Origin of the sequence: uncultured Brachyspira sp. (genome assembly GCF_910578695.1) — a bacterium.
Lineage (GTDB): Bacteria > Spirochaetota > Brachyspiria > Brachyspirales > Brachyspiraceae > Brachyspira.
Map to the genome: position 1 here is coordinate 1 of NZ_CAJTQJ010000014.1, position 44,955 is coordinate 44,955.

42 protein-coding genes and 1 pseudogene are annotated in these 44,955 nt (G+C 26.2%); 27 read left to right on the top strand and 16 right to left on the bottom strand.

Features of this window, described 5'->3' with window-relative positions; genetic code table 11:
- Positions 1-259 precede the first annotated feature (259 nt).
- Both QZ288_RS05640 and QZ288_RS05645 read left to right on the top strand, forming a co-directional pair.
- On the top strand, positions 260-703 hold the full coding sequence (locus QZ288_RS05640) for a bacteriohemerythrin (RefSeq protein ID WP_295156174.1): 444 nt from the start codon (positions 260-262) through the stop codon (positions 701-703).
- Between the two features lie 19 nt (positions 704-722).
- Positions 723-1,196: a bacteriohemerythrin gene (locus tag QZ288_RS05645; protein ID WP_295156177.1), complete on the top strand. Its 474-nt coding sequence runs from the start codon at positions 723-725 to the stop codon at positions 1,194-1,196.
- Between the two features lie 83 nt (positions 1,197-1,279).
- Here QZ288_RS05645 and QZ288_RS05650 read toward each other — a convergent pair whose 3' ends face one another.
- The gene (locus QZ288_RS05650) at positions 1,280-2,011 is read right to left on the bottom strand and encodes an NAD-dependent deacylase (protein WP_295156179.1); all 732 of its coding nucleotides are present in this window, start codon (positions 2,009-2,011) and stop codon (positions 1,280-1,282) included.
- A gap of 249 nt (positions 2,012-2,260) precedes the next feature.
- On the opposite strand from QZ288_RS05650, the gene QZ288_RS05655 reads away from it, so the two are divergent.
- Entirely contained in the window at positions 2,261-2,926 is a 666-nt protein-coding gene (locus QZ288_RS05655) for a redox-sensing transcriptional repressor Rex (protein WP_295156182.1), read from the top strand.
- Positions 2,927-2,959: 33 nt separating this feature from the next.
- Here QZ288_RS05655 and QZ288_RS05660 read toward each other — a convergent pair whose 3' ends face one another.
- From QZ288_RS05660 to QZ288_RS05670, 3 genes are all read right to left on the bottom strand, one after another.
- Entirely contained in the window at positions 2,960-4,066 is a 1,107-nt protein-coding gene (locus QZ288_RS05660; protein ID WP_295156185.1) for an ankyrin repeat domain-containing protein, read from the bottom strand.
- 67 nt (positions 4,067-4,133) lie between these two features.
- Positions 4,134-4,829: a uracil-DNA glycosylase family protein gene (locus QZ288_RS05665; RefSeq protein WP_295156189.1), complete on the bottom strand. Its 696-nt coding sequence runs from the start codon at positions 4,827-4,829 to the stop codon at positions 4,134-4,136.
- A gap of 75 nt (positions 4,830-4,904) precedes the next feature.
- Positions 4,905-5,645, bottom strand: a complete 741-nt coding sequence (locus QZ288_RS05670) for a serine/threonine protein phosphatase (RefSeq protein WP_295156192.1) — start codon at positions 5,643-5,645, stop codon at positions 4,905-4,907.
- Positions 5,646-6,295: 650 nt separating this feature from the next.
- Here QZ288_RS05670 and QZ288_RS05675 point away from each other — a divergent pair.
- Both QZ288_RS05675 and QZ288_RS05680 read left to right on the top strand, forming a co-directional pair.
- Entirely contained in the window at positions 6,296-7,069 is a 774-nt protein-coding gene (locus QZ288_RS05675) for a sensor histidine kinase (RefSeq protein ID WP_295156195.1), read from the top strand.
- The gene (locus QZ288_RS05680) at positions 7,066-8,013 is read left to right on the top strand and encodes a helix-turn-helix transcriptional regulator (protein WP_295156198.1); all 948 of its coding nucleotides are present in this window, start codon (positions 7,066-7,068) and stop codon (positions 8,011-8,013) included. Before QZ288_RS05675 ends, QZ288_RS05680 begins: the two co-directional genes overlap by 4 nt.
- Positions 8,014-8,138: 125 nt before the next feature.
- Here QZ288_RS05680 and QZ288_RS05685 read toward each other — a convergent pair whose 3' ends face one another.
- Together QZ288_RS05685 and rsmI are read right to left on the bottom strand one after the other, a co-directional pair.
- Positions 8,139-8,432, bottom strand: a complete 294-nt coding sequence (locus tag QZ288_RS05685) for a flagellar biosynthesis anti-sigma factor FlgM (RefSeq protein ID WP_295156201.1) — start codon at positions 8,430-8,432, stop codon at positions 8,139-8,141.
- Positions 8,422-9,270, bottom strand: coding sequence for a 16S rRNA (cytidine(1402)-2'-O)-methyltransferase (gene rsmI / locus QZ288_RS05690; protein WP_295156204.1), 849 nt, complete (start codon positions 9,268-9,270; stop codon positions 8,422-8,424). The genes QZ288_RS05685 and rsmI overlap by 11 nt, the downstream gene beginning before the upstream one ends.
- A gap of 470 nt (positions 9,271-9,740) precedes the next feature.
- Here rsmI and QZ288_RS05695 point away from each other — a divergent pair, with 470 nt between their 5' ends.
- The 3 genes from QZ288_RS05695 (at position 9,741) to QZ288_RS05705 (ending at position 12,253) form a co-directional block, all read left to right on the top strand.
- Positions 9,741-10,649, top strand: coding sequence for an energy transducer TonB (locus QZ288_RS05695; protein WP_295156207.1), 909 nt, complete (start codon positions 9,741-9,743; stop codon positions 10,647-10,649).
- 229 nt (positions 10,650-10,878) lie between these two features.
- Positions 10,879-11,343, top strand: coding sequence for a hypothetical protein (locus QZ288_RS05700; protein WP_295156210.1), 465 nt, complete (start codon positions 10,879-10,881; stop codon positions 11,341-11,343).
- Positions 11,344-11,353: 10 nt separating this feature from the next.
- Entirely contained in the window at positions 11,354-12,253 is a 900-nt protein-coding gene (locus tag QZ288_RS05705) for a hypothetical protein (RefSeq protein WP_295156213.1), read from the top strand.
- Between the two features lie 93 nt (positions 12,254-12,346).
- On the opposite strand, the gene QZ288_RS05710 is transcribed toward QZ288_RS05705, so the two are convergent.
- Together QZ288_RS05710 and QZ288_RS05715 are read right to left on the bottom strand one after the other, a co-directional pair.
- Positions 12,347-13,756, bottom strand: coding sequence for an alanine/glycine:cation symporter family protein (locus QZ288_RS05710; protein ID WP_295156216.1), 1,410 nt, complete (start codon positions 13,754-13,756; stop codon positions 12,347-12,349).
- A 68-nt stretch (positions 13,757-13,824) separates the two neighbouring features.
- Positions 13,825-15,012, bottom strand: a complete 1,188-nt coding sequence (locus QZ288_RS05715; protein ID WP_295156218.1) for a hypothetical protein — start codon at positions 15,010-15,012, stop codon at positions 13,825-13,827.
- Between the two features lie 105 nt (positions 15,013-15,117).
- Between QZ288_RS05715 and QZ288_RS05720 the strand changes: the two genes are divergently transcribed.
- Genes QZ288_RS05720 through QZ288_RS05730 form a run of 3 tightly spaced genes read left to right on the top strand, consistent with a single transcriptional unit; the run spans position 15,118 to position 17,336 of the window.
- Positions 15,118-15,954 carry a bifunctional 5,10-methylenetetrahydrofolate dehydrogenase/5,10-methenyltetrahydrofolate cyclohydrolase gene (locus QZ288_RS05720; protein ID WP_295156221.1) on the top strand — a complete coding sequence of 279 codons (837 nt, stop codon included), beginning with the start codon at positions 15,118-15,120 and terminating at the stop codon, positions 15,952-15,954.
- A 19-nt stretch (positions 15,955-15,973) separates the two neighbouring features.
- Positions 15,974-16,408 carry an EamA family transporter gene (locus QZ288_RS05725; RefSeq protein WP_295156224.1) on the top strand — a complete coding sequence of 145 codons (435 nt, stop codon included), beginning with the start codon at positions 15,974-15,976 and terminating at the stop codon, positions 16,406-16,408.
- A gap of 31 nt (positions 16,409-16,439) precedes the next feature.
- Positions 16,440-17,336 (top strand): DMT family transporter, encoded by an 897-nt coding sequence (locus QZ288_RS05730; protein ID WP_295156228.1) that lies wholly within the window; start codon positions 16,440-16,442, stop codon positions 17,334-17,336.
- Between the two features lie 37 nt (positions 17,337-17,373).
- Here QZ288_RS05730 and QZ288_RS05735 read toward each other — a convergent pair whose 3' ends face one another.
- Together QZ288_RS05735 and QZ288_RS05740 are read right to left on the bottom strand one after the other, a co-directional pair.
- A complete protein-coding gene (locus QZ288_RS05735) occupies positions 17,374-17,796 on the bottom strand; it encodes a hypothetical protein (protein WP_295156230.1) in 423 nt (140 codons plus the stop codon).
- A 35-nt stretch (positions 17,797-17,831) separates the two neighbouring features.
- The gene (locus tag QZ288_RS05740; RefSeq protein ID WP_295156233.1) at positions 17,832-18,374 is read right to left on the bottom strand and encodes a hypothetical protein; all 543 of its coding nucleotides are present in this window, start codon (positions 18,372-18,374) and stop codon (positions 17,832-17,834) included.
- A gap of 211 nt (positions 18,375-18,585) precedes the next feature.
- Between QZ288_RS05740 and QZ288_RS05745 the strand changes: the two genes are divergently transcribed.
- Entirely contained in the window at positions 18,586-18,825 is a 240-nt protein-coding gene (locus QZ288_RS05745) for a hypothetical protein (RefSeq protein ID WP_295156236.1), read from the top strand.
- Between the two features lie 249 nt (positions 18,826-19,074).
- Here QZ288_RS05745 and QZ288_RS05750 read toward each other — a convergent pair whose 3' ends face one another.
- Positions 19,075-20,412: an NfeD family protein gene (locus tag QZ288_RS05750; protein WP_295156239.1), complete on the bottom strand. Its 1,338-nt coding sequence runs from the start codon at positions 20,410-20,412 to the stop codon at positions 19,075-19,077.
- Between the two features lie 201 nt (positions 20,413-20,613).
- Between QZ288_RS05750 and QZ288_RS05755 the strand changes: the two genes are divergently transcribed.
- From QZ288_RS05755 to QZ288_RS05765, 3 genes are all read left to right on the top strand, one after another.
- Positions 20,614-22,458 carry a methyl-accepting chemotaxis protein gene (locus QZ288_RS05755; protein WP_295156241.1) on the top strand — a complete coding sequence of 615 codons (1,845 nt, stop codon included), beginning with the start codon at positions 20,614-20,616 and terminating at the stop codon, positions 22,456-22,458.
- A gap of 30 nt (positions 22,459-22,488) precedes the next feature.
- Complete coding sequence (locus QZ288_RS05760; RefSeq protein WP_295156245.1) at positions 22,489-23,316, top strand: hypothetical protein; 828 nt, start codon at positions 22,489-22,491, stop codon at positions 23,314-23,316.
- 196 nt (positions 23,317-23,512) lie between these two features.
- Positions 23,513-25,165 carry a Na+/H+ antiporter NhaC family protein gene (locus tag QZ288_RS05765; RefSeq protein WP_295156248.1) on the top strand — a complete coding sequence of 551 codons (1,653 nt, stop codon included), beginning with the start codon at positions 23,513-23,515 and terminating at the stop codon, positions 25,163-25,165.
- A gap of 16 nt (positions 25,166-25,181) precedes the next feature.
- Here QZ288_RS05765 and QZ288_RS05770 read toward each other — a convergent pair whose 3' ends face one another.
- Together QZ288_RS05770 and QZ288_RS05775 are read right to left on the bottom strand one after the other, a co-directional pair.
- The gene (locus QZ288_RS05770) at positions 25,182-25,715 is read right to left on the bottom strand and encodes a YcxB family protein (protein ID WP_295156251.1); all 534 of its coding nucleotides are present in this window, start codon (positions 25,713-25,715) and stop codon (positions 25,182-25,184) included.
- 44 nt (positions 25,716-25,759) lie between these two features.
- Entirely contained in the window at positions 25,760-26,869 is a 1,110-nt protein-coding gene (locus QZ288_RS05775; RefSeq protein ID WP_295156254.1) for a glycosyltransferase family 2 protein, read from the bottom strand.
- A 114-nt stretch (positions 26,870-26,983) separates the two neighbouring features.
- On the opposite strand from QZ288_RS05775, the gene QZ288_RS05780 reads away from it, so the two are divergent.
- The 5 genes from QZ288_RS05780 to kdsB all read left to right on the top strand — a co-directional run bounded on the left by QZ288_RS05780 (position 26,984) and on the right by kdsB (position 32,128).
- Complete coding sequence (locus QZ288_RS05780; RefSeq protein ID WP_295156257.1) at positions 26,984-27,886, top strand: NAD-dependent epimerase/dehydratase family protein; 903 nt, start codon at positions 26,984-26,986, stop codon at positions 27,884-27,886.
- A gap of 144 nt (positions 27,887-28,030) precedes the next feature.
- On the top strand, positions 28,031-29,500 hold the full coding sequence (locus tag QZ288_RS05785) for a S41 family peptidase (RefSeq protein WP_295156260.1): 1,470 nt from the start codon (positions 28,031-28,033) through the stop codon (positions 29,498-29,500).
- Positions 29,501-29,680: 180 nt separating this feature from the next.
- Positions 29,681-30,076 (top strand): hypothetical protein, encoded by a 396-nt coding sequence (locus QZ288_RS05790; protein WP_295156263.1) that lies wholly within the window; start codon positions 29,681-29,683, stop codon positions 30,074-30,076.
- A 16-nt stretch (positions 30,077-30,092) separates the two neighbouring features.
- Complete coding sequence (locus QZ288_RS05795) at positions 30,093-30,578, top strand: PTS sugar transporter subunit IIA (protein WP_300705115.1); 486 nt, start codon at positions 30,093-30,095, stop codon at positions 30,576-30,578.
- Positions 30,579-31,372: 794 nt separating this feature from the next.
- Positions 31,373-32,128 carry a 3-deoxy-manno-octulosonate cytidylyltransferase gene (kdsB, locus tag QZ288_RS05800; protein WP_295156269.1) on the top strand — a complete coding sequence of 252 codons (756 nt, stop codon included), beginning with the start codon at positions 31,373-31,375 and terminating at the stop codon, positions 32,126-32,128.
- Between the two features lie 214 nt (positions 32,129-32,342).
- Here the strand turns inward: kdsB and gpmA are convergent, their stop codons facing one another.
- Positions 32,343-33,089, bottom strand: coding sequence for a 2,3-diphosphoglycerate-dependent phosphoglycerate mutase (gene gpmA, locus QZ288_RS05805; RefSeq protein ID WP_295156271.1), 747 nt, complete (start codon positions 33,087-33,089; stop codon positions 32,343-32,345).
- A 121-nt stretch (positions 33,090-33,210) separates the two neighbouring features.
- Here gpmA and QZ288_RS05810 point away from each other — a divergent pair, with 121 nt between their 5' ends.
- Both QZ288_RS05810 and QZ288_RS05815 read left to right on the top strand, forming a co-directional pair.
- Positions 33,211-34,776 (top strand): DUF6348 family protein, encoded by a 1,566-nt coding sequence (locus QZ288_RS05810; RefSeq protein WP_295156274.1) that lies wholly within the window; start codon positions 33,211-33,213, stop codon positions 34,774-34,776.
- A gap of 164 nt (positions 34,777-34,940) precedes the next feature.
- The gene (locus QZ288_RS05815; protein ID WP_295156277.1) at positions 34,941-36,518 is read left to right on the top strand and encodes an arginine--tRNA ligase; all 1,578 of its coding nucleotides are present in this window, start codon (positions 34,941-34,943) and stop codon (positions 36,516-36,518) included.
- Between the two features lie 104 nt (positions 36,519-36,622).
- Here the strand turns inward: QZ288_RS05815 and QZ288_RS05820 are convergent, their stop codons facing one another.
- Positions 36,623-39,481 carry an AAA family ATPase gene (locus QZ288_RS05820; protein WP_295156280.1) on the bottom strand — a complete coding sequence of 953 codons (2,859 nt, stop codon included), beginning with the start codon at positions 39,479-39,481 and terminating at the stop codon, positions 36,623-36,625.
- Positions 39,482-39,818: 337 nt separating this feature from the next.
- Here QZ288_RS05820 and gap point away from each other — a divergent pair, with 337 nt between their 5' ends.
- From gap to argJ, 5 genes are all read left to right on the top strand, one after another.
- Positions 39,819-40,862 (top strand): type I glyceraldehyde-3-phosphate dehydrogenase, encoded by a 1,044-nt coding sequence (gene gap, locus QZ288_RS05825; RefSeq protein ID WP_295156283.1) that lies wholly within the window; start codon positions 39,819-39,821, stop codon positions 40,860-40,862.
- A 256-nt stretch (positions 40,863-41,118) separates the two neighbouring features.
- Positions 41,119-42,318, top strand: coding sequence for a phosphoglycerate kinase (locus QZ288_RS05830; RefSeq protein WP_295156286.1), 1,200 nt, complete (start codon positions 41,119-41,121; stop codon positions 42,316-42,318).
- Between the two features lie 201 nt (positions 42,319-42,519).
- Positions 42,520-42,903 (top strand): DNA primase, encoded by a 384-nt coding sequence (locus QZ288_RS05835; RefSeq protein ID WP_295156288.1) that lies wholly within the window; start codon positions 42,520-42,522, stop codon positions 42,901-42,903.
- 65 nt (positions 42,904-42,968) lie between these two features.
- Positions 42,969-43,478, top strand: coding sequence for a hypothetical protein (locus QZ288_RS05840; protein ID WP_295156291.1), 510 nt, complete (start codon positions 42,969-42,971; stop codon positions 43,476-43,478).
- On the top strand, positions 43,471-44,655 hold the full coding sequence (gene argJ, locus QZ288_RS05845) for a bifunctional glutamate N-acetyltransferase/amino-acid acetyltransferase ArgJ (RefSeq protein WP_295156294.1): 1,185 nt from the start codon (positions 43,471-43,473) through the stop codon (positions 44,653-44,655). Before QZ288_RS05840 ends, argJ begins: the two co-directional genes overlap by 8 nt.
- 85 nt (positions 44,656-44,740) lie before the next feature.
- Here argJ and QZ288_RS05850 read toward each other — a convergent pair.
- Positions 44,741-44,955: pseudogene (locus QZ288_RS05850) on the bottom strand (hypothetical protein); the annotation flags it as partial.

The following is a 44,955-nucleotide window of genomic DNA, read 5'->3' on the forward strand; positions in this document are numbered from 1 at the left end:
CTGACATAAGGAAGTTGTCAGCTATTATTAAGCGAGTTTATCGCTAGCAATAATAGAAAATAAAAAGTGAGCCTGAGCAGATGACAGCTTTAGCTGGCATCTAGTGCTAGCGAAGGCGAGCATTGCCGAAGGCACGCAGAGCGGTAATAATAAAAAAATAAATTTCAATTTTAACTTTAAAAATGCAAAAATATTTATATAATAATTAATATAGATTACGATATTAAACATAATTGTTTTTTATATTATAAGGATAATTATGGCTAAAAAATATATAATTTGGGAAGATAAATATAAAGTAGGATATAAAAAAATAGATGACCAGCATTTAGAGTTAATAGAAATAATTAATGATTTATATAATTGTATGAATAATAAAGATTCAGAAGATGAGGCTCTAAAAGAAGAGTTTAAAAGAGCCTTAAGAAGAGCTGTAGAATATGCAGCTTATCATTTTTCTTATGAAGAAAAAATTATGCATGCTATTAAATACAATAAAATATTAGAGCATTCTTCATATCATAGAGAATTTACTCAGACAATTTACAATTATGTTAAATCTTATGAAAATGGTTCTTTGGATGCCGTTAATAACTTAGTTCAGTATCTAAAAGATTGGCTTTTAAACCATATTTTAGTTACAGATAAAACATTTATAAACGAGGTTAAGAAAGAATTAAAAAAACTTTCTCAGCAAGAATAATTATATTAGGAGTTTCATTATGGAACAAATGATTGAAATTGTTGTTAAAAAAGGCTGGATCAAATGGGAGGAAAGATTCAAAACTGGCTACAAAAGGATTGATAATCAGCATAAGGAACTAGTAAACATTATTAATGATCTCTATGAAACAGGAGTAAAAGGGGATTTAAATAATGAAGAGGTTAGAAAATCTTTTAATCAAATCATTAAAAGAACTATAGACTATGCTACTTATCATTTTTCTTATGAAGAAAAGATTATGAATGCAATAAATTACAGCATATCCAAAGAACATATATCCAAACATAGAGCTTTTTCACTCAAAGTTGTAGATGAAATTAATAAATATGAAAATGGAAATAGCTTAGTAATAAAAGACTTTATGAATTTTTTGAAAGAATGGCTTTTAAATCATATAGTACTTGATGATAAGAAATTCGTTGCAGAGATAAAAAATACTCTTATGAGAATGCATGAAGATGAATTGAAATAATATTAATTAAGATAATTATGAATAAAATAATATGATTTTTTATAAAATAAAAGCCTTATAGAAAACTATAGGGCTTTTTATTATCATAAATATTTTTCTATCTCAGTAAATGCTATACCCGCTTTTTCCTGAACATATATATCAACTATATAATTTGTAAAGCTGGAAGGTTCAGGATTTATTTCCATAATCTTAGCATTTGCTCTTTTAGCTAAATGAGGAATCTGAGCCGCTGGCATAACTTCTCCTCCTGTGCCTATTATAATAAATAAATCGCTTTTTTGAGAATCCTCTATAGAAGAATTAAAATCTAAAGCAGGAAGCTGTTCGCCGAAAAATACGAAATCAGGTTTTAATACAGAACCGCATTTTTCACAGGAAGGCGGATTCATATCAAGTATATCTTTATTTATCTTATATCTTGATTTGCATTTCATACATACTGCATATTTAGCCGTGCCGTGAAGTTCATAAACTATCTTACTTCCTGCATCCTGATGAAGATTATCGATATTCTGAGTAATTATGCTTCTCATTATACCCATCTTTTCAAGATTTGCTAATACAATATGTGCTTTGTTAGGCTTAACATCTGTTATAGGATCATAAAAAACCTTTTTTAAAGAACCCCAAGATTCTTTAGGATGCTTAACAAAATATGATATCTCAGCAAATTGACTGCCGTGTTTTTCCCAAAGCCCATTCTCGCCTCTAAAAGGAGGTACTCCGCTTTCTACACTTATGCCTGCACCTGTAAAAGCTACAGCATATTTTGATTCTTTTATTGTTTTTGCTATTAATTTATAATCTATCATATAATTATTATATAATAATTATTATTTTTTTACTAGTGAAAATTAAAATAAATATAGAAATATTGAAATTATTTTTTATTAAAAATAAAATAGAAATATAAAAAATATTATTAATGTTCTAAAACTTATATTTAATTTCCCATAAATAAACATTTTACATCAGTATTTTTATTGACAGATAACTTTAATATGTTATAATATTACTATATTAATTTATTTTAAAGTAAAAAAAATAATTAAGGATATATTATGATTAGCAGAACACAAATTATGCGTCTATTGAAATATAAAAATGCTTTAAGGCGTATGAAGAGTTTCGGGTTTATAAAAGCATATTCAAATAATTTAGGAGATGCTATAGGTATTACATCTGTTCAGGTAAGAAAAGATTTTTCTCTCTTTAATATTTCAGGAAACAAGAAAGGCGGATACAATATAGATGATTTGCTGGAACAAATAGATGCAATATTAGGAAAGCAAATTTCTCATAATATTATATTAATAGGATACGGAAAAATAGGAAATGCATTAGTAAATTACAGAGGTTTTGAAAGCGAGTCCATAAAAATAGTGGCTGCATTTGATCATAATCCTGAAAAAGTAAATAGAGAAGCTCCTACTCCGATACTTCCTATAGAGGAATTAAAAGATTTTATAATAAATAATAAAATTGAAATAGCTATTTTAACAGTACCCGATTTAGAAGCTCAAAGAATGTTTGATGTTATATGCAATGCAGGTATAAAGGGAGTTTTAAACTTTGCTCCTATAAAACTTTTAGAAAGACCTGATTGTATAATCAATGATATAAATATAGCTGATGAAATAGAGTCTTTATTTTATTTTATTAATGATGTAAAAGAAAATCCTTCTAATTTCAATAAGAAAAATAAAAATAAAACTGATAAAAATTAAAAAAGGACTGTCAATCCGTTTTTTATTTATATATTATCTATTATATGTTAAACTTGCCTTTGTAAGCAAATCAACAACTTCAGTATTTCCATTTTCCATAGCATACATCAAAGCAGTCTTTTTAAATTTATCTGAAATATTTATATAAGCACCTGAATTAACTAAATATTCAGCAGAAATATAATCCCCATTTTCAGCGGCAAACATTAAAGCAGTTTTTCCGTCATTATCAGCAATATTTAAATCAGCGGCATTTGAAATCAAAGCATTAACAGCCTCATTTTTTCCAGAGATACAAGCCCATATTAAAGCAGTTCTTCCGTCTCTCATTTTGAAATTTATATTGGATTTTCCTATTAATAATGATGATATAACATCAGTTAAGCCCAATGTAGAAGCCAAAGCTAAAGGAGTTATATTGCCGTAAGGACCATAAGAAGCTGTTATATTAGCATCGGCACCCCTTTCTAATAAAAGTTTTGCTATTTCATTATTTCCTCTAGCTATAGAATAAAATAAGGCATTGGCGCCATATTCATTTATGAAATTAACATCGCTTCCTTTATCTAAAAGAAGTTTTACTATCAAATCATGATTATTATATGAAGCTACCATTAAAGGAGTCATATTATAATCTATTCCGTCATTATTCCCGCTTCTATAAGTACCCATTATCTTTAAGTCGGCTTTAGAATTAATAATCATTTCAGCTATGCTGTAATATCCTTTTCCTGCAGCCTGTAAAAGTGCTGTTGTGCCTCCGTTTATTTTTATATTAGGATTTGCATTTTTAGCAAGCAGATAAGAAACTATATCAATATATCCTGCATCGGCTGCATAAATCAATGCTGTTTTGCCGTGAATACAGTTAAGATTAACATTAGCATTCTGAGAAAGAAGCAGAAGAACAATATCTTTATATCCTTTTGAAGCAGCTGTAATCAGAGCATTATGCCCCTGATTATCTCCGAAATCTATAAAACTTGAAACAGAGCCTTGAGATATTAATCTTCTTATACCGTTTGCATCCCCTATATTTGCATACTCTAATAGTTGATCTAATCTTCCTGTATTGGGTATCTGTCCGTTAAGTACAAAAAAGATATTCAAAAATATAAAAATAAAACTTAAATAACGCATTTTCTATTCTTCCTTAAAATATGGAATTTCAGCTATGTAAAAATTTCGGAATAAGATATATTAATTTTTAATGACTTTCTTTATTATTTTTTAAATAATATCTGTAAATTTCTCTTTTTACAGAATATAAACTTACTCCTTTTACAGGGCTTATCTTTAATGTTACTGTTGATACTTTTATTTTTTTATTGTTTATATATAAATAGCTTTCCCTTAAAGCATTGATAATATCATTAGTTATACCAATATCATTAAAGCCTTTATTATAATATTCATAAGCTTCTTTGCTATATTTTTTTTCATAATTTATATTATTATTATGAAGTATCTTAAAAAAATTATTTTCAGTAAAACGGCTTGTAAATATTATAAGATTTAAATCATCATTATTTATAATTTCGCTTAAAATATTATTATACTCTATTATAATTAAATCAGTATCTTTTGAACTTTCTTCTTTTTTTCTTTTGCATTTCAAAAAGACATCTGCTACGCCTATTTTATTTTTTTTAAAAATTTCTTTTTTCTTAGACTTATTAAAAAGAAAATCATCATTTTTATAATCTATATCAAAACTTTCAGCAATTATTTTCCAAAACTCGCTTCTTTTACTTGAATAATACCAAGCATTTTGCTTCTCATATAAGCTTAATTTTTCAAACATTTTTTTATTGGTATATAAAGGAATTGGAAAAGTGCCTAATATTAAAGTTCTCATTTTGCTTGGAAAAAAGTTAATATCATCAAACAAATGACTTTCCATTTTAGAGCCTCTGCAAGTAAATAAATAAAGATTGTTTATCTATATAGTTATCAATATATATTAATATTAAAATTATTATTCAAAAATATTAAATAAACCTAAAGCACTCACATTATCGCTGCTGTTTTCTGATATTTCCTTTAATTTGTTTAAAGACATTTCCATATCATTAAAACCCATTATTTCATTTACAGCAGATTGTTCATTTTCATATTTACTTAATAAAAGCTCAGTCATAGAATTAGAAACTATAAGATAATTGCAGTTTTTATTTCTTCTAGCACCCTCAATAGTAATATAATGTCCGCCACCTGCACAAGCACAATTTTCCAAAGCATTGCCGCTTATATGATCTCTTGTTATCTGAATTACTTTATTTTTATTAACAGAATAAACTTTGCTGTCTCCTGCATTAAATACAAAAACACCTGCAAACTTATGATATAAAACTCCTGCTATGGAAGCTCCTGCCATAGATTTTTTTTTGTCATCAGCAGAATCTCTTGAGGCAGTGACTTCCAACTTTATAAAATTATGCATTATCCAATTCAATACTTCCTGCTCGCCTACAAGCTCAAGCAAATCTAAAAAGTTTTCATTATAAATATCTGCAGATAATTTTGAAGCAAAAGTATCCCCAAGTCCGTCAGCTATAAGAGAAACGGCACTTCCGCTTATATTATTTATAAAGTGAGAATAATTGTTCTGTTCATTTATAATAATAGGATTTGATGATATATATTCTGCATTAAAAAGAACTGCATCCGTATTTTTTTTAGTATTAGAGCCTTTTTTTGTAAAAGTAAAAATATTCATAATTATTAATCCTTATTAGTAATACTTTTTATTATATAAATTAATTAAAAGTATATTTAATTATATATTAAAGGCTGTAAATATCAATAAATTTTTTATAAGACTTATATGATACATAAAAAATATTATATCATTACAGCTTTGTTAAAAAAATGTAAATAATTAATAATATTTTATTAACATTATAAACAAAATTTTATTTTTTATAAAAAATGAATTTTAATAGTAAATTTCATATTTTCTTTATTTTTATTTTAGTTGATATTAACAAAGTTATAAACATTATATGAGTAGTATTTTTATGTTTTCTTCTTATATGTTAAAAGTTATCAACATATTTACAGCTTAATAATAATAAAAAATAATATTTAAAAAATTTAATATATAATATTTTTAAATACAAAATATATAATCACTTCATAATCTGAATTTAATATAATGAATTCATATATTTTATTAATGTTGATAAATTGTTTATAATGTTAATAAAAATTAATTTAATAAATTCATATAAAAAATTCATTATAAAAATTTATATTATGAATTCAAATTATAAATTCAAATTTTGAATTTATAAGTACTAATTAGCATTTTTGACTATGATATGTTATAATTAAATAAAAAATATTATAGTGACAAATGGTGATAATATGAAGCAAAGTTATTATATCAATGATAAATTAAAAAACTTAATACAAAATATAATTTATGATATTCAAAATTATAATAATATAATATCAAAGTATATAGATTTAGAGAGATGCACCAATAATTACTGCAATGAATCGAGAAATACAATAGTAAGACAGTCTTTTTTAATAGAAAGAACTATGGAGGCATTTAATGATTTTAATGATATAAACTCCAATTCTTTTAAGCTTGATATGAACTTTGAAAATATAAATACTATTATAGATGAATCTCTTAATTCTGTATTAGATTTATTTAAATCCAAAAGAGTAAAATTGACATTAAATAATAATATAATGGAAGACTGTATAATTATTATGGACAGATATAGAATAAAAAGAAGCATATTAAATATATTTTCTTTTATTTTTAATATAATAAAGATTAATAGTTCTATGAATATATCTTGTAATTTGATTGATTATGATGATGATAATAATTTTTTATTTTTAAATGGAATTAATAATATTAGTGAAAATGATGAAAAAAGACTAGAGTTCAGTAAACAATGCATAGATATATCAATATCTTTTTTATCTGATAATATACCTGATGATATAAAAAGAAAGCTTTTTAAAACGCCTTTAATATCTTATGAGGATACTAATTTTAATAATATATATTTATATACAGCCTATAAAATTATAAAAGAACATTACGGCAATATATGGATGGAATCTTTAGAAAATAAGCAGAGTATTAATATAATTTTACCCGCTAGAAATAAATTATGAGTTATGCATTAGGATATATTCTTTTAGCTGCCTATTTATTCGCTTTTATAATAGGTTTTTCAGCTATACTTTTTTCTATTATTTACTATATAATAGAAAGAGTAATATGGCTTAAATATTATATAATATTTTTATTTATATTTGCTTTCTTACTTTTTATAAGATATATCAAACTTCTAAGCTTTTTAACAGTACCTTCTTTTATACTTAATAATATATTTAATACATTATATTTCTTTAGTTTTTCTGTAGGTATGTCATTAATGCTTTATTTTATACCTTCATTTTTATACAGATTTTTAAATATAAATTGGACTTTTAAGCATAATATCATTTGTATTATATTATCAATTACTCATTTTATTTTAAGCATATTAGGAATACTTATAAAATTCAATATATATATCATAAGCCAAATAATTTTTTATATTTCTATAATGGCAGTATTATTTATAGGATTTATTAATTATAAAAATATAAAGGATAAAACTATAAAATTGATAGTAAAGATACTTGGAGTTATAACTATAATTATATATCCGATTTTAATATATCAGGTTATTGTTTATAGGGTTGAAATTGCTGATATAGGCTCTATGGATATAACATTATTATTATTTTATATATGGTGGAATTTGGTTATGCTTGGGTATTTGTTTTGGTATTTTATTAATATAGTAAATAATAAAATATATAATGCAAATGAATCTAATTCTATAAATAATAATAAAAAATATGATTATAAAGAAGATAATACTGAAAATATAAATTTAACTAAAAGAGAAAGAGAAATACTTTCATATCTGCTTGACGGAAAAACAAATAAAGAAGTTTCATTAATACTTGATATATCTCTTAATACAGTTAATAATCATGTAGCTAATATATATGAAAAATCAGGCGTTAAGAATAGAGTAGAGTTAGTTAATAAATTTTCTAAATAATGCATATTATTTTTAGATTTTTTATTATGCTTATAATTACTTACTTATGATAACTTAGATTTAAAAAATAGTAAGTTTTATATTCTTACTATTTTTAAGATTATGAATTATTATTTTAGAATGCATTACTCCAAAGGCATAGAATCTATTATAGAACTAGCCAATGAATTTAGAACTTCTTCTCTTAAAGCACCGTCTTGCATATATAATTCTAATCTTTTTTTAGCTTCTGCAATTTTTTCTTCTCTTATATCAGGAGCATCTTTAATAATATTTACAAGTTTTTCATTTTGCAAAGCTAATCTTGATTCATTAGAAATATCTATTCTATCTGAACCCATTTTAGAAACTTTTTCATTGTACTTAATATTAGATTTTTGCTGTATATTTGATGTGCCGCCTATTTTATCAATTGTCATAATCTGACTCCTTACATAAATTATTTTCGGCATTAGCCCCGCATACTTTAGATTTTCTATTATCAATTATGATACAAAATTCGCCTTTAGTTAGTATACTACCATCTATAAAAAAATCAAGGATATTTTTAGCCTCTGCCCTTATAATTTGCTCAAATTGTTTAGTTAACTCTCTTCCGATAACAATATCCGTTTTTTCTCCGAATATGTTAACAATATCCTCTATGCATTCTTTCACTCTGTAAACTGACTCATATATCACTATTATTGTTTTTTGATTATGATATAATTCCTTTAATTGATTTTTTCTTCTTCCTGATTTATTAGAAAGAAATCCTACAAATAAAGTATTTCCAGATATTCCTGAAACTGAAAGCAAAGAAGTAAAAGCGGATATTCCTCCTACAGGAACTATTTTTATATTATTTTCTACGGCTATTTTTATTATGCTTACACCGGGGTCGCTTATGCATGGAGTTCCTGCATCGCTTATAATTGCCGCTGATTTTCCTTTTAATACTTCGTTTATATATTCATTAATTCTGTATTCTGATGAATGACTATTGTATGAAAAGAGTTTATTTTTTATATTATAAAAATTGAGAAGTTTTATAGCTACTCTTGTATCTTCTGCTAATATAAAATCTACATTTCTAAGTATTTTTAATGCTCTTATAGTGATATCTTCCATATTTCCTATAGGAGTAGCCACAACATATATAATATGTTTTTCTACAGTATTTCTGCTGTTATCTCTATTTGTAATTTCTTCTATAAAATCTTCAAAATCTTCATCATTAATTTTTTCAGCATTATTAAGCTCTTCATCATTTTTCATAATTTTTATTTTATTCCTTATTTTTTGTTTTATTTTATTTATTTAGAGATTATTTATTATTGATTATATATTAAAGTTTTTATTAATACAATAATATAAAAATAATAAAAATGTTTCACATGAAACATTTAGTATATTTATAGTCATTTATATATGAAGGGCTTTTAAATATTTAATTAAATAAAAGCTATAGTTAATTATACTAGTTTCTTTAATAAAAATGGCAGTAATTTTTATATATACAATATAGAGCTTAAATTTCTTAAAATTTAAGTATAAAAGCTGATAAATAATTTTAGTTTATCAGTAAAAACAATTGAAGCTGTTAATAGTATATTTATATCTTGTAAGCTTAAGTATATTTTAAATGTTTCATGTGAAACATTTTTTATATTATATGATTATATCTGTTTTTAAATTTATTAATAAATAAAACTTGTAAAATATATTAATTGGTATAAAATTATAATATGAAGCATAAAATTAAAATAAAATTAATAAAAAGAAAAGATATAATATTTTCTATTATAGTATCTTTTATACTTCATATATTTTTATTCAGCTTTATAAATACTTCTATAATGCAGGATGTTTTCGCTTATGAGAAAGCTAAAAAGGATGCAGAAGAAAAATCTGAAGAAAATAAATATATGTTTTTAGTTGAAACTCCTGAAATAGAAGAAGAAGAAAGTAATGAAGATACCCCGTTTGCATCTGATAAAACTTTAAGGTCTAAAGGACAGACAGATATAAAGCCGTCTAAAACTTTTTCAGATACTTCAGTTTTTTCTTTTTTGGGCGACGGAGCTAATAACCCTATAGTTGAAAGAAAACCTAGAGAATATATCAATCCTAATAATAATCAGCAGCAAATAGAAAAAAAAGAACTTGGAAATGAAGTATCAAGAGATAATGTTGAAACTTACAAGCCTAAAAATCCGGGTATGAAAGGCGATACTAAAATACCTGCATCTTTTGAAGAAGGTGCAGACAGAGCTGCAGTATTTTCAAGCGAAACAGGAAGCATTCAGTTAGGAACAAAGGCTCAGGAATATTTTTGGTATTTTTATGCTTTGGTTGGTTCTATAAGAGATTCTTGGTATTTAACTATTCCGAATCAGGCTCATTATTTAGGGCTTATAAGAACCGATGAAGTAGAGGTTTTGCTTTCTATAGATGAAGAGGGAAATATAGAGTTTGAAAAGTTCTTAAAAAATTCTGCTAATGGACAGACAAGTCTTGATAATTCATGCTCAAAGGCTATTGAGTATGCTAAAAAATTAAAGCCTCCTCCTCAAGGATTATGGAACGATTATGCGGAGAATGGTAAAATTTATATACCTTTTAAATTTATATATCAAAACTTTACTAGAGATTGATTTGTTTTTTAAAATTTAAAAAGTTATATGTAATTTATTGATATTTATTTTATTTTTTATATAATAAATTAATCATGTTAGAGGATAAATTAAAAAAATTTAATTTAAATGTAAATGATATTAATATTTATTTTAATAAATATAATGATTATTTGAATACTAAGTTTTTTAATATATTACTATCATTTTTAAATTTTTCTTATAAGGTGTTTTAAAAATAAAAAATGATATGTATCTATTAATTTGTAATAAGAATAATGAATATGCAGCTATAAAAATTAATGTAGATAATATATCTGAATCAATTTTTTATAATGTAAATATTTATTCTAATAATAATAAATATAAACTTAAACATACTGAAGATAAAATTAAAGATCATGGTATATATAATATAGAAAATGTTGTAAATAATTTATTTGGAAATATTAGAGATGTAAAACTGGAAGAAAGAAGTAAGAATAAAAATAAATTTTTTCAAAATTACTTATTAGTTTATTTGCCTATAGATTATATTGAAAATAATATTTGCTATACTTATGAATCTAATAAGCTTAAATTTAGAGCTAAATATAAAGTACCTTTAAACTTATCATATAATGGTGTAGATGATAAAAATCATTTAATAGAATTTTATATACCTACTATTCACCCTATTTCCAAAGATGATAAAAAAGACTTTATAATTTGTTAGGAGTTTGATTATGAAAAGTGTATCAGGACTATTTTATTTTAAAGATAAAATAAAAAAAATTATTGATAATAATATATGTATAGCTCCTCCTTCATTTAGAGTAGATAAAGAATCATTTAAAAAAAATAATAATATACCAGATATAGATGATAAAAATATATTTAGTATTGATGATATTGAAATTTCTTACTTTAATGATTTGAAAAAAGAAGTTAATGAAATCAAATCTAAATTAGATTTAGAAAGTTTCAATTCATTTAAAAAAAAATATACATCTATTCCTTATAAAAAATCACAATTAATAATTAAGGCTAATAATATAAAAAAAGATAATCCTAATTTTTTAAATAACATAACAAAATTTCTTTATGATAATGGTATAATTTTAATAGTTAAAGATAAAGATGAAAAATTTAAATATGTTGATGGATTTGCATGTTTTTTGGGCGGGTATCCAATCATTGTTGTATATAAACCAAAATTAAAAAAGGATTATAGGAGGGTATTTTTTACTATAGCACATGAAATATATCATTTGATATATAGATATACAGAAAACGAAAAGGATGCAGACTTTTTTGCTGGTGCTATGCTTCTCACAAAAGAGGATATATTTTCTGTTTTAAAAGAATTTGATTATGATATTTTTAAAACTAATGATATAGCAGATATATCAATATTTCTAAAAAATAGTGATGATTTAAAGAAAGTTATATTTGAAAAAGTGTATAAAAAATGGAATGTTTCTATGAGAGTTATTTTAAAGTCTTTAATAAATTATAAATTCATAATTGGTACAGAAATGGAAAATGAATATCTTATAGATAATCTTAAATTAAAATTAGACAATAATGAATTCAATGCTGATCAAATAAATATTCTATCAACAAAAGAATTTTTACATATATAAATTCTTAAATATTTTTATTATTTAAGTTTAAAAAAATAAAAAGCCTGCACTTGATTGAAAGTACAGGCTGCATTTTAATTAAATAATTATCAGTTAATTTTTATTATCCCATTGAGTTACAGCATCATCTGTTTTTAACTCTTCAATAGAATCTTTATAGAAAATAGGTTCTTTATGTTCTTTTAATTTATTTATATAATCTTTAGAAAGAAGTACAACAGGCTTGCTTAGTATAACCATAATTATAATATTTAATAAAGCCATAAAACCCATAAACATATCGCCAGCTCCCCATATTGTTTTAAACTCAGCCAATGAACCTGCAAATACCATAGCTATAGTCATAAACCCTACTATCAAATAAGATAAAAAATTATCCATTACAGCAGCGGCACCTGTTTTTATATAAAAGAAATTTCCTAATATTGAGCTGTATGAGAAAAACAATATGCATATAGTAATAAATACAGAGCCGAAACCTCCTAAATGCGATTCCATAGCATATTGAAATAAATTAATGCCCTCTATATTTTTTATTTCTTTCATAGCCTCAGGAGATAATAGAAGTATAAATCCTGAAATAGAACATATTAATATAGTATCTGTAAATACAGAGAACATCTGTATAAATCCCTGTTTGCAAGGATGAGAAGTATGAGCAGCAGCTGCGGCATGAGGGGCGCCTCCCATACCTGCCTCATTTGAAAATAAGCCTCTTTTTAATCCGTTAGAAATTGTTATTCCTATAAGTCCTCCGAAAACTGCACTAGGCTTGAAAGCCTGCACAAATATATTTTGAAATACTGAAGGCACTGAATTTATATTAGTGAAAAATATAAAAAGTCCTATCAATATATAAGGTACTGCCATAATAGGAACTATAAATACGCATACATTAGTTATAGCTTCTCTTTTTTTATTGAATAGTATTATACCTGTAATTATTGTAAGAATCATAGCTGTTATAATAACAGGTATATTATATTTAGATAATGCATTTGATATAGTATTAGCCTGAATTCCATTGAATGTAGTATAAGTAAATATCATACTTAATGCAAATAATATTGCCAGTATAGGTTTTTTTAATTTGCTTTTTATATAGAAAGATGCCCCTCCTATAAATTTACCTTGAGAATCTTTTTCTTTATAGAGCTGAGCCAATGTACTTTCTGAAAAAGCTAAGCTTCCTCCCAAAACAGCCATAAGCCACATCCAAAATAAAGCACCAGGTCCTCCTGCAGAAACTGCCCCCATAACACCTGTAATATTTCCTGTGCCAACCCTTGAAGCAGTGCTTATACAAAAACTTACGAATCCTGAAACTCCGTCTCCTTTTTCGTGCTTTGAGAATAAAAGTTTTAAAGCATGTATTGAATATGATATTTGTATACCTCTTAATCTTATTGTAAAGAAAATAGATATTACTAAGAATACAGCAAGAAGTAAATAACCATACATTATATTATTTGTATTTGTTATTATATTATTAATAATTTTCATTTATTATCCTTATTTTTAAGATTTTGATTATTATATAATAAATATATATTTTTTGATATATACTTTTTTTATTTTAAAGAATCTAACTTTTTTATTACTTCGCTTTTTTTCTTCATATATCTGTCATATAGCACAGGATTTTGTTTTTTATTATTTATTATATAAAGATTATAATTAATAGTTTCAAGAAGTTTGCTGTAATAAATCTGAGAATTATATTTATCTCCCAAATTATAATATATTTCAGATAATTCTTCTAAAGCCTCATCATCATTTTTATTTATATCTATAATTTTTTTTAAATATTCTATTACAATATTTCCGTTTTTATTCATATCTCTTTTTAATATATAAACAGCATCTTTTATCATATCTGCATCTTTATCATAAACTTCTACAGCTTTATTATAATAAAATGAAGCATTGTCATAATCATTTTTAAGCAAATAGCTTTTAGCCGATTTTTCATAGTATATATAATTATAGTTTTTTGATTTTGCTGCATTAAGATAATTTTCTATTGCTTTTTCTATATCATCTAAAGAAACATTAACTTTATATTTGCTGTAGTAAAAATCGCCTAAAACTTGCATATAATAATGATTATCTTTATTAAGATATTTTATTGTATTATCAGCTATTATTTTAATATCATCAATGGCGGTATTATCTCCTATTTTCATTAAATATTCTAAATAATCCATATTGAAGTATATATTATCTTTATAAAAATTAAAGAAATATTTATAAATGTCTGAATCATTTATATCATTTATTTTTCTGCTGTAATATCCTATAAGAGAAATATATTCATTTTCTTTTATTTTATTATATTCTTTATTTTTGGAATATGAGTAAATATGTTTTAAAACTTCATTTATAGTTTCAAATAATTTTTCTTCTTGTTTACAGAATATATTTTCTTCAAACCATTCATTAGGTTTTTCTCTATTATATAGAATATAATTAAATATAAATCCTTCTCTATATTTATTTATTTTATATAATACAGATATATCAGCATTATTATTAATAGTAAGTTCTTTTATTTTTGATTTTACTTTTTTATAATCATATATTTTATCTTTAGGTATTATATGAAAGCTGGAATATAAAAATAAATTTTTTATTATTAAGTCATAAGCAGCATATACAGGATAATTATCATTAAAATCAGTTTTAAAAATAATAATTTTTTTCTGAGCAAATGATATGCTTTCAAGAATAAAAAATATAATAATCAGTCTTTTTATCATATTAAAAAATATACAATATAAATATTAAAAAATCTATACTTGTATTTTATTTTATAACATTATATTATATTTTCTATCATTTATACTATTAGGAGATTATATGATATGCCGAATATTTTAGACGGAAGGGAGCTTTCAAAAAAAATAAAAGAGAGAATCAAAAAAGAAATAGAACTTTTTGAAAGAAAGCCCAGAATAGATTTTTTATATTTTGAAGATGATAAGTCTACAGAAGTTTATTTCACAAGGGCAAAGAAGCAGGCAGAAAGTATTGGCATAATAGGTTCTCTTCATAATCTCCCTATTAATACATCAGAAAAAGATTTTTTAACTTTAATAGAATATTTAAATAATGAAAAAGAAACGAGCGGAATAATGATTCAAATGCCTCTTCCTAAACATATAAATAAAAAAAATGTTTATGAAACTATTTCGCCGAAAAAAGATGTTGATTCTATATCTCATATTAATTTAGGAAAAATATTTATAGGCAGCAGTAATTTAGCACCCTGCACTGCTAAAAGTGCTTTTGCTTTAATAGAAGAATCAGGCATACAAATAGAAGGTTCTAATGCTGTTGTAGTCGGAAGAAGCGAGATAGTAGGCAAGCCTTTAGCACATCTGCTTTTACAAAAGTCTGCTACTGTAACTATAGCACATTCAAAGACAAAGAATTTAAAAGATATTTGCAGGAATGCTGATATATTATGCGTATCTATAGGGCAGTCTGAATTTATTACAGGTGAGTATATAAAAGAAGGGGCTGTTGTTATAGATATAGGCATAAATGTATTAGATGACGGTTCTTTAAAAGGAGATGTAAATTTTGAAGAGGCTTCAAAGGCTGCTTCTTATATTACTCCTGTGCCTAATGGCGTAGGAAGTGTAACGGTTGCTATACTTTTTGAAAATTTGATTTACCTGCATAAAAATTTGCATTAATTAAAAATAGGATTTTTCTATGGAAATTATTTTTGCATTATTATCATCAGTATTTGCATCTCTTACTGCTATACTTATAAAAATAGGTTTGGCAGGCATAAATTCAAATTTGGCAACAGCAATAAGAACTATTATTATACTAATAATGTCTTGGATTATAGTTTTTTATACTAATTCTATAAACTCTGTAAATACATTAGAAACTATAAAAAATCTTAGTTTAAAAACTATTATTTTTATAGTATTATCAGGCTTTGCTACAGGTTTATCTTGGCTTTTTTATTTTAAAGCTCTGCAGATAGGAAATGTCAATAAAGTTGTAGTTATAGATAAGCTTTCAATAGTTTTTACTATAATATTAGCTGCAGTATTTTTAAATGAAACTTTAAATATAAAAATTATTATAGGAGTATTATTAATAGCAGCAGGAACTTTAATAATTACTTTTCAGTAATAACAGCATAATAATATAATAATAAAACAATATGATAAATAATATAAAATTAGGCTCTTTATTTATAATATTTTCTGCATTTTCATTTAGCATAATGGAAATAGCAGTAAAAATTTCAGGCTCTAATATACCTGTAATGGAGCAGGTTTTTGCAAGAAACTTTATTACATTATTTATTAGTGCATTTATGATGATTAAAAATAAAGAAAAAAAATTTCCAAATAAAAATAATATTTTTCTTATAGTATGCAGATCTGTTTCAGGATATTTAGGAATTATATGTTATTTTTATGCTGCAAATAATATGGTTCTTGCAGATGCATCAGTTTTGCAGAAAACTTCTCCTTTTTGGGCTAGCTTTTTTGCTTTTATTCTGATTAAAGAAAAAATCTTAAAAGTGCAATGGCTGGGTATGATTATTGCAGCAATAGGCTCTATTTTTATAATAAAGCCTTCTTTTATGATAAACTCTTCTATAATAAGTTTTTCTAATATAATAAACTTAAACTCAAATATATTTACAGCATTGATTGCATTATCAGCTGCTATGTTTGCAGGAATATCATATTCTATAATAGGCTCTCTAAAAGGAAAAGAAAGCAATGCTTTAATTATATTTTATTTTTCATTGTTTTCATGTATTTTTTCTTTATTTTTTATAAAAAGCTTTGTGATTCCTAATATGACTGAGATATTACTTCTTTTGCTTATAGGAATATTTGCAGGATTAGGGCAATTCTTTCTTACAGCAGCATATAAAAAAGCTCCTGTTTCTTCTATAAGCATATATAATTATACAGGAGTTATATTTTCATATATTTTCAGCATATTTATTTTTAAAGAAACTGTAGATTTATATTCTGTAATAGGTATGATTCTTACAATATCTGCTGCATTACTGGTTTATTTCTGTAAAAGTAAAAATTAATTTAATATAATTCTGTAAATCTCAATTTATATTTTTATTATTTGCTTATAATGACTTCAAGTTCATATATTATATTTGAGATAATTTCATTATATTCTTTAAACCAGCCGCTATTAGTGAGAGTATCCCAAGTACTGAATTTTAATTCTTTTGTATCCCCTGTATTATTATCTAATAATTTTATATTAGAAAAGTCCACTATAAACTTATCATATTCCAAATGAAAATTTATATCGAAGCATAATGAATTATTATCTATTATATTGCTTGATACAAAAAATAAATAAATTAATCCATTATCATAGCTGCTGAATTTATTATTAGACGCTTCTTTTTCTACCCATTTAAGAATCTCTTTGCGGAGATTATTTCCTTTCAATTTGGAAGATATAAATATTTTCTGTTCAGCAAAAGCAGATGCATAAATGGTTATAAAAAATATTAATACAGTTTTTATCATTTTTATACTATAATTCTCTTTTTTTTAATATAATTTTATAATTCTTTTATTGTAGATAAAATATTATTTATTTGTATGCATTGTTTTTCATAATTATTTTCTGCATTTTTATTTATTAAAGCCGCCATAATCTGATGATAATAATTTTCTGTTTCTAATGTATATAAAAGATAATGAATAAGCATATTTTTATAATATGAATTAAATTCTGTTATATACATATCTTTATTATTAATTTTTATTTTATTAGAAACTATAATATTTTCGCTTTCCATACTGTTTAAAATATTTTCATTATATTCATATAAGCTGATATCATTTAATGTTTCTTTTGCTTTAGAAAACATTATAAAGCATATTCCTTTTTTTATATTAACTGCCTCTAAATTTGAGTTTTCATTAAGTTCATTTTTATTTTTGGATAATTTCCATTCATTATTAAATATTATAGAGAATTTTTTATCATAGCTTTTAATACAAAATTCTCTGTTATTTCTCTTTTTTCTTAAAACTATCAAAGCTGCTGATACTGTGATTATTGCAGTACTTAAAATTATTATAGGAAGTTTTTTATTCATAAGAATTTCTCATATATTTTGTTACTATTAGTTAATTATATTTTATTACCATTAATTATGTATTACTATTAATAAGCTATAATATTTTAATCAAAAAATCAAGAAATTATATAAAATATTTAAAAAATTATTCTAATAAAAATATAGTTAAGGTTTTTTTTATATTACCGTTAATATTAAGAGTTAATTACTGAATAAAGGAGTTATTAGTATGACTATTAATAAAATAAATAATAATAATATACAGCAGACTATGCAGCTGCAGGTGCCAAAAGTAAATGCTTCAGCTCAGCAAAACCCTACTAATATACAGAAGATAAGCCAGCAGGGAAGCGGTATGTCTCCTCTTTCAAGCAGATATACATACGCTATAGGACGCGACGGAAAAAGATATGTGCTTCAGCTTAGAATAGATATATCTTCTGTAAGAGCTTTTAGTTCATTAGCATAATATATTTTTTTACTAAATTAATTTATTATGTAAACATTATATTAAAAAAAAATATTTTATATTAGAGTAATTATAAAAGTAAAGTCTTTCGTTTTAAATAGGCATAGTTTAAGATTAATACTATATTTAGTATTGATATAGATAAAAATAATCAAATTTTTAAGCCTATTTGAAACTCAAAACTTTATAATTTTATTTTTTATTACTACTATTAAATTTTTTTTACTATTATTATTAAATTTTCTGATATTATTTATTAGATTTTTTTACTACTATTCTATTTCCTTCTACTAATACAACTTTCAAACTGCTGCCTTTATCTATAAATTCTCCCTCACTTACGGCATCATATCTTTTTCCGTCTATAACTATATATCCCGATGGTCTGAAAAAAGTTTCGGCAATGCCTTTTTTCCCAATCAAATCATCATAAGATATGCTGGAATGATATCCTGATGTATCGCTTTCTAATGCTATTTTATTTTTAAAGTCTTTTGATTTAGTCATAAATTTGGCAATTAATATTATAAGAATTATATCTATAATTAATGATATAAATATTACAAAAACGGCAATAGCTATATTCTGAATACCGAAAGATAAAAATATGCCTATTACTATTCCTATTATTCCAAGTATTCCTGTAATTCCGAATCCCGGTATAAGAAATATTTCAACTCCTATAAGGATAACTCCGAGTATGAATATTGCAGGGGCTAAAAAACTGCTGTTTCCTGAAAAGAACTGAGCAAAGAAAAATACAGAAAAAGCTATTATAGCAGTTACTCCTCCTACTCCGAAGCCCGGCGTTTTTATTTCAAGATATATTCCTGCTATTCCTACAGACATTAAAATACTTAAAACTAATGGATTAAGAAGAAAGCTTAATACAGAGTCGTAGCTTTCTTTTTCAATATTTATTATCTTAGGATTTTCTATATTTTTTAATTCTAATATTTCATTTATAGAATTAGCCTTTTTATCTGCAATATTTATCCTAACAGCCTCATCGGCACTTAATGTAAGCAAAGTTTTATTATTTAAATCTATTCCGTCATCTTTTTTAGTTAAAACTATATTTTCATCAACCATAGCTTCAGAAGCTCTTATATTCTTTTTTGATGCCTCAGCAGATGCCCTCATAGCAGCACGCATAGCACTCACTTCTTTTTCACCAGCCTTTTTTGGTTCATTTCCATTCAAATAAACAGGAGTAGCGGCACCTATTACGCTTCCGTCTGACATATAAATCTCTTTAGCACTTAAAGATATCAAAGCACCTGCAGATAATGCATTCTTATTAATGTAAACAATTACAGGAATTTGAGAGTTCATTATATAATTTTTAATAGATAATGCAGAAGATAATAATCCTCCCGGAGTATCAAGCTCTAATATGATAAGGCAGGCATTATCTTCAGAAGCCTTATCTAATGCCTTCTTTATATATCCTGCATACCATCTGTTTATTTCCTGAAACTCCTGCTTTTTTATAACATAAACTTTATTTTCATTTGAATACAGATAATTAGAAAAAATAAAGATGATTAAAAAAAGTATTATAAAAATATTATTTGTTTTTTTCATTAAACTTCTCTCTTTATATAATTATATAATATATAGTATAAATATAATAATATATATTTTAGTATAAGTTATATTTTTTTCAAGAATAGTTTTTTAATTCTTACAGCTCTATTAATTGACTTTTTTTATTTATATATTAAAATATTTCAATTAAAAAATATCTCAATTAAAATATCTTAATGCAAATTTTAGGCGGTGTTTATGAAAAAGTCTAATAGTATAATTGTAAAAATCCCTCTTATTGTCAATATAATAATAGTTTTATTATCCTTTTCAATAATATTTACAACTGTAAGAATGTCTATTAAGGCTATAAATAATGCAACTTATTCAGGTTTTATTACATCTGTTAATGGCTATTCAACTTTACTTGATACTATTATTGAAGATCAGTTAATTATTATGGACGCTTATTCAAGAGTTCCTACAATTATAGAATATATGCAGACTAGAAGCGAATATATCAGAGATGAAGCTATAAGAACTATGATTAATTTATTTGATAATAATGATTATATAGTATCTTTGGACTTGATAGGATTAGATGGGAAAGTTATAGAATCTTATAATGGAGATACAAAGAATCAAGGTTTGGATATGTCTGTTGCTTATCCTAATATGTGGCAGGAATATATTGATTCAGGTTATGATCATGCTTCAAGCGATAGCATATATAAATCAGATATAAATAAAGGATTCGTACTTCCAATAGTTCATTCTGTATATAATTTAGAAAATAAGCTAATAGGAAGTTTTATTGCTTTTGTAGATTGGACTAAAATCATTAATGACTCTTTAGAAAACAGCAGAAATGAATTATCAGCTGATAAGTCTATATTTGTTTTAAATGAGTACTCTGAATATGTTTATCATAATATTGATTCTTTACTCGGCACTAAGGCAGATAGTTCTTTAATTATTCCTAAGCAAAATTCAGGATTATTAAAATATACTGATAATAATGCCCCTAGAACAGCATTTTTTAAATCGATGGAATCTCAGCCATGGTATATGGTATCTAGTATTACTTATAAACTTTTACATGCTCAAAGCAATAAAATGATTTTTATAGGAATATTATTAGGCATAGCAGGGACTATACTTTCTTATGCAATATCTGCTTTATATATAGGGAAAACTATAAAGCCTATTGTATATATAGTTGAAGAAGCACATCAAATGGCAGATGGAAATTTTGCATTATCATCAAAAATAAATAATAGAAATGATGAGATAGGAGAATTATCGCATTCATTTTCAGTAATGAAAGACAGATTTATAGAAGTTATTTCAGATGTATTAAGTGCCTCAAGAGAAATAGCAAGTGCTGCAAATGAGCTTCATAAAGGCAGCGAAGATTTAGCCAATAGAACAGAATATCAGGCATCCAGCTTGGAGGAAACAGCAAGTTCTATGGAAGAGATGGCTTCTACTATAAAATCATCTGCTCAGAACTCTATTAATGGAAATAATGTTATGATGGCATCAAGAAATGCTGTAGTTGAAGGCGGAAATGTTATAGCAGATACAGCCAAAATGATAGAAGATGTGTATGAGGCTAGTGCCAAAATAAGAGATATTACTAAAGTTATAGAGGGCATAGCTTTTCAAACTAATATACTTGCTCTTAATGCATCAGTTGAGGCGGCAAGGGCTGGAGATCAGGGAAAAGGCTTTGCTGTAGTTGCAAGCGAAGTAAGAAATTTGGCTCAAAATTCTCAGGCTTCTGCTAAAGATATTACTCTGCTTATAGAAGATATTTATGAAAAAATTAATAAATCAGCACAAATGGCAAGACATTCTCAGGAAATATTTACTGATATAGAGAGTAAAATAGAAGAAACCTCTAAGATTATGAATGATATAAGTCATACAGCTGTAGAACAGGAAACAGGAGTTGATCAGGTTAATAGTGCTGTCTCTAAAATGGATAATATTACTCAGCAGAATGCTTCTTTGGTGGAACAGTCTGCAGCTGCTTCTAAATCTCTGCTTGATCAGGCTAATCATTTAGAGCATCTTATGTCTTTTTTTAAAGTAGAATAATAAAACTATAATATAATAATAAACTATAAAATGAAATACATACTAATATTAATTTTTATTTTGATTTCATCATGTTCAAATAAAAATAATATGCAAAATAATAGTATAGTAAAAATTAAAGAAATAGAACCTAATAATACTTTGGAATATTCGCAGTATATAGATTTCAGCTCTTTGGCAGAATGTAAATTTGATAATAATAATGATATTGATTTTTATCAAATAAGCCCTACTAATGGTTTTGTAATGGACTTTTTTATATATGCTTATGATATCAAAGCAAATATTTCTTTTAATATATTTTCGAGTGATAAAACAATATTTAGTATTAATACAGAAGATATTATAAATTATAAGGGTTTTATAGAATTGAAAGATATAATTCTTGATGATACTAATTCATACTTTATCAGATTAAATGCAGATAGAGAATGTAAGTATAATTTGAAATTTATTTTTAAAGAGTTGTATATTTCAAATGAAGAAGAACCGAATAACATAATAAAAAAAGCTAATATTATTAATTATCCTAATGAATTAATTTACGGATACTTTATAAAAAATTATTTAAATATTGAAGAATATATTAAGCCTTATATAAAAAGCTCTAATTTATGCGATATAGATTTTTATAAAATAGAAAATCATACTGATATAAACAGCTCTATAAGAATTAAGCTTAAATATTCAAAAGATATAGATATAATTTTATTTGATGAAAATTATAATTATATAAAGCAGTCTGTAAATCAATTAGATACTAGCTTTGAGCCTGATAAAAAGTATTATATAGCATTAGTCTGTTATTGTGATAAATATTTAATAGAGAGATATACTTTGCATTATGAGTTTCATTAATAATGCTATTGACAAAGAAATATTTTTGATATAAAATTAATTTACTACTCAAAGTTTAAGAATAATTTCTGAATTTAAAAAAGCTTCTTTAATTTAGCAGTAATTCTTTTATTTTTAGAATAATATTTAGTCTGCCTTAAATTAAGGGGGCTTTTTTATATTTTATTATAATAGTATATTAATTAGGAGTTAAGTTATGGAGCATTATGGTTTATTAGGAATTATTCCGCCTCTTTTAGCCGTTATACTTGCTTTAGTCACCAAAGAAGTTATTATTTCTCTTACATTAGGAATATTATCAGGTACTTTAATAATATCAAAGGGCAATATATTTACAGCTATTACAATATTTACAGATAAAGTTGCTGAGATGAGCGGAGATTCTTGGAATATACGCATACTTTTATTTTGTGCTTTATTAGGTGCTTTTGTCAGTATGCTTTCAAAAACTGGTGCTACTAAAGCATTCGGATTATGGGCTTCTAAATATCTGAAAGGAAAAAAGAGCGTATTATTATTTACTTGGTTTTTCGGACTTATCATATTTATAGATGATTATTTCAACAGCTTATCAGTAGGCACAGTTATACGCCCTGTTTCAGACCAAAATAAAATTTCAAGGGCAAAACTTGCATATATATTGGACTCTACTGCAGCCCCTGTATGTATATTGGCTCCTATATCCACTTGGGTAGTAACAGTTATGAGCTATATCAGAGATTCAGAAGGTTTTTCATCTTTGAATATGAGCGAGTTTATATTCTTTATAAAAATGATACCTTATTCTGTTTATCCTCTTCTTGCTTTATCTTTTGTAGTTCTTATGTCATTAGTTTTTAAAGATTTCGGTCCTATGAAAAGAAGCGAAGATGATGCACAAAATGGAAAGCTTTTTAATGAAGATTTATACGGTGCATGCCCTGGTAATTTGGAGATTTCGTCTAATGATGATGCTAAATGGTATGATATGGTTATTGCTATTATCACGCTTATTATAGCATGTATAGTTATGTTTCCTATTACTACATATATAGGATTGATTGGAAGCGAAGGAATAGATAATTTTTCTCAAGCATTATCCAGCACCTCATTAAGCAATGCATTTTTAAATACCGATGCTTCTAAGGCTTTATTTTATGGGGCTGTTATTTCTATTATAATAATGTATATATACTATTTAAGCAGAAGATTATTAACTATACGCTCGGCTGGAAGTGCAATAATGGAAGGCGTTAAATCTATGGTTCCTGCATTAGTAGTTCTTTCTTTGGCTTGGTCTATAGGAAGCGTTATTAAATCAAGCCCTGCAGACGGAGGACTCGGACTTGCTGCTTTTCTTTCAGAGTCTGTTAGGGGCGGAGGCTTTCCTCTTTGGATACTTCCTGCTATAGGGTATTTGCTCGGCTGTATTATAGCCTTCTCTACAGGAACAAGCTGGGGTACTTTTGCTATACTTATTCCTATAGTGATACCTATTGCAAATGGTCTTGCCTCTGCCAACGGATATACTGATAATGCTCTTCTTAATGTACTTCTTATAAATGTGGGTTCTGTTGTTTCAGGGGCAGTATTCGGAGATCATTGTTCTCCTATATCTGATACTACGATACTTTCTTCTACAGGAAGCAATTGCCCTTTGCTTGAGCATGTTGCTACTCAGATTCCTTATGCAAGTTTGGTTGCAGTATCTGCTTTCATCGGCGTTATAATAGGAGGAATAACTTTAAATCCTATAGCGGCATTATCTGTAGGCTTTATAATAATGTGCATACTAGCAGTGCTTGCCCCTAATTTTTATGATAAAATATCAAATTTAAATAAGAAAATTAAATCAGTATTTTCTAAATAACTTATATTAAAAAGCCCTATATTTTTATAGGGCTTTTTTTATATGATAAAAGAAAATCTATATCTTCAGAGTTTAATATATTTTTGGGTATGATTATTGCAGACATTTCATCTGTATAAAAGAATATGCATTTACTGCTTGAATCTATATTTTTTATATCATCTTTATTAAACTCGCTTGCTGTCCTACACTCTTTAAAAATTAATTTATCATCATAAATGGTTAATTCCCTGCTTCCGAAAACCTTATTCAATTTTCCGCTTCTTATATATTCTTTTACTTTTTTAACTATCTTTTTTTCAAGACGCTTTTTATATGTGAATATTTGAATAATAGAAAAAGCAGATACTAATAATGCTATTACAGCTATTAAAGATGCATTATCTTTGAAATATAGAGCCATAGATACGAATATTATGATATAAAGAACTGTAAGTATTATAATTGTTCTTTTTACTGATGAATTGATATTAGAGTTCATTTTTAAGTAATGAAGCTGAAAATCTATAAAATCATCTTCTGTTATTGTATATCTATATTCTTTTTTCATTATATGCCTTTATATGTCTTTATTTTTAATTATATATTATTTTACTATTTCCAATTTTTATTTGCAAGCTTATCAAGATTTGCTTTTTTATATTTCTCTCTCAAATTAATTGAAGGAAGCCACCAAGATGCATCAAAAACTTTTTTCTTAATAGATTCTATTTTTTCTAAATAAATATTATAATCATCATAAGTTTTCATTATATATACGCTGTAAGCATAAAATGCATGTTTATCTCTGTCTATTTCAATATCTAATTTCTTCATAATATTATGGCATTTTTTATAGAATTCATTTTTATTATCAGCTTTATAGTTATTGAATGTATGCAGTAATGATAAAAAATTATAATAATTTAAGTCAGTTAATAACTCTTTTTTATTTTCTTTATAATAATTAAATACATTTTCAAAAACTTCTAGTATGGCAATGGGAATTTGTTTAGCTGTATGAATGCTTCCTGCAAGAGATGTGCTTCTTTGCAAATAATAATATTTGGCATTATTATTATAACATATTTTAGGACTATTAGCTAAAATTCTATAAAACATATCAACATCTTCAGCTAATCTTACTTTTGTATATAATAATTTTTTTTCTTCTAAAAATTCTTTTTTATATAATTTATTCCAAGCTACAGCAAGAGGATATTCAGGAGTATTTTCTTTTTCAGGCGTATTAACATTAAAATTGCTTATTCCTTCAAAGCATTTATCTTTAAAATCTTTTTTCCATTTTTTTAATCTATTATGATAATAAGGCTTTATATAATATTTATTTTCATTAACTGTATATATATTGTTGGTAAAAACTATATCGGCATCATATTTTAATGCAGTATTATATAATTCCTCTGCAAAATTGCTGGATACAAAATCATCAGAATCTATAAAAACTAAATAATTTGAAGTGCTGTTATATATTCCTGTATTTCTTGCAAATCCCAAACCTTGATTTTCATTATGATTAATAAGTTTTATTCTATTATCTTTTTTTATATATTCTTTAATTATATTTTCAGAGTTATCTGTTGAGCAGTCATTAATGCATATTATTTCTATATCTTTTAAAGTTTGATTTATAATGCTGTCCAAACATTTAGACAGATATTTTTCTACATTGTAAATGGGAATAATAACAGAAACTTTTATCATATATCAATATCCGAATTAAATTTATATTTATTATACATCATAAAAAAAATAAATAAAATTTGATTTATATAAAAAAAATATTATACTTATTAAAATAATATATTTAGGATTTTTATGATATTAATAACAGGCGGAGCTGGTTTTATAGGTTCCCATATAACTGATATTTTAATAAAAAATAATTATAATTGCTTAGTTCTTGATAATTTATCTACAGGAAAAAAAGAAAATATTAATGATAAAGCATTATTTTATAATATAGATATTAAAGATTATAATAAATTAGAAAGTATATTTTCTGAAAATAATATAGAAATTGTTATACATTTAGCAGCTCAGGTATCAGTTCCTAACTCTATAAGAAACCCAATCAATGATGCTGATGAAAATATAATAGGAAGCCTTAATATTATTGAGCTTTCAAAAAAATATAATATCAAAAATATAATAGCAAGTTCAAGTGCCGCTGTTTACGGATTACCTAAAAAATTACCCATTGATGAAATACATAGTACAAATCCAATTTCATATTACGGACTTTCAAAACTTACTATGGAAAAGTATATGATATTATCAAATATAAACTATGTTATATGCAGATTTTCTAATGTTTACGGACCTAGACAAACTCCGCACGGAGAGGCAGGCGTTATTTCAATATTTATGGATAATGCTCTAAAAAATAAAGATTTAAATATATTTGGAAACGGAAATCAGACTAGAGATTTTATATATGTAGAAGATATTGCATTTATATTTTTAAAAATCATTGAAAATAATATACAAAATGAAGTTTTAAATATCTCTACTAATTTTTCTATAACAATTAATGAACTTGCACAAACTATAATAAAAATACAAAATAAAAATAATATAAATATAAATTATTTTGATAGAAGAGACGGGGATATAGATCATAGTATTTTAGATAATACAAAATTATTAAATATTATCAGAGAAATAGAGTTTACAAATATCAATGACGGCTTATATAAATTATATAAAACATTAATATAAATGTATTTATATTTTAAAGTTTATATATAAATTTTTTACTATTTATGTTATAATTTATTTATATATGTTATAGTTTATTTATATAAAATTTTAGAATTTCAATATACTTTTTATACATATATTTTTAATATAAGGATTTCAAATATGATAAAAAACAAAGAAAGACTTTTATGGATATTTCTTTTAATTTTTGTAGCAGCAGTTTCTTTTTTTAATTTTAAAAGCCCTTCTATTGCAGTGGCTCAGCAGGGAAAAGCCCAGTCTGATAATGACTTTTACTATTACAGCAGATTATTTCAAAAAGTATTTGCAACTTTACAGCAGAATTTCGTTGATACTAACAGCGTAACAACAAAAAAACTTATGTATGGGGCAATAAAGGGAATGCTTGAAGCTACAGATGATCCTTTCACATTTCTTCTTGATGAGGAATTGAATACAGCTTTAAATACTGAAATGTCAGGAAAATACGGCGGAGTAGGGCTTTCTATTTCAAAGAGTGCAGATAAAGGATTAATGGTTGTTTCTCCTATAGAGGACGGTCCGGGTGAAAAGGCTGGAATATTATCAGGAGATATTATAACAGAGATAGACGGCAAAAGCACAAAGGATATGTCTGTAGATAATGCCGCTAATATTATGAGAGGAAAAGAAGGAAGTAAGGTAACTTTAACTATAGTAAGAGACGGAGTAGCTGAGCCTATTAAATACCCTCTTACAAGAGCTATAATAGAAATAAAAAGCGTTAAATATAAAATGGTTGATGATACTATAGGATATATAAGAATAACTTCTTTCGGCGATGATACAGCAAAAGATTTAAAAAATTCTCTTATAGATTTGAAAAAACAAGGTATGAAAAAACTTATTCTTGATTTAAGAAATAATCCGGGCGGAAGACTTGATACTGCTATAAATATAGTAGATGAATTCTTAACAGAAGGAAAAATAGTTTATACCAGAGGAAGAAGCAGAAATGAAAATCAGGATTATTATGCATCTAAAAAAGGCGATGAATGGCTTGAAGGCGATACTTTAGTATTAATTAATCAATACAGTGCCTCTGCTTCTGAAATACTTTCAGGTGCTTTGCAAGACAGTGGAAGGGCTAAACTTTTGGGAGAAACTACATTCGGAAAGTTCAGTGTTCAGTATGTACTGCCTTTGGATGTAAAGGATAATACATCTTTTAAATTTACAGTAGCACATTATTATACTCCTAATGGAAGAAGACTTCACGGCAAAGGATTAACTCCTGATTTTGTTGTAGTAGAACCTAAACTTACAAGCACCGATATAACAGCTTTAACAGAGCTTAGAAAGGGCGGGCAAATATCTGCTTATGCTAAAAAATATCCTAATGAAAGTTCAGACGCAGCTGCATTGCCTGCTTTTAAAGAAGAGCTTAGAAATCAGAATATTATGCCTAGTGATTATTTGCTTGAGCGTTTAATATATAATGAAAGAAATTTATACGGATATAAAGAGATATATGATCTTAAATATGATAAGCAGTTAAAATCTGCTATTGAATATTTAAAGACTGGAAAAGAGCCTCCTCAGGATAAGGAAGAGCCTAGAGAAAACTGGTCTAATGAGAAAGAAGAAAATTAATAATAGATTTTATTTTATTAAGGCGATAATATTTTTATATTATCGCCTTTTTTTATAACTTACCGACAAAGTCCGCATTTGGCGAATTTATCCCCGCTAGCAATAAAATAAAAAACTTGTGTTTTAAGTTGACATATTATAAAAAAAATATACTATTAATAATATAGTAAGGATTTAATTATGCCTAAATATATTTTACCTCAAGAGGAGCTTTCAAGGGCTTCTAATTGGATAAGTAATTTTTTGATACGGGAAGGCTATCATGCAGATTATACTTTGGAAAGTTTATTTGAAATAGATAAATTTTTTAAAGAAAAATTATTTTTAGTTTTAGAAAATGATAATAATAGAAATTTTATATTTTCTATAAGTGCCTATATAGGAGAAGTTATAAGAAAAAAATTTAATGGTTATTGGGAGTTAAGCAGAGATATAGATTTAGATGATGAAACTATAGGAATTGCTTTTAAAAATCATAAAACTATATATCCTCTTAATATTATATCTGAACTTATACAAAAAAAATATACAATGAAAGAATATTTAAAAGAAAATTTTAATATTGAAAAAAGTTAAGGAAAAAAGTGTTTTTATGATATCGATTAATGAAGTTGAAAAATATATAAACAATTCTTATGTTATTTTAGATTTAAAATCTGAAACTAAAGAAGAGGCTATCAGCGAAATGTTAATATATTCAGAGTCAAACGGACTTAGAATAAATATATCAAAAATTATAGAATCTATATACAAAAAAGAAGATATTATAAGCAGCGGTTTGGGTTATGGTGTAGCATTTCCTCATGTTAGAACTAGTCAGGTTAAAGATAATGATATAATATTTGCTATTTCAAAAAAAGGATTGAATTATTCAGCTATTGATAAGAAGCCTGTTCATTTACTCACTATGTTTTTAACTAATAAAAACAGCAATGAAAAATATTTGGCGCTTCTTTCTTTATTTACAAAAATTTCAAGAATGAGTATGTACCCTGTTATATTATTAGAATCCAAAACTGTAGAAGAGTTTAAGTCTAAGTTTATAAATATATCTAAAGAAATGCTTAGCGTAAAGTAATAGTAGGCTCTATTGGTAATGAAGATATATTAGAAAATATAGTTAATTGCGTGCTTAAAGATTCAATAACTCAAGCATAGATGATATTAAGAAAAATAAAATACTATCTTGGATTGACTTTTTTACAGTAAAAGATTTTAATGATAGATAGAAAAATTGTAAGGAATATTTTTAAGCTATAAACGAGCAGCTGACAACTGACAAAGAAAGTTGTCAGCTATTTTAAAGCGAGTTTATAGCTAGCAATAATAAAATAAATATAAAAATTATGAGCGTCTGACATTGTTAAGAATTGCAGAGTTTTTAAAAATAATAATAAAAAAGCGAGCCGAAGCCAGCCCCATAGGGGCACAGACGTGCAAATAAATTTGCCAAAGGCGGACAAAGTCATTTATTTGCTTATTATAGGCGTAGGCGAGTATAGTAATATATATAAAGTTTATAGCTAGCAATAATAAAGAAACAAAAAACTTGTGAGTGCCTGACATTTGCAAGAATGGCAGGTATTATTGACGAACAAGTTTTTTTATTAATAAATAATAAAGAGATAAACGAGCAACTTATAACTGACGAAGGAAGTTATAAGTTAATTTAAAGCGAGTTTATAGCTAGCAATAATAAAAGAAATAAAAAACTTGTGAGTGCCTGACATTCGCAGAATGGCAGGAGTTATTGACGAACAAGTTTTTTATTAATAAATAATAAAGAGATAAACGAGCAGCTAATAACCGACATTAAGGAGGTTATTAGCTAATTTAAAGCGAGTTTATCGATAACAATAAATGGAGATAAAAATGTCTAAAATAACAGCAATAATACCAGCAAGATACGATTCTTCAAGATTTCCAAAAAAATTAACTTATGAATTATTAGGAAAGCCTATAATAATAGCTGTTTATGATAATGTTAAAGCTGTAAAAAAAATAGATGACTGCATTATAGCAACTGATTCTAAAGAGATAATGGATATATGTAAAAAAAATGATGCTAAGGCAGTAATGACTTCATCAGAACATACTTCAGGAACTTCAAGAATAATTGAGGCTGCAAAAAAAATAGAAAGCGATATTATCATCAATGTGCAGGGAGATGAGCCTTTGATAGATGAGGAAATTCTTAATCCTATTATAAATGCTTTTGATGATGAAAATGTAGATATAGCTACTTTAAAAACAAAAATAGATGCTGGAAGTTCTTTAATAAAAGATGAGAATGCGGTTAAAGTTGTTACAGATATAAATGATTATGCTATGTATTTTTCAAGGGCGTCAATACCTCATAAAAGATTTGATCAGGATATTAATGCTGTATACTATAAGCATATAGGAGTTTATGCTTTTAGAAGAAATGCCTTATTGAGAATAGAAAAAATGCAGGAATGTTATTATGAAAATACTGAGAAACTTGAGCAGTTAAGATGGCTTTATAATGGTATGAAAATAAAAGTTTTAGAAACTAAAAAATTTATACACGGCATAGATACAAAAGAAGATTTGGAATTGGTGCAGAATTATTTAAGAAATTTTGCACAAAATAAAATAAATAGTTAAAATTTATATTAAATAAAAAATATTATTCTAAAAATTATTATTCTTCATTATATTTTTAGCTAAGGGATTTATAGTTAAAAACTTAAGCAGATTTTTGTATGATATATTTATTGAACCTATAATATATATTTTAATAAAAAAATAATACTAATAAAAAAGGAAGTCTTTTATGGCTCCCTTTTTTATCTTTTAATTATTTAAAAAACTTATTTTTTTATTTTTTTTTGCCCTGATTAGCCACAGCTTCCATAGCTTTTTTAACAGCTTCAGGATCTCCTAAATACTGCTTATTAACAGCTTTGAAATTATCATCAAGCTCATAAACTAAAGGCATTCCTGTAGGTATATTAAGCTCAGTAATGTCGGCATCAGAAATATTATCTAAATATTTTACTAAAGCTCTTAGACTGTTTCCGTGTGCTGCAATGATAATTTTTTTGCCTGCTTTAATATCAGGAAGTATAACATTTTCCCAGAAAGGAACAACTCTTGCTACTGTATCTTTCAAGCATTCAGTAAGAGGAAGTTCTTTTTCCGATAAATTTTTATAACGCGGATCATTGCCCGGATATCTTTCGTCGGATTTTTCTAATTCAGGAGGAGGAGTATCATAGCTTCTTCTCCATATTTTTACTTGATCTTCACCATATTTTTCAGCTGTCTGAGATTTGTTTAAGCCTTGCAAAGCTCCGTAATGTCTTTCATTTAACTGCCAGCATTTGTCTACAGGTATCCATAAAAGTCCCATTTCTTCTAATACTAAATTTAAAGTTTTGATAGCACGAGTTAGTGTAGAAGTGTATGCTTTATCAAAGGTGAAGCCTGCTTTTTTAAGTTCTGTTCCGCCTGCTTTGGCTTCTTCTATTCCTTTTTCAGACAATGTAACATCAGCCCAGCCTGTAAATAGATTTTCTTTGTTCCAAACACTCTCACCATGACGAATTAAAACAACTTTTGTCATTTTTATAACTCCTTATAATGATATTAAGTTCTATTATATACTAAAATAATAAAAAATCTATTGTTTTATTATTATAAATATATTATATTATTAATTATAATAAATAAATAAGGATTTTTGTATGGATAATGAAGAATTAAACTTACAGCTTGAAAAATTATATGAAGAAGGAAAACATAAAGAGATTATCAAATTAATACTTTCATTACCGAAAGAAGAGTTAGATGATGATATTAAAGGTCAGCTTGCTGTAGCATATAATAATAATGCTGAATTTGATTTAGCAATAGAAACATTAAATTCATTATCAGAAGAAGCTAAAGAGCATCATACTTGGTTTTATAAAACGGCTTATGCATACAGCGGAAAGTCAGATACAAGCAATGCAAATTTAAATATAGACAGAGCATTATATACATTAGAAATGAATAAACATTCTATAAGCAGCGAAGAATATAATTACTTCAATAATTTATATAATAATTTAAAAGAATATATACAAAACAGCAGCATACATTATGAGGCTAATTCAGTTGATATTAATGATTCAGATTCTATAATAAAAGATATATCATCTATTTTAGCAAATGATATAGATAATGAAATAGTGGAGGGAAGCATTGTTATAAAAGAATGGAATATATTTATAAATGCTTATGCAGAAAATATAACTGATAAAAATGCTGTTATAAATTATTATATATCCAGTCCTGATTGGGACAGAGATATATTTGAATGCTGTGCTAGTGCAGGTAAAGATGCTAATACTTCTGTAGGGCTTTCAAACGGAAGTTTTGTATTCGGTATAATGACAGGCATAAAAGCAATGTATGAAAACAGGATGCTTGATGAGGCAGAAACTGAATTTTTGGGTAATAAGCATAAATGGAAAGTTTATACGAGCAATTTAGTGAGTATGGGGGAGGATAATGGAAAGTCCAAAAATGTAAATATTTATTGGGATATGTTTAAAGATGATATTCTGAAGCGAATAGGCAATCAAAAAATTTGCTATATAAAAATATACGGAGCTAAAGCTGCAAACGATTATTCAATAGGCGAGCTTAGAATAAATGATATCAATATAGCTGAACTTTCAGATAAAATGAATGAGTATGTTAAAACTTGGAATGATACTAATTTTTCATCGGATAAGCAGTTTTTCTTTTTAGTACAGGAAGATGAAACTTATACTCCTTATCCATTCAGTAATGAAGAGATTTTTAATTTCGTTAAAGAATATTCAAATATAGTTTTAAACTCTAAAGAGCTTGAAGAATATTATGATAGATTAGAATATTCAGCAGAGGAGCTTACAAAAAACTATACGCTTGCTGCTGATTTATTTTTATTTCTTCCTGAAATATGTGCTGATAATGAATTTTTTAATGAGCTTCATTCATCTGAAAAAATCAGATTTGATTTTGGTTCGGAAGATAAAAACTGCATCGTATACAAAACCCAGCTTCATACTTATTATTTAATTAATAATTATATATTCGAGCTTTTCAGAGAAAATGCATTCAATGGAAAAGAAAATGAAGTATATTTAAAATTTATAAATATGAGTGCATTATATAATATATATTTGCAGATAAAAGATGATTATGAAAAGAAAAATCAAAAATTAGAAAATTTGGAAGTAAATTTAAGCTTTAATGTAGATGATGATTATGAGATTAGATAAAAGCGAGCCCACAGAAGATAAATTCTCCAAATGCGGATTTTGTCGGCGAGTATAGTAATAATAAAAAAATAATTCTTAAACATATTAAAAATTATACTTGCAGAACTCATAATCTTTGATATACTCTATATATTAAAAAATATTTTGAATATTATGGAGAGTATATGCTTAAAAAAATTATCTCAAATATCCTAAAAGAAGCTTTTAAAGACACTGATATAGAAGATATTGATTCTTATATAGAAATTGGATATTCGGCAGATGATAAATTCGGTGATTATGCTTGTCCTGCTGCTATGAGGCTTGCTAAAGTTTTGAAGAAAAACCCTATGGAAATAGCAAATTCAGCAGCTGAAAAAATAGATAAAAAATATTTTGAAAAAATAGAAATAGCAAAGCCCGGATTCATTAATTTAACATTATCATATAATTATATAAATGAATGCATCAATGATTTATTAAATGATGATGATTACGGAAAGAATACCGCAGAAGATAAGAAAAAAATATTAATAGAATATGTTAGTGCAAATCCTACAGGACCTCTTCATATAGGACATGGAAGATGGGCTGCTATTGGAAGTGCATTATCAAATATACTCAAATATGCAGGCAATGAAGTTTATCAGGAGTTCTATGTTAATGATGCAGGAGAACAGATAACTAAATTAAATGAAAGCATTAATGCTGTTAAAGAGGGAAAGGAAATTCCTGAAGACGGTTATCATGGTTCATATATAGAAGATATAGCTAAAGAGGATGGTGCTCCGAAAGATATTATATTAGAAAAGCAGAAGAAATTATTAGAGAGATTCGGCACATATATGGATAATTATGCCTCTGAATTAAAAATAAGAGAAGGCGGGGAATTAGAAAAAGCTATGGACTTTCTTGATAAAGAGGGGCTTTTATTTGAAAAAGATAATGCTGTTTGGTTTAGAAGTACTAAATACGGAGATGATAAAGACAGAGTTGTAAAAAAAAGAAATGGATCATATACATACTTTGCTCCTGATATAACATATCATAAAAATAAAATTGACAGAGGATACCATTATTTAATAGATATACTTGGTGCAGACCATCACGGATATGTGCCTAGAATTACTGCTGCTGTAAGGGCTGTAAGTAAAGATAGTGCATCTTTAAAAGTTATACTCGGACAATTGGTTCGTATTTATAGGGGTAATGAACTTGTTAGAATGAGTAAAAGAACAGGCGATATGATTAGCCTTGAAGATGTTATTGATGAGATAGGTGCTGACTCTGCCAGATATTTTCTTCTTATGCGTTCTTATTCCAGCTCTCTTGATTTTGATTTGGAGCTTGCTAAGAAAAAGGATAATGATAATCCTGTTTATTATGTGCAGTATGCTTATGCCAGAGTCTGCAATATATTTTTCAAGCTGGAAGAAAAGAATATGTCTTATGATAATGATAAGCCTTTTGATATATCAAAAATTGCAAATGAAAGCTCTCTGAAGCTTGCTAAAATGATATTAAGATTTCCTGATGAAATATATGAAGCTGCAAAATCATTAGAAGTTTATACTTTTATAAATTATACTTATGATTTGGCTGGTGCTTTGCATAGATTCTATTACAGCAATATAGTTCTTGAAGAGAATGATGAAATAAGACAGGAAAGGCTTACTCTTATAAAGGCAGTAAAAAAAATACTTGGAATATGTTTTGATATAATAGGAATATCTAAAGTAGAAAGAATGTGGTCTGATGAATAATTGAATAATTGAGAAAAATTAAAGTTAATATTAATAATAAAACTATAAAGTGCGGGCATATATAATTAAGTTTTAATAACATTTCATATTTAGAATTTTAAAAATTAATCCGTACTTACTAAATTTTCTTCGCTGCCATTAACTTTACCGTCTTTATCTACTTTAACTGTAAATATTTTTGAAACGCCCTTTTCTTCAGCAGTTATTCCATAATAAGCATCGGCTATAGTGGCAGATACCTCATCATGCGTTATTATTAGAAACTGAGTTTTATTTGAAAGATTTTTAACCATATTTTTATATCTTATAATATTAGCTCCGTCAAGTGCCGCATCAACCTCATCAAGTATGCAGAAAGGACTAGGACGGTATAAGAATATTGCAAATACCAAAGCAAGCCCTGTCATAGTAAGTTCTCCGCCTGAATATGATACAATATTTTCCATTCTCTTACCCGGAGGCTGAGCGAATATATCAATAGGACTATTCAGTAAATCATCTTCATTTTGTATTTTAAGTCCTGCATTACCGCCGCCGAATAATATTTTAAATGTTTCAGAAAATTTTTTATTTATTTCATTGAATGTTTTTAAGAAATCTTCACCCGCTTTTTTATTGGCATCGGCTATTATTTTTAGTATCTCTTCTTTTGACTTTTCTAAATCTTCTTTCTGTTTTATTAAAAATTCAAATCTGGTTTTAGCTTCCTGATATTCATCTAATGCCATTTCATTTATATGCCCTAAATTTTTTATTCTTTCATTAATAGTGCTTAATTTATTTTTATATGATTCTTCATCTATCAAGTTTTGAGTATTTTCCTCAAAGTCTTTCAAATTAAGGGCATAATTTTCATAAAAATGAGTATAAATATCTTTTATCTTATCATTGCTTTGATTTATTCTCTCGCCTGCTCTTGTGATATTTTCATTTATTTCATTAAGTTTTCTTACTCTTTTAGCTAAGCTGGTTTCAAAATTAGATAATGCTGACTCTGCCTTTTTTATTTCATTGGCTTTATGCCTTGATTCGCTTTCTGTTTTTGATTTCTTTTTTTCTAATTCTTTATAATTTATAGAGTTTTCTTTATATTCTTCATTTAGTCTTTTATATTCTTCTTCAAGTCTGTTTATTTTATCATTGAGAGAGGCAAATTCTTCTTCTATCATTTTTATGCTTTTTATTATCATTTCTTTTCTGTCTTCTGATGCTTTTTTATTTGTTTCGTATTTAGCTCTCTCTATTGTAAGGGTAGTAAGGTTAGAATTTCCTCTATTAATATTATCAGCAGAGATTTTTATTTCATTATTTATTTCTTCAATTTTTTCTATATTATTTTTTATAAAACTTTCTAAATATGCAATCTCTTTATCTATTGCTTCTTTCTGCATATAAGTTCCTTCCTTATCAAAAAGCAAATCAACGAAAGGATCTTTTATTCTTGTATACTCTTTAAAAATATTCTGCAGAAATAATGCATCTTTTTTCTCTGTTTCTAAAATCTCTCCTAAACTCCTAATAAAACTGCATAATGAATTATAATTAAGCTCATCTAAATTTGATAATACTCCGTCATCTTCAAATTCTTTTATAGTATTCATTTTTATATTTATTGAATTAAGTAAATTGCTAAATCCTATATCAATATCGCTTTCATGCTTTCCTATATTCTGATAAAAGCTGTTTCCCATTACATCTTTTTTCTTTTCATCTATCTCTGTTATTATTTTATTTATAACTTCTAATTGTCTTTCTCTTGCATCTGCAATTTTTAATGCTGCATTTTGATTTTCCTGAGTTATAGCAGATATTTGATCATTTAAACTTGCTATTTTATTTTGTTCATTTGCAATATTGCTTTCTTCTATTTCCTGTTCTTTTAAAGATCTTTCTATATTTTCAGCTATAGTTTTTACTTCTTCTTCAAGCTCTGCTATTTTATTTTTATCTTCATCTATTCTTTTTAATAATATATTTTTTCTGTTTACAGTTTCTTCTTTTTCTTTGCCTGCATTATCAAGCTGATTTTTTAACTGATTTGACATCTTTTCTATATGAGTAAGCTCAGTCATAATGAGAGAAACCTGCTTATCAAGTTCTATTGATAATGTTCTGGTTTCTTCAAATTTTAAAAGCTCCTCTTGTTTCTGCTTATCCAAATCCTGAAGCTCTTTTTCTAAATCTTTTCTTTTATTAATCTGATCTTCAAGACTTTTATTTTGTTCTTCTAAGTTTATTTTTAATTTTTTTATATTGTTAACATTTAAGCTTATATTTATTTTTTTATGCTCATCTTTAAGATTATAATATTTTTCTGTTCTTGCCGCCTGTTCTTTCAAAGATTTATAATGTTTTTCAGCATTCTTTATTTCTATTTTTACATTATCAATATTTCTTTCAGATTCTTCTAATTTTTTTGCAGCTTCTCTTCTTCTTTCAAGATATTTGCTTATTCCTGCAGCATTTTCAATAATGCTTCTTCTCTCTTCAGGCTTCTGCTTTGCTATTTCTGATACAGTACCCTGCTTTATAACCGAGTATGCATTTTTACCAAGTCCTGTATCTAAAAACATATCAACTATATCTTTTAATCTTACCTGCTCATCATTGATATAATATTCTGATAGTCCTTTTCTATAATACTTTCTTGTAACTACAACTTCATCTGCATCATATTTTTTTATCCATCTTTCTTTATTATCCAAAGTAAGAACTGCTTGTGCAAGAGAAGACGGCTTTCTGTTTTCAGTACCGTGAAATATAACGCTTTCAAGTCCTTTTGCACTATCTATTCTTAATCTGCTTGCAGACTGCTCTCCCATAACCCATAGAAAAGCCTCTACAATATTGCTTTTTCCTATTCCGTTAGGTCCAAGCACTACTGTAATTCCTTCATTAAACTCTATATTAGTTTCTATAGCAAATGATTTGAATCCATGCAAATTAAGATTCTTTATGTACATCTCTTTTCCTAATTTTAAATATATATTTATTAATTATACAATTCTATTAAAAAATAATCAATTATTAAATAAATAATATATAAAAACACTGTAAATTTAAATTATACGAATTTGAAATTTACTTAATAATAATATTACTGCTGATATTAAAAGTAAAAAATAAAAAAGACAAATTTAGATTTTTATAATATTTAAATCATAAAAAATATAATTCATTATTTTTAAAATATTCAGATTAATCAATAAAATCTTGACTTAATCTTTTATTTATGATAGCATTATAGTTGAATTTTATATGCTCGCGTATAGGATATTATTTTAATTTAGGAGTATATTTATGGCTGTAAAAGTAGCAATAAACGGTTTCGGACGCATTGGTCGTCTAGTTTTTCAGGCATTAGTAGAACGCGGTTTATTAGGCAAAGAAATTGATGTAGTTGGCGTAGTGGATGTTAGTACTGATGCTAAATATTTTGCTTATCAATTAAAATATGATTCAGTTCATGGCAAAATGAAAGCTGATATATCAACAGAAGGCGAAGATGTATTAGTAGTTAATGGATGCAAAATAAAATGTATAGGAGCTACTAAAGAATTAAAGGATCTTCCTTGGAAAGATTTAGGAGTAGAGTATGTGATAGAATCTACAGGTCTTTTCACTGAAAAAACAAAAGCAGAAGGACATATAGCAGCAGGTGCTAAGAAAGTAATTATTTCTGCTCCGGGTAAAGGCGATTTAAGAACTTTTGTTTATGGCGTAAATCATGAAGAATATAACCCTGCAGAACATCATGTAGTATCTAATGCTTCTTGTACTACTAACTGTTTAGCCCCTGTAGTACATGTACTTCTTAAAGAAGGTATCGGTGTGGAAACAGGTCTTATGACTACTATTCACTCTTATACAGCTACTCAGAAAGTAGTAGACGGACCTTCTAAGAAAGATTGGAGAGGAGGACGTGCGGCTGCTATCAATACTATTCCTTCTACTACTGGCGCTGCTAAAGCGGTTGGAGAAGTACTGCCTGCTACTAAAGGTAAATTAACAGGTATGAGCTTCAGAGTAGCTACGCCTGATGTATCTGTTGTAGATTTGACTTTCAGAAGTGAAAAAGACACTTCTATTGAAGAAATTGATGCACTTATGAAAAAAGCTTCTGAAACTTACTTAAAAGATGTTTTAGGTTATTGTAATGAAGAATTGGTGTCTTCTGATTTTATACATGATCCTAGAAGTTCTATTTATGACTCTTTAGCTACTGTTCAGAACAATTTAAAAGGTGAGAAAAGATTCTTTAAAGTTGTTTCTTGGTATGATAATGAATGGGGTTATTCTAATAGAGTAATTGATTTATTATTATATATGTATAACAAAAAATAATATTAAAAATAAATTATTTTAAAACTATAAACAGCAAGTTTATCGCTAGCAATACAAAAAGATAAACGAGCAGCTGATAACCGACATTTAAGGAGGTTGTCAGCTATTATCAAGCGAGTTTATCGCTAGCAATAATAAAGAAATTTTTATTAGCAATAAGGGTGTTATATTGATTATAGCACCCTTTAAATTTTTAATAAAAAATTATCATTAAGTTATAAAGTCATAAAATCATAATATAAAGGAGTTAATTATAATGAAAAAAACAGTAAAAGATATAGATATTAAAGGTAAAAAAGTTATAATGAGAGTGGATTTTAATGTGCCTCTCGATAAAGAAACAAGTTCTAAAATCACAGATACTACAAGAGTAGATGCTGCTATGCCTACTATAGAATATATACTTTCTCAAGGAGCTTGTTTAATACTTATGAGTCATTTAGGCAGACCAAAAGGAGAGCCTAATCCTAAATATTCTTTAAAACCTGTTTATGATTATTTAAAAACTAAACTTCCTAATAATAAAGTTGAATTTGCTAAAGACTGTATAGGAGAAGAAGTAAAAAAACAGGCTTCTGAATTAAAGGCAGGAGATGTATTATTACTTGAAAATTTAAGATATCATGCAGAAGAAGAGAAAAATGATACTGCATTTTCTAAAGAGCTTGCTGATTTAGCTGATGTTTATGTTAATGATGCTTTCGGTACTGCACATAGAGCTCATTCTTCTACTGCAGGAATTGTATCTGCTAAACCTGAAATGCCTGCTGTTTCAGGCTTCTTAATGGAAAAAGAAATTAAGTATTTGGGAGATGCTGTTGCTAATCCTCAGCGTCCTTTTGTTGCTATAATAGGCGGAGCTAAAGTTTCTTCAAAAATTTCTGTACTTAAAAATTTAATTAATAAAGTAGATACTTTAATAGTAGTAGGAGGTATGGCTTATACTTTCTTTAAAGCTAAAGGTTTAGAAATAGGTTCTTCTTTATGCGAAGATGATTATATTGCTACTGCTAAGGAGATTATGGATAAAGCTAAGGAATTAAATAAAACTTTATATCTGCCTGTTGATAATGTTATAGCTGATAAATTTGATAATGAAGCTAATATAAAAACAGTAGATTCTAATGCTATACCTGCAGGCTGGATGGGTATGGATGTAGGACCTAAAACTTTAAAAGATCTTGAAGATATACTTAAAAATGCTAAAACAGTTGTTTGGAACGGACCTTTAGGAGTATTTGAAATGTCTAATTTTGCTAAGGGTACTTTTGAAGTGGCTAAATTTATTGCTGATTCTAATGCTGTGAGTATTATAGGCGGAGGCGACAGTGTATCTGCTGTTAATAAATCAGGTGTTGCTGATAAGATGACGCATGTATCTACAGGAGGCGGAGCTTCTTTAGAGTTCCTTGAAGGAATAGAACTTCCGGGTATTGCCGTACTTCAGGATAAATAATACATTAAAATATAAAAATAACTTATTAAAATTGTGAGTAAATAATATTTACAAAAATGTTATTAACTCGCAATTTTTATTATGAACTTTTATTATTATAAGTAAAATATATTCAGCTGTTTTTTACTTTTTTTAAAATTAAATGTATTTATACTTGACAAAAAAAACTTATGTATTATTATAGCTTTAAAATTATGAATTATGGAGCAAGTAATGGAAGAATTAGAATCTATGAGTTTATTATACGAATTAAATATATTAAACAGCTATTTTTTAAAATATGATGATGATGACGACTTTGACGATGATTTTGATGATGATGATAAAGATGACTTTGATGATGATTTCGATGATGATGACGACTTTGATGACTATGATTATGACGATGACTATGATGATGATTTCGACGACGATGACGACTTCGATGATGATGATTTCGACGATGATGACGACTTTGATGATGATGATTTCGACGACGATGACGACTTTGATGATGACTATGACGATGATATAGATGATTTTGATGATGATGACGACTTCGATGACTATGATGATGATTTTGATGACGATGATTTTGATGAATAATTAATTTTGTATATATAAAGCAATGCTGTTATTTTTAGTATTGCTTTATTATAAAAAGGCTTATAATGTCAGAAAAAAAATTCAAGAAATTTAATAACAATAAAGAAAGCAATAATAATAAAAGATTTTACAGTAATAATAAAAAAAACAAAAATAATTTTTTCAATAAAAAAAAATATAATAATAATCAATACAGATATCATGAAAAAAGCATAGAAGAATATGAAAAGAGCTATCTTAAAAGGCGTATGAAAGAGGATATTGAAAGACCTCTATGTCCTGTATGCAATAAACCTATATATATAATAGAAGAAGCAATAAGGCACAATACAAGCGGAGAATTAGCACATTTTGAATGCATATTAGATGAAATTAAAGAAAATAATATGTCTGATATGCAGGATGAAGATAAGATAGTTTATCTAGGTTCAGGTACTTTCGGTATTATACAGGAAAGACAAAATGGAAAGAATACTAGATTTTTTGTACGAAAACGCATTAATTATGAAAATAGAAAAGTTAAAAGAATAGAAGATGATTCGGATCCTGAAGAGGAGGATTTATTTAATGTATGATATTCCTCTGGGTTTTTCTTCTGCTGCTTTAAAATCGGGTCTTAAAAATAATGATTATGATTTGGCAATAATTAAAAGCGATCCGCCTAGTGTTGTTTCGGCTGTATATACTCAAAATCGCTTTCAGGCTGCACCTATTATATTTTCTAAAAAAAATGATAAAAATAATATAGAGCTTTTAATAGTTAATAGCAAAACAGCAAATGCTCTTACTGGAAAAAATGGATATAATGATGTTTTGGATATAGTAAAGCATTCAGAGAAAGTTTTTAATATAAAAAAAGATAATATGCTGACTGCTTCTACTGGAATTATCGGAGTGCAGTTAGATGTAAAAAAAATTAAAAAGGCTATAGATACATCTTTAAAATATTTTAATCAAGGCTTTGATAATATTGCAAGGGCTATTCAGACTAGGGATAAATTTGATAAGATATATACAGCACAATTGGAAGTATCTGGAAAATCAGCTAAATTTTATGCTGTTGCAAAAGGAAGTTCTATAATTCACCCCAATATGGCTACTGTACTTCTTTTTATATTCACAGATTTGAATATTGAAAAAGAAACTTTAAATAAAGCTTTCAGAGAATCGATAAATAAAACTTTGAATAGAATATCAATAGACGGAGAAACTTCTACTAATGATATGGCTGTTATAATGGCAAATGGAGCTGCAGGCAATAAAATCATAACAGAAAAAAATAAAAAATTATTAAAAGATTTCAAAAATAAATTGGATGAAATATGTGCTTATCTTGCAAAGATGATAATACTTGACGGAGAGGGCATAAGCAAAACTATAATAGTATCAGTAAAAAGGGTAAAGACTCAAAATGACGCCTTTAATATAGCACAAAAAATTGCAAAATCTAATATAATAAAAATTTTATTTCTTTCTAAAAATCCTAATTTTGAAAAAATATTATCTGCATTAGGCACTATCGATAATATAAATGTAAGTAATATATCATTATATGTTAATGATGTTTTAGTATATTCAAACGGCGAGCCGATTAAAAATGAAGCTGTTGATAAATTAAAAGAAGATATAGAAAATATAAAAGAAAATTACATAACAATAGATTTAGGTTTTAATACAAAATACGAAGACTATTATTATTTTACAGATTTAACGCAGGAATACATATCAATACATTCTTCTTATAATATATAAAAATTTTTCGCTTTAAATTATCTGACAGCTAAAGCTGTAAGATGCTGATAATATAAAACACTCATCATTATTATCTATTACTAAATTAAAGCTTTTCTATCTCATCTAAGCTTAAGCCTGTAAGCCTAGATATAAGATTAATATCCATATTTTCTTTTTTCATATTTTTAGCCATTAATATTTGAGTTTCTTTAATGCCCTCTTCTCTTCCTTTCTCTATTCCTTCTTTAATGCCTTCTTCTTTGCCTCTTTCTATTCCTTTTTGTATTCCCTCTTCTATGCCTTTGATACGCTCTTCAT

Excerpts from the sequence above, each read along its gene's own strand:
- QZ288_RS05655 (WP_295156182.1), top strand. The coding sequence starts at position 2,261 with ATGATTAGCAGAACACAAATTATGCGTCTATTGAAATATAAAAATGCT.
- QZ288_RS05835 (WP_295156288.1), top strand. The coding sequence starts at position 42,520 with ATGGAGCAAGTAATGGAAGAATTAGAATCTATGAGTTTATTATACGAA.
- QZ288_RS05710 (WP_295156216.1), bottom strand. The coding sequence starts at position 13,756 with ATGAAAATTATTAATAATATAATAACAAATACAAATAATATAATGTAT.
- argJ (WP_295156294.1), top strand. The coding sequence starts at position 43,471 with ATGTATGATATTCCTCTGGGTTTTTCTTCTGCTGCTTTAAAATCGGGT.
- QZ288_RS05685 (WP_295156201.1), bottom strand. The coding sequence starts at position 8,432 with ATGACAATTGATAAAATAGGCGGCACATCAAATATACAGCAAAAATCT.
- QZ288_RS05660 (WP_295156185.1), bottom strand. The coding sequence starts at position 4,066 with ATGCGTTATTTAAGTTTTATTTTTATATTTTTGAATATCTTTTTTGTA.
- QZ288_RS05720 (WP_295156221.1), top strand. The coding sequence starts at position 15,118 with ATGCCGAATATTTTAGACGGAAGGGAGCTTTCAAAAAAAATAAAAGAG.
- QZ288_RS05840 (WP_295156291.1), top strand. The coding sequence starts at position 42,969 with ATGTCAGAAAAAAAATTCAAGAAATTTAATAACAATAAAGAAAGCAAT.
- QZ288_RS05730 (WP_295156228.1), top strand. The coding sequence starts at position 16,440 with ATGATAAATAATATAAAATTAGGCTCTTTATTTATAATATTTTCTGCA.
- gap (WP_295156283.1), top strand. The coding sequence starts at position 39,819 with ATGGCTGTAAAAGTAGCAATAAACGGTTTCGGACGCATTGGTCGTCTA.
- QZ288_RS05780 (WP_295156257.1), top strand. The coding sequence starts at position 26,984 with ATGATATTAATAACAGGCGGAGCTGGTTTTATAGGTTCCCATATAACT.
- QZ288_RS05785 (WP_295156260.1), top strand. The coding sequence starts at position 28,031 with ATGATAAAAAACAAAGAAAGACTTTTATGGATATTTCTTTTAATTTTT.
- QZ288_RS05830 (WP_295156286.1), top strand. The coding sequence starts at position 41,119 with ATGAAAAAAACAGTAAAAGATATAGATATTAAAGGTAAAAAAGTTATA.
- QZ288_RS05790 (WP_295156263.1), top strand. The coding sequence starts at position 29,681 with ATGCCTAAATATATTTTACCTCAAGAGGAGCTTTCAAGGGCTTCTAAT.
- QZ288_RS05770 (WP_295156251.1), bottom strand. The coding sequence starts at position 25,715 with ATGAAAAAAGAATATAGATATACAATAACAGAAGATGATTTTATAGAT.
- QZ288_RS05775 (WP_295156254.1), bottom strand. The coding sequence starts at position 26,869 with ATGATAAAAGTTTCTGTTATTATTCCCATTTACAATGTAGAAAAATAT.
- QZ288_RS05705 (WP_295156213.1), top strand. The coding sequence starts at position 11,354 with ATGAAAAGTGTATCAGGACTATTTTATTTTAAAGATAAAATAAAAAAA.
- QZ288_RS05745 (WP_295156236.1), top strand. The coding sequence starts at position 18,586 with ATGACTATTAATAAAATAAATAATAATAATATACAGCAGACTATGCAG.
- QZ288_RS05700 (WP_295156210.1), top strand. The coding sequence starts at position 10,879 with ATGTATCTATTAATTTGTAATAAGAATAATGAATATGCAGCTATAAAA.
- QZ288_RS05795 (WP_300705115.1), top strand. The coding sequence starts at position 30,093 with ATGATATCGATTAATGAAGTTGAAAAATATATAAACAATTCTTATGTT.
- QZ288_RS05820 (WP_295156280.1), bottom strand. The coding sequence starts at position 39,481 with ATGTACATAAAGAATCTTAATTTGCATGGATTCAAATCATTTGCTATA.
- QZ288_RS05750 (WP_295156239.1), bottom strand. The coding sequence starts at position 20,412 with ATGAAAAAAACAAATAATATTTTTATAATACTTTTTTTAATCATCTTT.
- rsmI (WP_295156204.1), bottom strand. The coding sequence starts at position 9,270 with ATGAAAAATGATGAAGAGCTTAATAATGCTGAAAAAATTAATGATGAA.
- QZ288_RS05715 (WP_295156218.1), bottom strand. The coding sequence starts at position 15,012 with ATGATAAAAAGACTGATTATTATATTTTTTATTCTTGAAAGCATATCA.
- QZ288_RS05640 (WP_295156174.1), top strand. The coding sequence starts at position 260 with ATGGCTAAAAAATATATAATTTGGGAAGATAAATATAAAGTAGGATAT.
- QZ288_RS05765 (WP_295156248.1), top strand. The coding sequence starts at position 23,513 with ATGGAGCATTATGGTTTATTAGGAATTATTCCGCCTCTTTTAGCCGTT.
- QZ288_RS05645 (WP_295156177.1), top strand. The coding sequence starts at position 723 with ATGGAACAAATGATTGAAATTGTTGTTAAAAAAGGCTGGATCAAATGG.
- QZ288_RS05810 (WP_295156274.1), top strand. The coding sequence starts at position 33,211 with ATGGATAATGAAGAATTAAACTTACAGCTTGAAAAATTATATGAAGAA.
- QZ288_RS05725 (WP_295156224.1), top strand. The coding sequence starts at position 15,974 with ATGGAAATTATTTTTGCATTATTATCATCAGTATTTGCATCTCTTACT.
- QZ288_RS05665 (WP_295156189.1), bottom strand. The coding sequence starts at position 4,829 with ATGGAAAGTCATTTGTTTGATGATATTAACTTTTTTCCAAGCAAAATG.
- QZ288_RS05675 (WP_295156195.1), top strand. The coding sequence starts at position 6,296 with ATGAAGCAAAGTTATTATATCAATGATAAATTAAAAAACTTAATACAA.
- QZ288_RS05760 (WP_295156245.1), top strand. The coding sequence starts at position 22,489 with ATGAAATACATACTAATATTAATTTTTATTTTGATTTCATCATGTTCA.
- QZ288_RS05680 (WP_295156198.1), top strand. The coding sequence starts at position 7,066 with ATGAGTTATGCATTAGGATATATTCTTTTAGCTGCCTATTTATTCGCT.
- kdsB (WP_295156269.1), top strand. The coding sequence starts at position 31,373 with ATGTCTAAAATAACAGCAATAATACCAGCAAGATACGATTCTTCAAGA.
- gpmA (WP_295156271.1), bottom strand. The coding sequence starts at position 33,089 with ATGACAAAAGTTGTTTTAATTCGTCATGGTGAGAGTGTTTGGAACAAA.
- QZ288_RS05815 (WP_295156277.1), top strand. The coding sequence starts at position 34,941 with ATGCTTAAAAAAATTATCTCAAATATCCTAAAAGAAGCTTTTAAAGAC.
- QZ288_RS05755 (WP_295156241.1), top strand. The coding sequence starts at position 20,614 with ATGAAAAAGTCTAATAGTATAATTGTAAAAATCCCTCTTATTGTCAAT.
- QZ288_RS05740 (WP_295156233.1), bottom strand. The coding sequence starts at position 18,374 with ATGAATAAAAAACTTCCTATAATAATTTTAAGTACTGCAATAATCACA.
- QZ288_RS05670 (WP_295156192.1), bottom strand. The coding sequence starts at position 5,645 with ATGAATATTTTTACTTTTACAAAAAAAGGCTCTAATACTAAAAAAAAT.
- QZ288_RS05650 (WP_295156179.1), bottom strand. The coding sequence starts at position 2,011 with ATGATAGATTATAAATTAATAGCAAAAACAATAAAAGAATCAAAATAT.
- QZ288_RS05695 (WP_295156207.1), top strand. The coding sequence starts at position 9,741 with ATGAAGCATAAAATTAAAATAAAATTAATAAAAAGAAAAGATATAATA.
- QZ288_RS05735 (WP_295156230.1), bottom strand. The coding sequence starts at position 17,796 with ATGATAAAAACTGTATTAATATTTTTTATAACCATTTATGCATCTGCT.